At 49.0% G+C, this 57671-nt stretch carries 55 protein-coding genes and 1 tRNA gene; 40 read left to right on the forward strand and 16 right to left on the reverse strand.

Annotation, left to right across the window (positions count from 1 at the left end):
- The 4 genes from N3Z11_RS16120 (at nucleotide 1) to N3Z11_RS16135 (ending at nucleotide 3283) form a co-directional block, all read left to right on the forward strand.
- Nucleotides 1–76, forward strand: a tRNA-Gly gene (locus N3Z11_RS16120).
- Nucleotides 77–251: 175 nt separating this feature from the next.
- Entirely contained in the window at nucleotides 252–761 is a 510-nt protein-coding gene (locus N3Z11_RS16125) for a DUF4442 domain-containing protein (protein WP_260658231.1), read from the forward strand.
- Nucleotides 762–838: 77 nt separating this feature from the next.
- Complete coding sequence (locus N3Z11_RS16130; RefSeq protein WP_260658232.1) at nucleotides 839–3055, forward strand: putative bifunctional diguanylate cyclase/phosphodiesterase; 2217 nt, start codon at nucleotides 839–841, stop codon at nucleotides 3053–3055.
- A gap of 24 nt (nucleotides 3056–3079) precedes the next feature.
- On the forward strand, nucleotides 3080–3283 hold the full coding sequence (locus tag N3Z11_RS16135; protein WP_260658233.1) for a DUF1289 domain-containing protein: 204 nt from the start codon (nucleotides 3080–3082) through the stop codon (nucleotides 3281–3283).
- Here N3Z11_RS16135 and queG read toward each other — a convergent pair.
- The gene (queG, locus tag N3Z11_RS16140; RefSeq protein ID WP_260658234.1) at nucleotides 3256–4407 is read right to left on the reverse strand and encodes a tRNA epoxyqueuosine(34) reductase QueG; all 1152 of its coding nucleotides are present in this window, start codon (nucleotides 4405–4407) and stop codon (nucleotides 3256–3258) included. The genes N3Z11_RS16135 and queG overlap by 28 nt on opposite strands.
- Before the next feature lie 223 nt (nucleotides 4408–4630).
- Between queG and tsaE the strand changes: the two genes are divergently transcribed.
- From tsaE to alr, 20 genes are all read left to right on the forward strand, one after another.
- Complete coding sequence (gene tsaE / locus N3Z11_RS16145; RefSeq protein WP_260658235.1) at nucleotides 4631–5113, forward strand: tRNA (adenosine(37)-N6)-threonylcarbamoyltransferase complex ATPase subunit type 1 TsaE; 483 nt, start codon at nucleotides 4631–4633, stop codon at nucleotides 5111–5113.
- Nucleotides 5107–6579, forward strand: coding sequence for an N-acetylmuramoyl-L-alanine amidase (locus N3Z11_RS16150; protein WP_260658236.1), 1473 nt, complete (start codon nucleotides 5107–5109; stop codon nucleotides 6577–6579). The genes tsaE and N3Z11_RS16150 overlap by 7 nt, the downstream gene beginning before the upstream one ends.
- Nucleotides 6579–8465: a DNA mismatch repair endonuclease MutL gene (mutL, locus tag N3Z11_RS16155; protein WP_260658237.1), complete on the forward strand. Its 1887-nt coding sequence runs from the start codon at nucleotides 6579–6581 to the stop codon at nucleotides 8463–8465. Before N3Z11_RS16150 ends, mutL begins: the two co-directional genes overlap by 1 nt.
- A gap of 20 nt (nucleotides 8466–8485) precedes the next feature.
- Entirely contained in the window at nucleotides 8486–9382 is an 897-nt protein-coding gene (miaA, locus tag N3Z11_RS16160; protein ID WP_260658238.1) for a tRNA (adenosine(37)-N6)-dimethylallyltransferase MiaA, read from the forward strand.
- Nucleotides 9383–9475: 93 nt separating this feature from the next.
- Entirely contained in the window at nucleotides 9476–9733 is a 258-nt protein-coding gene (gene hfq, locus N3Z11_RS16165; protein ID WP_260658239.1) for an RNA chaperone Hfq, read from the forward strand.
- Nucleotides 9734–9751: 18 nt separating this feature from the next.
- Nucleotides 9752–11029: a ribosome rescue GTPase HflX gene (gene hflX / locus N3Z11_RS16170; protein ID WP_260658240.1), complete on the forward strand. Its 1278-nt coding sequence runs from the start codon at nucleotides 9752–9754 to the stop codon at nucleotides 11027–11029.
- 55 nt (nucleotides 11030–11084) lie between these two features.
- Nucleotides 11085–12230, forward strand: coding sequence for an FtsH protease activity modulator HflK (gene hflK, locus N3Z11_RS16175; protein ID WP_260658241.1), 1146 nt, complete (start codon nucleotides 11085–11087; stop codon nucleotides 12228–12230).
- Between the two features lie 3 nt (nucleotides 12231–12233).
- Nucleotides 12234–13112 carry a protease modulator HflC gene (gene hflC / locus N3Z11_RS16180; protein ID WP_260658242.1) on the forward strand — a complete coding sequence of 293 codons (879 nt, stop codon included), beginning with the start codon at nucleotides 12234–12236 and terminating at the stop codon, nucleotides 13110–13112.
- 103 nt (nucleotides 13113–13215) lie between these two features.
- Entirely contained in the window at nucleotides 13216–14391 is a 1176-nt protein-coding gene (locus N3Z11_RS16185; RefSeq protein WP_260658243.1) for a cysteine desulfurase, read from the forward strand.
- Entirely contained in the window at nucleotides 14391–14573 is a 183-nt protein-coding gene (locus tag N3Z11_RS16190; protein WP_260658244.1) for a DUF2065 domain-containing protein, read from the forward strand. Before N3Z11_RS16185 ends, N3Z11_RS16190 begins: the two co-directional genes overlap by 1 nt.
- A gap of 162 nt (nucleotides 14574–14735) precedes the next feature.
- A complete protein-coding gene (locus N3Z11_RS16195; protein WP_260658245.1) occupies nucleotides 14736–16031 on the forward strand; it encodes an adenylosuccinate synthase in 1296 nt (431 codons plus the stop codon).
- A 184-nt stretch (nucleotides 16032–16215) separates the two neighbouring features.
- On the forward strand, nucleotides 16216–16842 hold the full coding sequence (locus N3Z11_RS16200) for a tetratricopeptide repeat protein (protein ID WP_260658246.1): 627 nt from the start codon (nucleotides 16216–16218) through the stop codon (nucleotides 16840–16842).
- 101 nt (nucleotides 16843–16943) lie between these two features.
- A complete protein-coding gene (rnr, locus tag N3Z11_RS16205) occupies nucleotides 16944–19346 on the forward strand; it encodes a ribonuclease R (protein ID WP_260658247.1) in 2403 nt (800 codons plus the stop codon).
- A gap of 163 nt (nucleotides 19347–19509) precedes the next feature.
- The gene (gene rlmB / locus N3Z11_RS16210; RefSeq protein WP_260658248.1) at nucleotides 19510–20250 is read left to right on the forward strand and encodes a 23S rRNA (guanosine(2251)-2'-O)-methyltransferase RlmB; all 741 of its coding nucleotides are present in this window, start codon (nucleotides 19510–19512) and stop codon (nucleotides 20248–20250) included.
- Nucleotides 20251–20544: 294 nt separating this feature from the next.
- Entirely contained in the window at nucleotides 20545–20922 is a 378-nt protein-coding gene (rpsF, locus tag N3Z11_RS16215; protein ID WP_260658249.1) for a 30S ribosomal protein S6, read from the forward strand.
- 6 nt (nucleotides 20923–20928) lie between these two features.
- On the forward strand, nucleotides 20929–21231 hold the full coding sequence (gene priB, locus N3Z11_RS16220) for a primosomal replication protein N (protein ID WP_260658250.1): 303 nt from the start codon (nucleotides 20929–20931) through the stop codon (nucleotides 21229–21231).
- A 10-nt stretch (nucleotides 21232–21241) separates the two neighbouring features.
- On the forward strand, nucleotides 21242–21469 hold the full coding sequence (gene rpsR, locus N3Z11_RS16225) for a 30S ribosomal protein S18 (protein ID WP_031568572.1): 228 nt from the start codon (nucleotides 21242–21244) through the stop codon (nucleotides 21467–21469).
- A gap of 33 nt (nucleotides 21470–21502) precedes the next feature.
- A complete protein-coding gene (rplI, locus tag N3Z11_RS16230) occupies nucleotides 21503–21955 on the forward strand; it encodes a 50S ribosomal protein L9 (protein ID WP_260658251.1) in 453 nt (150 codons plus the stop codon).
- A gap of 221 nt (nucleotides 21956–22176) precedes the next feature.
- Nucleotides 22177–23610 (forward strand): replicative DNA helicase, encoded by a 1434-nt coding sequence (gene dnaB, locus N3Z11_RS16235; protein WP_260658252.1) that lies wholly within the window; start codon nucleotides 22177–22179, stop codon nucleotides 23608–23610.
- Nucleotides 23610–24698: an alanine racemase gene (gene alr, locus N3Z11_RS16240; protein WP_260658253.1), complete on the forward strand. Its 1089-nt coding sequence runs from the start codon at nucleotides 23610–23612 to the stop codon at nucleotides 24696–24698. The genes dnaB and alr overlap by 1 nt, the downstream gene beginning before the upstream one ends.
- Before the next feature lie 107 nt (nucleotides 24699–24805).
- Here the strand turns inward: alr and N3Z11_RS16245 are convergent, their stop codons facing one another.
- A complete protein-coding gene (locus N3Z11_RS16245) occupies nucleotides 24806–25276 on the reverse strand; it encodes a chemotaxis protein CheX (protein ID WP_260658254.1) in 471 nt (156 codons plus the stop codon).
- A 150-nt stretch (nucleotides 25277–25426) separates the two neighbouring features.
- On the reverse strand, nucleotides 25427–25903 hold the full coding sequence (locus N3Z11_RS16250; protein ID WP_260658255.1) for a transcriptional repressor: 477 nt from the start codon (nucleotides 25901–25903) through the stop codon (nucleotides 25427–25429).
- A 130-nt stretch (nucleotides 25904–26033) separates the two neighbouring features.
- Here N3Z11_RS16250 and dusA point away from each other — a divergent pair, with 130 nt between their 5' ends.
- From dusA to N3Z11_RS16290, 8 genes are all read left to right on the forward strand, one after another.
- On the forward strand, nucleotides 26034–26993 hold the full coding sequence (gene dusA, locus N3Z11_RS16255) for a tRNA dihydrouridine(20/20a) synthase DusA (RefSeq protein ID WP_260658256.1): 960 nt from the start codon (nucleotides 26034–26036) through the stop codon (nucleotides 26991–26993).
- 190 nt (nucleotides 26994–27183) lie between these two features.
- Nucleotides 27184–27453: a hypothetical protein gene (locus tag N3Z11_RS16260; RefSeq protein WP_260658257.1), complete on the forward strand. Its 270-nt coding sequence runs from the start codon at nucleotides 27184–27186 to the stop codon at nucleotides 27451–27453.
- A gap of 3 nt (nucleotides 27454–27456) precedes the next feature.
- Entirely contained in the window at nucleotides 27457–27585 is a 129-nt protein-coding gene (locus N3Z11_RS16265) for a hypothetical protein (RefSeq protein WP_260658258.1), read from the forward strand.
- Nucleotides 27586–27812: 227 nt separating this feature from the next.
- Complete coding sequence (locus N3Z11_RS16270; protein WP_260658259.1) at nucleotides 27813–28019, forward strand: PspC domain-containing protein; 207 nt, start codon at nucleotides 27813–27815, stop codon at nucleotides 28017–28019.
- A 46-nt stretch (nucleotides 28020–28065) separates the two neighbouring features.
- Complete coding sequence (locus N3Z11_RS16275) at nucleotides 28066–28491, forward strand: copper chaperone PCu(A)C (protein WP_260658260.1); 426 nt, start codon at nucleotides 28066–28068, stop codon at nucleotides 28489–28491.
- A gap of 12 nt (nucleotides 28492–28503) precedes the next feature.
- Nucleotides 28504–29481 carry a DUF2333 family protein gene (locus tag N3Z11_RS16280; protein ID WP_260658261.1) on the forward strand — a complete coding sequence of 326 codons (978 nt, stop codon included), beginning with the start codon at nucleotides 28504–28506 and terminating at the stop codon, nucleotides 29479–29481.
- Nucleotides 29482–29484: 3 nt separating this feature from the next.
- Nucleotides 29485–30228, forward strand: a complete 744-nt coding sequence (locus N3Z11_RS16285) for a TIGR04219 family outer membrane beta-barrel protein (RefSeq protein ID WP_260658262.1) — start codon at nucleotides 29485–29487, stop codon at nucleotides 30226–30228.
- Between the two features lie 132 nt (nucleotides 30229–30360).
- Nucleotides 30361–32520: a response regulator gene (locus tag N3Z11_RS16290; protein ID WP_260658263.1), complete on the forward strand. Its 2160-nt coding sequence runs from the start codon at nucleotides 30361–30363 to the stop codon at nucleotides 32518–32520.
- Here the strand turns inward: N3Z11_RS16290 and N3Z11_RS16295 are convergent.
- Nucleotides 32495–33427, reverse strand: a complete 933-nt coding sequence (locus N3Z11_RS16295; protein WP_260658264.1) for a TIGR03899 family protein — start codon at nucleotides 33425–33427, stop codon at nucleotides 32495–32497. The two genes, N3Z11_RS16290 and N3Z11_RS16295, sit on opposite strands and share 26 nt — an antisense overlap.
- Nucleotides 33428–33764: 337 nt before the next feature.
- Here N3Z11_RS16295 and N3Z11_RS16300 point away from each other — a divergent pair, with 337 nt between their 5' ends.
- Entirely contained in the window at nucleotides 33765–36008 is a 2244-nt protein-coding gene (locus tag N3Z11_RS16300) for an EAL domain-containing protein (protein ID WP_260658265.1), read from the forward strand.
- 223 nt (nucleotides 36009–36231) lie between these two features.
- Here the strand turns inward: N3Z11_RS16300 and N3Z11_RS16305 are convergent, their stop codons facing one another.
- The 3 genes from N3Z11_RS16305 to N3Z11_RS16315 form a co-directional block, all read right to left on the reverse strand.
- Nucleotides 36232–37851, reverse strand: coding sequence for a methyl-accepting chemotaxis protein (locus N3Z11_RS16305; protein ID WP_260658266.1), 1620 nt, complete (start codon nucleotides 37849–37851; stop codon nucleotides 36232–36234).
- 258 nt (nucleotides 37852–38109) lie between these two features.
- Nucleotides 38110–38640 carry an inorganic diphosphatase gene (gene ppa / locus N3Z11_RS16310; RefSeq protein WP_260658267.1) on the reverse strand — a complete coding sequence of 177 codons (531 nt, stop codon included), beginning with the start codon at nucleotides 38638–38640 and terminating at the stop codon, nucleotides 38110–38112.
- 98 nt (nucleotides 38641–38738) lie between these two features.
- Entirely contained in the window at nucleotides 38739–39710 is a 972-nt protein-coding gene (locus tag N3Z11_RS16315; RefSeq protein WP_260658268.1) for a class 1 fructose-bisphosphatase, read from the reverse strand.
- Nucleotides 39711–39927: 217 nt separating this feature from the next.
- Here N3Z11_RS16315 and mpl point away from each other — a divergent pair, with 217 nt between their 5' ends.
- The 5 genes from mpl to panP all read left to right on the forward strand — a co-directional run bounded on the left by mpl (nucleotide 39928) and on the right by panP (nucleotide 45526).
- Nucleotides 39928–41286 carry a UDP-N-acetylmuramate:L-alanyl-gamma-D-glutamyl-meso-diaminopimelate ligase gene (gene mpl / locus N3Z11_RS16320; protein WP_260658269.1) on the forward strand — a complete coding sequence of 453 codons (1359 nt, stop codon included), beginning with the start codon at nucleotides 39928–39930 and terminating at the stop codon, nucleotides 41284–41286.
- A gap of 62 nt (nucleotides 41287–41348) precedes the next feature.
- Nucleotides 41349–42005 carry a flavin prenyltransferase UbiX gene (locus N3Z11_RS16325; protein WP_260658300.1) on the forward strand — a complete coding sequence of 219 codons (657 nt, stop codon included), beginning with the start codon at nucleotides 41349–41351 and terminating at the stop codon, nucleotides 42003–42005.
- Nucleotides 42006–42018: 13 nt separating this feature from the next.
- Nucleotides 42019–42945: an ABC transporter ATP-binding protein gene (locus N3Z11_RS16330; RefSeq protein WP_260658270.1), complete on the forward strand. Its 927-nt coding sequence runs from the start codon at nucleotides 42019–42021 to the stop codon at nucleotides 42943–42945.
- Nucleotides 42945–43715, forward strand: a complete 771-nt coding sequence (locus N3Z11_RS16335) for an ABC transporter permease (RefSeq protein WP_260658271.1) — start codon at nucleotides 42945–42947, stop codon at nucleotides 43713–43715. Before N3Z11_RS16330 ends, N3Z11_RS16335 begins: the two co-directional genes overlap by 1 nt.
- Before the next feature lie 161 nt (nucleotides 43716–43876).
- The gene (panP, locus tag N3Z11_RS16340) at nucleotides 43877–45526 is read left to right on the forward strand and encodes a pyridoxal-dependent aspartate 1-decarboxylase PanP (protein WP_260658272.1); all 1650 of its coding nucleotides are present in this window, start codon (nucleotides 43877–43879) and stop codon (nucleotides 45524–45526) included.
- 533 nt (nucleotides 45527–46059) lie between these two features.
- Here panP and N3Z11_RS16345 read toward each other — a convergent pair.
- From N3Z11_RS16345 to N3Z11_RS16355, 3 genes are all read right to left on the reverse strand, one after another.
- Complete coding sequence (locus N3Z11_RS16345; protein WP_260658273.1) at nucleotides 46060–46215, reverse strand: hypothetical protein; 156 nt, start codon at nucleotides 46213–46215, stop codon at nucleotides 46060–46062.
- Nucleotides 46216–46245: 30 nt separating this feature from the next.
- Nucleotides 46246–47148 carry an AEC family transporter gene (locus tag N3Z11_RS16350; protein WP_260658274.1) on the reverse strand — a complete coding sequence of 301 codons (903 nt, stop codon included), beginning with the start codon at nucleotides 47146–47148 and terminating at the stop codon, nucleotides 46246–46248.
- Between the two features lie 198 nt (nucleotides 47149–47346).
- Complete coding sequence (locus N3Z11_RS16355) at nucleotides 47347–47718, reverse strand: GIY-YIG nuclease family protein (RefSeq protein WP_313771365.1); 372 nt, start codon at nucleotides 47716–47718, stop codon at nucleotides 47347–47349.
- 130 nt (nucleotides 47719–47848) lie between these two features.
- On the opposite strand from N3Z11_RS16355, the gene N3Z11_RS16360 reads away from it, so the two are divergent.
- Nucleotides 47849–49129 carry a DEAD/DEAH box helicase gene (locus N3Z11_RS16360; RefSeq protein ID WP_260658275.1) on the forward strand — a complete coding sequence of 427 codons (1281 nt, stop codon included), beginning with the start codon at nucleotides 47849–47851 and terminating at the stop codon, nucleotides 49127–49129.
- An 87-nt stretch (nucleotides 49130–49216) separates the two neighbouring features.
- On the opposite strand, the gene N3Z11_RS16365 is transcribed toward N3Z11_RS16360, so the two are convergent.
- Nucleotides 49217–49738, reverse strand: coding sequence for a GNAT family N-acetyltransferase (locus N3Z11_RS16365; RefSeq protein ID WP_260658276.1), 522 nt, complete (start codon nucleotides 49736–49738; stop codon nucleotides 49217–49219).
- Between the two features lie 31 nt (nucleotides 49739–49769).
- The gene (gene ppiC, locus N3Z11_RS16370; RefSeq protein ID WP_260658277.1) at nucleotides 49770–50048 is read right to left on the reverse strand and encodes a peptidylprolyl isomerase PpiC; all 279 of its coding nucleotides are present in this window, start codon (nucleotides 50046–50048) and stop codon (nucleotides 49770–49772) included.
- Between the two features lie 177 nt (nucleotides 50049–50225).
- Between ppiC and N3Z11_RS16375 the strand changes: the two genes are divergently transcribed.
- Nucleotides 50226–52046, forward strand: a complete 1821-nt coding sequence (locus N3Z11_RS16375; RefSeq protein WP_260658278.1) for a DUF885 family protein — start codon at nucleotides 50226–50228, stop codon at nucleotides 52044–52046.
- Between the two features lie 277 nt (nucleotides 52047–52323).
- Here N3Z11_RS16375 and N3Z11_RS16380 read toward each other — a convergent pair whose 3' ends face one another.
- The 4 genes from N3Z11_RS16380 to aguB all read right to left on the reverse strand — a co-directional run bounded on the left by N3Z11_RS16380 (nucleotide 52324) and on the right by aguB (nucleotide 57486).
- Nucleotides 52324–52875 (reverse strand): hypothetical protein, encoded by a 552-nt coding sequence (locus tag N3Z11_RS16380; RefSeq protein WP_260658279.1) that lies wholly within the window; start codon nucleotides 52873–52875, stop codon nucleotides 52324–52326.
- A 15-nt stretch (nucleotides 52876–52890) separates the two neighbouring features.
- A complete protein-coding gene (locus tag N3Z11_RS16385) occupies nucleotides 52891–55167 on the reverse strand; it encodes a S8 family serine peptidase (RefSeq protein ID WP_260658280.1) in 2277 nt (758 codons plus the stop codon).
- Nucleotides 55168–55350: 183 nt separating this feature from the next.
- Nucleotides 55351–56472: an agmatine deiminase gene (aguA, locus tag N3Z11_RS16390; RefSeq protein WP_260658281.1), complete on the reverse strand. Its 1122-nt coding sequence runs from the start codon at nucleotides 56470–56472 to the stop codon at nucleotides 55351–55353.
- Nucleotides 56473–56595: 123 nt separating this feature from the next.
- Complete coding sequence (gene aguB, locus N3Z11_RS16395) at nucleotides 56596–57486, reverse strand: N-carbamoylputrescine amidase (RefSeq protein WP_260658282.1); 891 nt, start codon at nucleotides 57484–57486, stop codon at nucleotides 56596–56598.
- Nucleotides 57487–57671 lie beyond the last annotated feature (185 nt).

Raw genomic sequence — 57671 nt, forward strand, 5'->3', positions numbered from 1 at the left:
GCGGGCATAGCTCAGTTGGTAGAGCGCTACCTTGCCAAGGTCGAGGTCACGAGTTCGAATCTCGTTGCCCGCTCCAATTTTCTGCCATATCTGGCAGGGCATTTTTCAATTTTCTGTTAAAACACAGACTTAATGCTGTGGCCTCGCCATGTTCTGCGTTTCTGGTTTTCGTATGATGTTGTTCAGCTTCGCTTGTTATTTCAAAGCGCAACTGCTAATTTCTACGCTTTATTCAGACAGGTTAGACCAGTATGGAAGCCAACAATAAACTCAGCCGCCTTGTCACGAAAATTAGTCATGCGCCGGCTTTTTTGCAGTCGTTTTTATTATCCCAATTATTCGGCCGGGCCGTAAAATTTGCCGGTACCGCCGGTATTCAGATTCAGCAGCTGAATTTTCAGCAAGCGCGTTTAGTGCAAAAAAATAGCCGTAAAGTACAAAACCATATAGGTTCAGTGCATGCCGCTGCCATGGCTTTATTGGGTGAATCCGCCACTGGCTTTTTGGTAGGCATGCATGTGCCGGACGACAGACTGCCGCTGCTTAAATCCATGCATCTGGATTACGTCAAAAGAGCAACCGGGCAACTCACGGCCATCGCCAGCCTGACTGCTGAGCAAATTGATAACATTCGCAGTCAGGAAAAAGGCGAAGTGACAGTGCAGGTACAGTTGTTGGATGAAGTTGGCGTTGAACCTGTGCTGGCGCAATTTGTCTGGGCCTGGGTTCCGAAAAAGCGATCTGCATCAAAGGAAAGTTGATTTCCCAAAACACAGAGGTAGCCAAGAACACGAACCCCTGTTAGAGTTCCGTGGAAGCTAAATTCCGGGCTATCAACTTGAATTCCGTACCAGTCTCAATATTACAAAACACTGCTGAACCTTATCACAGCAACTTTTTTATCAGACATCCCAGAACTGTCACAGTGCTGGTGTTTTTGTTGTTGTCAGCGCTTGCGGTGGCCATGTTATGGCAGGAGCGCGCCAAATATATTGAATCTCAGCGTTATCAGCTGCTGCAAACTCTGACCAACTACGCTTCAGAACTGGAAGGTGTGGTCAACAGTGGTGTGGTTGCGCTCGATTCAATCCGCAGTGAACTGGTGTTAAACCCACAAATCGACTTAAACAGCCTGGACGCCCGGGTGTCGTTGTTGCTGCACAATTATCCGCATTTTCGCCATATTGCCGTGGCGCCTGATTTAGTGATCCGTTATGTATACCCCTTGCCTGGCAATGAAGCCATTATCGGCGTGGATTATCGCAATATTCCCAATCAGCTTGCTGCTATTGAAAAAACACTGGCGCTGTCCAAACCTGTGGTGGCGGGGCCGGTCAATTTATTGCAGGGCGGTTCAGGTCTGGTGGTGCGGGTGCCGGTGTTGCTCAACGATCAAAGTGTCTGGGGCGTGATTGCCGCTATTATGCCACTGGAACCACTGCTGGAGCGCGTCCGGCTGACCGGACTACAGCAACATTATTATGTTGCGCTGTCAGGGCGTGACGGTGAAGACAATCCGGGCCAGCTGTTCTGGGGTGACCAACAGCTGTTGAATATGGCTCAGGTGAAAGTGGATATTAAACTGCCGGTTGGCCGTTGGCAGCTGCATGCGGCTCCGAAAGAATCTGCTGCCTGGCTGGTGGGCTCTTTGCAATGGATGACGCCTTTGGCGCTGGCGCTGATTGTGATCCTGTGTTGTGCTTTATTGTTATTACTGCGCATGGCCCGCGAGCGTGAACATGCGCTTTACACCATCGCCTTTCAGGCCACCTATGACCCGCTGACTAATTTGCCAAACAGGGCGGTTTTTACCGAGCAATTGTCACGGATGATCAAACAGGCACAAAGCAGCCAGAACAGTCTGAGTCTGATGTGTATTGACCTGGACGAATTTAAACAAGTGAACGAAAGTCTGGGCCATCTGGTTGGCGATAAATTGCTGCGGGCAGTGGCGGAGCGGTTAAAACTGCTGGTGACAGAGCAAGACTTACTGGCACGGCTTGGTGGTGATGAATTTGTGATTGTCAGTCAGCTTGGCAGTGCACCTGAGCAAACCGAGCTGATGGCCGAGCGGCTGGTGCAGGAACTGGCAAAACCGGTACAGGTCGGGGAAAAGTCGCTGGCGGTCAGCGCCAGTGTGGGTATAGCTATGTACCCGCATGACGGCATGAGCCACAGCGATCTGCTTAAACATGCCGATCGTGCTATGTATGCCGCCAAACAACTGGGCCGCAATACCTACCATTTTTACGATGCCGCCATGCAAAAAGAAGCAGATCGTTTTGTGCATCTGCATAATGAAATTATGAATGGTATTGCGCAGCAGCAGTTTTTTCTGGTGTACCAGCCGATTTATTGTCTGAAAAGTCGCAGTTTTAATAAATGTGAAGCACTGGTTCGCTGGCAACATCCGGAACGCGGGCTGATTTCTCCGCTGGAATTTATCAGTGTGGCAGAACGTACCGGCGCTATCCGGCCGCTGGGGCAATGGATTTTGCAACAGGCGTTGCGGGATATGCAAAGCTTTCGACAGCAAGGCTTGTCGCTGAAAATGTCAATCAACCGCAGCAGTCAGGAGTTTAACGTCCATCATGTGGCTGACGAATGGTTACAGATGATCAGCGACGCTGGCATTCACAGCAGCGACCTGATTTTTGAAATCACTGAATCTTTGTTTATGGACCGGATTTCGGTGCAGCAAAACAATATTCTGAAATTGCACCAGCAAGGGTTGCAGCTTGCCATAGACGACTTTGGCACAGGTTATTCGGCGCTGAACTATCTGAGCCGCTACCCGGTCAACCTGATTAAAATTGATAAGAGTTTTGTCACTGATGTTGCAACGGCCGATAAAGCCAAATCCCTGGCGGCAGTACTGATCAATATGGCAAAAGTGCTGGATGTGCAAGTGGTGGCCGAAGGGGTTGAAACCCGAGCTCAGCTGGCTGTGCTCAGTGAACTTGGTTGTGATTTTATTCAGGGTTATTTTTTCTCTAAACCACTGCGGGCAGAAGACTTTGTCAGCTTTATCAAAACCCCCTCATTACCGGGTTAAGTTTTGCAATCTGGAGGAGGTGTGATGATCGCCGCACCTTGTAAAAGAAATTGTTGCCTGAATGAAGCTGACGTTTGTCTGGGCTGTGGCCGTACTTTAACTGAAATTACCGGCTGGCATCAGGCAAGTTCCGAGCAGAAACAGCAAATTCTGCAAAAGGCGGCCGAGCGTATGCTGGCGCAGTCTGAGTTTCCGCTGTTTCAGGCGTCGCGCGGCAAACCGAGCTGAATAATACGGATCAGCCGCTGCTGCTGGCGGTTTTCCTTTTGTTGTTGCTGTTGTTTTTGCTGTTGCTGGGCCAAAGCCCATTGCAGGTGTTCCCGCACCAAAGCGTCCGGATGTTGTTGCTCTGCCATTAACAAAGCCAGAATTTCTTCGCTAAAAGGTGCATTGCCCAGCGCCACCGCCAGATTACGTTGCCAGCGCTGATAACCAATACGCCGGATAGCTGAACCTTCGGTCATTTTTAAAAAAGTGGCTTCATCCCATAAAAATAAACTTAATAAGCTCTGGTCGCGCCACTGCGGCCGGCGCTGAAAATCTTCTTCTTTGCCAAGCGGCGCCTGCCGGTTTACCGGACAAACCAGCTGACAATCGTCACAACCATAAATCCTGTTGCCAAGCAGCGGGCGTAGCTCTTCTGGGATCGCGTCTTTGAGTTCAATAGTGAGATAGCTGATACAGCGGCGTGCGTCTACCACGTAGGGCGACACAATGGCGCCGGTAGGGCACATGGTGATACAGGCGACACATGAGCCACAGTCCTGTTGTATTGGCTCATCCACAGGTAAGGGTAAGGACACCAGTAGTTCGCCCAAAAAAAACCAGGAGCCCGCTTGCGGGTTTAATAACAAACTGTGTTTACCTGTCCAGCCAAGACCAGCTTTGGCCGCCAGTGGCCGCTCCAGCACAGGGGCCGAGTCGACAAAAGGCCGGAAGCCATAAGCGCCGACATGCTGCTCAATTTTTTCGCCCAGCTGTTTCAGTCGCTGGCGCATCAGCTTGTGATAATCACGGCCCAGTGCATAACGGCTGATATAAGCCTGGAAAGGATCACTTAGATTGGTGGCAAAACCAGCCGCGGCCGGCAGATAGTCCAGCCGCACCGAAATCACCCTTAAGGTGCCGGGCTGCAACTCGGCAGGCCGTGCTCTTTTCATGCCGTGCTCGGCCATATATTGCATTTCACCGTGCATACCGGCGTCCAGCCACTGCTGCAACTTTGGCTCTTGGGATCTTAAGTCAGTGTCACAAATTCCGGCTTGCGAAAAACCAAGCTCCAGCGCCCAGCTTTTGATCTGGCTGGCCAGTGTGGCCCAGTCGGCGTCAGAAAATGGATGGGAGTTGGACATCTTGATGCTCCGCTGCTGCTTAGTCTTGTTTTCTGTTGCACACTTGTCTGCGGCAAAGCGCTGATGTTAACACAAGGCGGAAGCGTTGACGTTGGTGCGGTAAATCTGTTGGTATTCAAGGTGGTTCTGATCTGATGAATTTGATAGCATAAGCGGCAAAGTTGTAAGCACAGCCATTTGGTTGCGCTTGAGCATCATAAAAAATTTTGATTTAGGGATTGGCATGGCCGACGCGCATTACCAACTGACATTGCACGATGAAACACAAACCGCTGTATTAGCAACAAAACTGGCGCAAGCCTGTGCTGGCGGCGGTGTGATTTATTTGCAGGGCGGGTTAGGCGCCGGTAAAACCACTTTCAGCCGTAGTTTGTTGCAGGCGCTTGGTCATCAGGGCAATGTTAAAAGCCCGACTTACACTCTGGTTGAACCCTATCAGTTGCCATCACTTGACGCTTATCATTTTGATTTATACCGATTGCACGACCCGGAAGAGCTCGAATTTATGGGCGTGCGTGATTATTTTGCTGCTGGCAATTTATGTCTGGTGGAATGGCCGGAGCGCGGCGCGCCTTTATTGCCGGTGCCGGATTTAACGCTGCAGCTTGAGGTAACAGACGCCCAAAGCCGCATCGCCCGCCTGACAGCAACCACGGCCAAAGGACAACAAATGCTAAATGCAGTACAAGGAACTGCACCATGCTGAGATTCCTGTGGTGCTGCTTGCTGGGGGTGATGTTCGCGCCAGCCCTGGCCGCCGAAAAAATAGAAAGTGTGCGGATTTGGCCGTCACCCGACAGCACCCGCGTGGTGTTTGATGTGACTGGTAAAGCGCAATACCGTTTGTTAAGCCAGAACCGGCAAACCGTTGAGCTTGAGATCACCAATATTCAAAGCCCTTCGTTAGGCAAAATGTCGGGTGAATCTGAGCTGGTTAAAGACATTAAAGTGAAAAAACTGCCGGGTGACCGCGGTATTTTGTTGCAGGTGGAACTCACCAGAGCTGCGCGTGAAAAAGCTTTTACCTTGCCGCCTTCAGACCGTTATGGCCATCGGCTGGTATTGGATTTAGCTGATGTGCAGGCTGAACAGGCCGCAGCGGTGCCACCGCCGCCGAGAAGTCAGAGAGCCGGTGGCCGTGATATTGTGATTGCAATAGATGCAGGTCATGGCGGGCATGACCCAGGTGCCGTCGGACCTAAAGGCACCTATGAAAAACATGTCACTATGGCTGTGTCGGAAAAACTGCAGGCGCTGATTAACAAAGAGCCTGGTTTTAAAGCGGTTTTAACCCGCACTTCAGACTATTACATTTACCCCAGTAAAAGACCGGATCTGGCCCGTAACAAACAAGCGGATTTATTAGTGTCGGTGCATGCTGACGCTGTGACGAACCGTAAGGCGCATGGCGCTTCGGTCTGGGTATTGTCGCTGCGCCGGGCCACTACTGAAGTGGGCCGGATGCTGGAACAAACTGAACAACACTCGGAACTGTTAGGTGGAGTGGCCGAAGTCATTAAAGACTCGGCGAATGAGCGTTATCTGGCGCAGACGGTTTTGGATTTATCGATGAACCACTCCATGACCACCGGCTTTGAAGTGGCCAGAAGAGTGTTATCAGAAATGGGCCGGGTCACCCACTTGCATAAAAAAGAGCCGCAGGCGGCCAGTCTTGGTGTGTTAAAAGCGCCGGATATTCCTTCTATTCTGGTGGAAACAGGTTATATCTCAAATCCGACCGAAGAGCAGAAATTAAAATCGGCATCGCATCAGCAAAAATTAGCCAATGCAATTTTTCGCGCGTTAAAACAACACTTTACCGACACGCCTCCAGCGGATTCCTGGCTGGCGCAGCGTCAGGGCGCAGCTCCTGTCAACAGAGCTACAGCCCAAAATACCCCAGCCAGAGCAGCCACGACGGCAAATTCAGGCAGTAGCGCATACACCGCCCGTCAGCAGCCTGCTTCACCACAAAGACCTGCGCCTGTGATTGCAGGCCCAAGAGTGGCGACTTCAGCGGCGTCAGGCCCGGCTGTGCATACCGTCAAACGTGGTGAAACTTTGTCTGGCCTTGCCAAACAATACGGTTTGCCGATGTCGGTATTGCGCAATCACAACAAACTCAAAAGCGACAATATTCAGGTCGGTCAGGTTCTCAGGATACCTAACTAATGCCCATTCAGGTGTTATCGCCGCAGCTGGCTAACCAAATCGCCGCAGGGGAAGTGGTCGAAAGGCCCGCCTCAGTGGTCAAAGAGCTGGTAGAAAACAGTCTGGATGCCGGTGCCAACAGTATCAGTATCGACATTGAAAAAGGTGGCAGTAAGCTGATCCGTATCCGCGATAACGGTTGTGGCATCAACAAAGATGAACTTGCGCTGGCGCTGTGTCGCCATGCCACCAGTAAAATCAGTGAACTAAGCGACTTAGAACAAATTGTCAGCCTCGGTTTTCGGGGGGAGGCGCTGGCCAGTATCAGCTCGGTGTCGCGGCTGACTTTAACCTCCAGACCTGAAACCCAGGACAGCGCCTGGCAGGCTATGGCCGAAGGCCGGGACATGCAGGTGCAGTTAAGACCAGCCGCTCATCCTGTCGGGACTTCGATTGAAGTGCTGGATTTATTTTTTAATACACCGGCCAGACGGCGCTTTTTACGTTCAGATAAAACTGAATTCAGCCATATTGACGAGCTGGTAAAACGTCTGGCATTGAGCCGTTTTGATGTCAGCTGGCAGCTCAATCATAACGGCCAGAGCGTCAGGGCGCTGAAGGCCGTGTCAGATATAGCAGGCAAAGAAAAACGGCTGGCGCAGCTTTGTGGCCGCAGTTTTATTGAACACAGCTTGTTTGTAGAAAGCCGCTACGAGCAGATGTACCTGTGGGGCTGGCTGCAGCTACCGCAAGCTTGCCAGGCGCAACCAGCCTGTCAGTACAGTTATGTGAACGGCCGTATGATGCGTGACAAACTGCTGAATCATGCCATCCGCCAGGCTTATGGCGATAGTTTGGCGCCAGGTGTTCAACCTGCTTTTGTATTGTATCTGGACCTCGACCCTCTGCAGGTGGATGTCAATGTGCATCCGGCCAAACATGAAGTACGGTTTCATCAGGCGCGGCTGGTGCATGATTTTGTCGTCAGTGCTTTGGCTCAGGTGTGTGAGCAGCCGGTGTTATGGCCTGAAACTGCTGAACGACCTGATTCGGCTCCGGCTTCGTTTATGCACAACAACCCGGACAACCCACCTTCTGCGCAGCACAAGGCTGAGGCCTGGCATCAGGATCTTGAGCATGCTACTGCGACTGAGCAGTCATCACCCCGTGCCGCAGCAGCTTATAGCACAGCACAGCATAAGTCAGGCCCGGCTTATAGTTCATCAGGTTATAAAGCAGCTCGTCAGCCGGCGGCAATCATGCCGGCAGGCGGTGGCTGGCCAATCAAACCAACAGTTTATTCTCCGCCAGATCAGGTGAATGAACAGGTGCAGTCACTGTCGATAAGTCCACATCAGGTTGAAGCACAAAGGCCTGACCAACACAGCAGGGTAGTAGAGGGGAGCCTGGCACTGTCCTGGCTTGATGCCGGTCAGGGTTTGGCAGTGACCAGCCAAAATGGCTGTCTGATGCTGGTGGATATGGCGGCCACTCTGGCGCCGCTGTGGTGCCGGCAACCACCACCTTCAGCAGCTTTGTTATTGCCGCTTCGGCTGCAAGTATCGGCAGCGGAAAAAACACTGCTAATGCAACAGGCGCAAGTGCTGGCGGCGCTTGGTTTTGATCTGCTGCTGAATAATCAGGTGCTGATAGTGCGCGCAGTGCCGGCGCTATTAAAGAACAGTGATATCAGTCAGTGGTTGGTGCTGTGGTGGCAATCCTGGCCCGCACAGGCAAGCAGTACTGATTTGATTCACTTATTGCTTGAAATTGGACTAAAGCAGCATTGGTTTTTGTTGCCTGCTTTTTTAAACTATTTTGCACCACAGTTGTCTGACCCGACCTGCTGGCGCGCGACAGCGCTGGATATCAGTACCAGTGCAGCTTTATTGAGGTCAGACAAATGACAATGCCGGTAATTTTTTTGATGGGGCCGACAGCATCAGGCAAAACTGCGCTGGCTTTTGATTTGGTGCGAGAACTCAATGCTGAAATTATCAGTGTCGACAGTGCGCTGATTTATCGTGGCATGGATATAGGCACAGCCAAACCAACGCCTGAGGAGCTGGCCATAGCGCCACACCGGCTGATTGATATTCTCGACCCGGCACAGGCGTATTCGGCAGCAGATTTTCGCACCGACGCACTGGCGCATATCGCACAGATTCAGCAAAAGGGTAAAGTACCGCTGCTGGTTGGTGGTACCATGTTGTATTTTAAGGCTTTATTGGAAGGTATTTCGCCTTTACCAGAGGCTGACCCTGAAATTAGGGCGAAACTGGAACAACAGGCGGCAGCACAGGGTTGGCAGGCGTTGCATCAGCAACTGGCTGAAGTAGACCCGGTATCGGCGGCGCGCATTCATCCTAATGATCCACAAAGGATTAACAGGGCGCTGGAAGTTTATCTGGCAAGCGGGCGCAGCCTGACCGACTGGACCACAGAAAAAGGTGAAGCTTTTCCATATCCGGTAAAACAGTTTGCTATAGCGCCGACCGACAGGGCCGTGTTGCATCAGCGCATTGAAATGCGTTTTATGCAAATGTTGGCACAGGGTTTTGAGCTGGAGGTGCAACAACTCAAACAACGCAATGATTTACATGCAGATTTACCATCCATGCGTTGTGTGGGCTACCGTCAGATGTGGGATTATCTGGACGGGCTAGTGAGTTATGACGAGATGGTGTATCGTGGTGTTGCCGCAACAAGGCAGCTGGCAAAACGGCAATTAACCTGGCTGCGTAGTTGGCAGGAATTAAACTGGCTGAAAAGCGAAGTTAGTCCTGAGGAAAACTTGCAAGCTGTTTTATCTTCGCTACGCTAGATAAGCTAAGAAAAAAATCGTTATTTAACGACTTGAAAATAATATAATAATCCATATATCAAGAATCAGAACTAAGAAAAAGGAAAGCGGCACATGGCAAAGGGCCAATCTTTACAAGACCCATTTTTAAACACCTTACGACGGGAACGTATTCCAGTTTCTATTTATCTGGTGAATGGGATCAAATTACAGGGACAAATCGAGTCTTTTGATCAGTTTGTCATTTTGTTAAAAAACACTGTCAGTCAGATGGTGTACAAACATGCAATTTCTACTGTAGTTCCGGCGCGCGCTGTGAACACCATGGCTAGTCATGGTGCCGGCAGCGGTGATATGGACGAAATAGAATAATACACAGGACTTTTACGCTTGTTTGACCCTGAATCTATGGCTGAGCAAGCGATCCTTGTGCATGTTTTTTTTCCGCAAGAAAGCGCTTGTGAAGATCTGCACGAACTACAAATGTTGGTCTCCTCAGCTGGTGTCCACGAGTTGGCGGTGTTTAGTTGCAACCGTTCAACAGTGGACGCCCGTTTATTTGTAGGTACAGGCAAAGCGCAGGAAATCGCAGCGGCAGTTGCTGCTCATGAAGCATCTGTGGTGATTTTTAATCACAGCTTGTCGCCGGCGCAAACCCGCAATCTGGAACGGCTGTTCCAATGCCGTGTCATCGATCGTACTACCCTTATTCTGGATATTTTTGCGCAGCGTGCCCGCAGTTACGAAGGTAAATTGCAGGTTGAACTGGCGCAGCTTAAACATCTGGCCTCCCGTCTTATCCGTGGTTTTGACAATGAAAGGCAAAAAGGTGGTATCGGCTTAAGAGGGCCGGGTGAAACTCAACTTGAAACAGATCGGCGTTTGCTGCGCGACCGTATAAGTGCACTGCATCAGAAACTGGATAAAGTGGGTAAGCAGCGCGAGCAGGGCAGAAAAGCCAGGCAAAGAGCTGAAATTCCGGTGATTTCTTTGGTGGGTTACACCAATGCCGGAAAATCCACCTTGTTTAACCGGCTGACCCGTTCTGATGTGTACGCCGCCGACCAATTATTTGCCACTTTGGATCCGACATTGCGGCAAGTGAAGCTGGCCGATTTTGGTCAGTTAATTTTTGCCGACACTGTGGGGTTTATCCGGCATTTGCCTCATGATCTGGTGGCTGCATTTAAATCAACATTGCAGGAAAGCCGCGAGGCAGATTTGCAGTTGCACGTGGTGGATGTGGCCGACCCGCGAATGGCCGACAATATTCATCAGGTGCAGCAGGTATTACATGAAATTGAGGCAGATGGTCTGCCGCAATTACTGGTGTATAACAAAATTGATTTGGTGGATCAGAACCCGCGTATTGAATACAACGATCAGGGTGTGGCTGTTGCAGTGTATCTGTCGGCGCAGCAAAACCTTGGCATCGACTTGTTATTTCAGGCCATTATCAGTTTGTTATCTGACAGTTTTCTCAGGTTGCAGCTGGCGTTGCCACCGGAGGCCAGTGCATGGCGCGCCCGCCTTCATGAAATGGGGGCTGTGCAACAAGAACAATTTGATGAAAGTGGGGTTTGTCGGCTGAAGTTAGCACTGGCAAAACCACAATGGACAAGATTACTTAAGCAAAGCGATGGTTTGTTGCAAAATTTTCTGGTCTGAACCGGACTTTTTGATACATTAACCTTAACTCTCAAAACGCAGAACGGAGTGAAGTATGGCTTGGAATGAGCCGGGCAATAACGGCAAAAACAATGATCCCTGGAACCAGGGTGGTCGTAATCAGGGCCCGCCTGATATGGATGAAGTGTTCCGCAATCTGAGCAAAAAGCTCGGCGGTGTCTTTGGTGGTAATAAAGGCGGTTCTGCCAGTGATAACAGTGGTGGCTCCGCCGTACTGGTACTGCTGCTGGTGGTGGCGCTGCTTGGCTGGTTATTCAGCGGTATTTACACCATTAAAGAATCTGAGCGGGGCGTTATTTTACGTTTTGGCCAATATCACGCCGAAGTGAATCCGGGTATTAACTGGAAACCCACTTTTATCGATAAAGTGTTGCCGGTGGATATCAGTACAGTACAGGCGTTAAAAACCGATGGTTTTATGCTGACGCAGGATCAAAACCTGGTACGGGTCACTTTTGAAGTTCAGTACCGTGTTGCAGACCCTCGTTTGTACAAATTTGCTGTGGTCGACCCGGATGCGAGCTTGCGTCAGGCGACTGATGCTGCGTTACGTTATGTGGTGGGCCATTCGATGATGGACGACGTGCTGACCAAAGGCCGTGAAGTGATCCGTCAGAATACCAGGGTTGAGCTGGAATCTATTATCAAACCTTACAACTTAGGTTTGGAAATTGTTGATGTGAACTTCCGTGACGCCCGTCCGCCGGAAGAAGTAAAAGCGGCTTTTGACGACGCGATAGCGGCGCAGGAAGACGAACAACGTTTTATTCAGGAAGCACAGGCTTATGCCCGCGCCATCGAACCTGAAGCCCGTGGTCGTGTAAACCGTGTAATGCAGGAAGCTGAAGCTTACAAACAGCAGTCTCAGTTAAAAGCTCAGGGTGAAGTGGCACGCTTTGAAAAACTGCTGCCTGAATATATTGCATCACCTCAGGTGACCCGTGAACGTCTGTACCTGGAAACTATGGAACAGGTATACGGCAACACGTCCAAAGTGTTAGTTGATGTGAAAAACGGCAACAATATTATGTACTTACCATTGGATAAAATGTTAAACCAGAATGGTTCTGCGGCAAAAACAGCTGCACCTGAACAACGTTTAACATTACCGGAGCCGCGCAGTACCGACAGCCGCATTGATACACCGCGTACTGACAGCAACCGGGCAGGAAGGGGTTAATCGATGAAAAACTTTATATTAGCTCTGTTGGCGCTGGTTGCCATTGTGGTTTACTCCTCGGTCTTTGTGGTGCAGGAAGGTGAACGCGGTATTGTGTTCCAGTTCAGCAAAATCCAGCGTGACGCTGCAGGCGCCGTGGTAGTGTTTGAACCAGGCTTACATTTTAAGCTGCCGCTGATTGAGAACGTGCGCACTCTGGATGCCAAGGTGCAAACGCTGGACGATCCGGCCGACCGTTTTGTGACGGCAGAGAAAAAAGACTTACTGGTCGACAGTTATGTGAAGTGGCGTATCAAAGACTTTGGTAAATATTATTTATCAACAGGCGGTCGCACCGATAGAGCAGAAAACCTTTTAAAACAGTACATTAACAACGGTTTGCGTACAGAGTTTGGTACCAGAACCATTCAGCAGATCGTCTCTGGTGAGCGTACTGAACTGATGACCAAAGCGCTGGCACAGGCGGGTAAAGGTTCAGACGAACTGGGTATTGAGATTCTGGACGTGCGGGTGAAAAAAATTAACCTGCCGGATGAAATCAGTAACAACATTTTCCAGCGTATGCGTGCCGAGCGGACCGCTGTTGCCAAAGAGCATCGCGCCCGTGGTATGGAGCAGGCGGAAATTATCCGTGCCGACGTTGACGCCCGTGTCACTGTGATGGTGGCCGAAGCGGAGCGTAATTCACGCACCACCCGTGGTGAAGGTGACGCTCTGGCTGCAAAAGTGTATGCCGAAGCTTATAACAAAAACGCTGAATTTTTCAGTTTTGTCAGAAGCTTAGAAGCCTATAACCGCAGCTTCAACAGCAAATCTGATGTGTTAGTCGTACAGCCAGACAGTGATTTCTTCCAGTATATGAAGTCACAACAGAAAAACTGAGACTAAGGTCGAAACAAAGGCGCCTGCGGGCGCCTTTTTGTTATAAAAAGCAGAAATAACCAACAAGCCTCAGCGAAAATACAGCCGGTGCGTGGAGCAGGACATGAGTTATAAAAAATATTATCAGGGCTTTTTAACCGCCAATGCCAAAGTGCAGCACTTTGCCTGTCATTCCCATCACTATTGGCCGGATGTGACACGAGCTGCTGCTTTGCAATATTGGGACGACAGCGCCCGGCTGGTTGATGACAAATGGGATTATATTTTTGGCGAAAAAGTCCCCAAAGTACAACAGCAGATCGCCGGAATTTTGCAGCTGCAAAAGCCTGAACAGTTGGTGTTTGCACCTAATACCCACGAGCTGTTGTTTCGGTTGTTGAGCTGTTTTGACTGGACCAAACCAGTCAGAATTTTAACCAGCGACAGCGAGTTTCACAGTTTCAGCCGGCAAATTATACGTCTGGCTGAATTGCCACAGATTGAACTGGTACAGGTGCAAACCCTGCCTTTTGCCGATTTCACCACACGTTTTGTTGAAGCTGCACAAAGGCTGCAACCAGATTTAGTATTTTGTAGTCAGGTGTTTTTTAATTCGGGTCTTGCCATCAATGATTTAACTGCTTTTGTGGATGCCATAGCAGCAGTTTGCCAGGCCACTATTGCCCTTGATGGTTACCATGGTTTTATGGCTCTGCCCACCAATCTCAGCAAGCTCGAAGGGCGGATTTTTTATCTGGCGGGCTCCTACAAATATGCGCAGGGTGGTGAAGGCTGTTGTTTTATGCTGGTGCCGGAAAACAATGGTTTTCGCCCGCTTTACACCGGCTGGTTTGCCGAGTTTGGTACCCTGGCCGCCGCCAAAACAAGTCAGGTGCAATATAGCTGCGATGGTTATCAGTTTGCCGGCGCGACTATGGATTTTTCGGCTTTGTACCGGCTTGAAGCTGTGCTGGATTTGTATCAATCAGAAGGTATCAGTGTGGCTTTGGTGCATCAGCATGTGCAGCAGTTACAACAGGCCTTTTTAGCAGAGCTTAAAGCGCAACAACATCCGTTATTAAACGAACAGCAACTGCTTTGTGCTGACTTGCAAAATCACGGTCATTTTTTCACTTTTTTGCTGGATGATGCGGCGAAAGTGGCTGAGTTATCTGCTTATTTAAAACAACATGGTATTCATACAGACTACCGGGGCGACAGACTGCGTTTTGGTTTTGCGCTTTATCATGATGCCAGCGACTATGATTTATCCTGTTTGCGAAGCTTTCGGAGTAAATAATGGAGATTTTCTGGCAATCGATAGCGCTGGTGCTGTTGCTTGAAGGCATAGGCCCTTTGTTATTTCCAAATAAATGGCGTTGGTATTTGCGCAAACTCAGTGAAGAGCCTGTGTCGGGTTTACGTCAGGTTGGTGCTGTGCTTTGTGGCATGGCCGGGGTGATTTACCTGTTTTTAGTCTGAAAGCAAAGAAGTTTAGACGTCTTTTGATAAAAACAATCCGGTGAATCTTGAATGAATTCAACCAGCTGAATAATCAGCTGGTTTTTTTTTACCCTTGCGGCTGAACTTTGCATTTTATTTTGGTAGAATCCCCGCCTAATTTTTTTCCATGATGTAGGAACCATGGCCAAAAACGTTGTAGTGCTCGGCACCCAATGGGGTGACGAAGGAAAAGGTAAAATCGTCGATTTATTAACCGACAAGGCTAGCTATGTAGTGCGTTATCAGGGCGGCCATAATGCCGGTCATACCCTGGTGATCGACGGTGAAAAAACTGTCTTGCACCTGATCCCTTCAGGTATTTTACGTGCCAACGTAAAATGTGTGATTGGTAATGGCGTTGTGCTGTCTCCTGAAGCTTTTTTAAAAGAAATGACCATGCTGGAACAGCGTGGCGTTCCGGTCAAAGAGCGTCTGCTGATTAGCGAAGCTTGTCCCCTGATCCTGCCATTCCACGTGGCGCTGGATGTTGCCCGGGAAGCTGCCCGCGGTGATAAAAAAATCGGCACTACCGGTCGTGGTATCGGCCCGGCTTATGAAGACAAAGTTGCCCGTCGCGGTTTACGCGTAGGCGATTTGTTTAATCCGGAGCTGTTCGCGGAAAAACTGAAAGTTCTGATGGAGTTACACAACTTCACTCTGACGCAGTATTACAAACTGGATCCTATTGATTACCAGACAACTTTAGATAACGCGCTTTCTATGGCTGCAACGCTGAAGTCAATGGTGGTTGATGTGACTGATTTACTGGACAAAGCCCGTAAAGCTGGTCAGGAAATTATGTTTGAAGGTGCCCAGGGTACGCTGCTGGATATCGACCACGGTACTTATCCTTATGTAACTTCGTCTAATACCACTGCAGGTGGTGTTGCCACTGGTGCTGGTTTTGGCCCTCGTTACATCGATTATGTATTGGGTATTGTGAAAGCTTATACCACCCGTGTTGGTTCTGGCCCATTCCCGACTGAGCTTGATTGTGAAGTGGGTGAGCACTTAGGTGTTAAAGGTCATGAATTTGGCGCGACCACTGGCCGTAAACGCCGTTGTGGCTGGTTTGACGCTGTTGCAGTACGTCGTGCCGTGCAGCTCAATAGTATTTCTGGTTTCTGTCTGACTAAGTTAGACGTACTCGATGGCCTGAAAGAAGTGAAAATCTGTGTCGGTTACCGTCAACAAGATGGTTCTGTCACTGATGTACCACCAATGGCCGCTGAAGGTTATGAGCTGGTAACACCGATTTTTGAAACTATGCCAGGCTGGTCTGAGTCGACCTTTGGTGTGCAATCACTGGATGCTTTACCACAGCAGGCGCGTGATTACATCAAACGTTTGGAAGCTGTAACCGGTGTGCCTATCGACATAGTGTCTACTGGCCCGGATCGGGTGCAAACCATTGTATTGCAACATCCTTTTGCCTAAGCAATAGATGATGTGAAAAAACGCTGCCTGGTGCAGCGTTTTTTTATGCTTAGCGGTTTTCTGTAGGCCACTCTATAATTTTGCTACAGAAATCTCCGGCCTGGCCGATATAACTGACAGTGCCTGTTGTACCTGCTGTGGGCATTTGATTTATCCGGGTCCGTATCTGAATGTGGGGTTGTAAATGCGCAGATTAGCCGTTTTAGCTATGGTGTTGTTCTGGTGCAGTCCTGTTGCACTGGCGCAGGTGAGCACGGCCGAGTTACAGGTCGTTCAGCTTTATACGCAGGACGAACTTTTGCAGCTGATCCGGCAAAACCAACATTTAAAACGGGTGAAAGCCGACGATTGCCAGCTGGTGAAAGATATTGAAGCCCGCGCCGATATTATGAAATTACCCTCCTATCAGTTTTTATTTGGCGACATGCTGGCCTATGGTGTTTGTGTGCCGCTGAATGTGGAGCGGGGTTGGGATTTGATGTTGTCAGCCGCCAATCAGGGCCTGCCCGAAGCGCTGGAGCAAATTGGCCGTTATTACCAGCAAGGCAAATTTGTGCAAAAAGATTTAACCAAAGCCCAACATTATTTATTTGAAGCCGGCAGCATGGGCAATCTGAATGCGCAGGTGCGGCTTGCCGAGTTATTACTGGCTGGTGTTGGCAGCCCGGTTGATTATGAAACCGTTTACCGTTGGCTGCACCATTCAGTCACAGCAGATAAAAATATGCATCAACGCATTCAAAAAGCACTGGCAGGCCTTGGCGGCAAAATGCCGGGCGCAGTGCTTGCCAGAGCCAGGCAGCCGCTCTAACCACAGCCTTTAGATTGTTTTGTTGCTTAAATGAACAGCAACAGTGAAAAAACAGCAGGAGGCTGTTACACTTGCCGCAGTTTTAGTAATGAAGAGAATCCATGACGATCAAAGATCCGCATCTTGCGCGTGAGCAAGAAAAATATGAAAACCCCATTCCAAGCCGTGAATATATCCTCGAGCACATCAAACAGCGTCAGCAGCCTGCCTACTTCGAAGAGTTAGTTTCTGAATTAAAACTGGAAGGCGAAGAGCATTTATTTGCGCTGAAAAAACGCCTGCGGGCTATGGAACGTGATGGCCAGTTGTTATTTACCAAAACCAAACGTTATGGTCTGGTAGATGATTTAGATTTGGTCAAAGGTACTGTGATTGGTCACCGTGATGGTTTTGGCTTCTTAAAGCTGGAACAAGGTGGACCAGATTGGTATATCCAGAATTTTGATATGCAGCGCCTGTTACACGGCGATGTAGTGCTGGCCAGTGCCGGCGAAATTAAAGGCAAAGACAAAATAGAAGCGCGGATAGTCCGGGTGTTAAAACCCCGCACTGAGCCTATTGTCGGCCGTTATTTTAAAGATTTTGCCCTTGCTGTGGTGGTGCCGGAAGATCCGCGTATTACCCAGGATATTGTCATTCCTGCCGGTGAAGAAGGCGCGGCGCGCCATGGCCAGATTGTATTGGCAGAAGTCACTCAGCGTCCGTCCAAGCGGGTAAATGCAGTGGGTAAAGTGATTGAAGTACTGGGTGACCATATGGCACCAGGTATGGAAATTGAAGTCGCTATCCGCAACCATCAGTTACCACATAAATTTTCTGAGGCCGTTGAAAAGCAAGTGGCGGCTTATGGCAAAGAAGTGCCGGAGGACGCCAAAGCTGGCCGGGTTGATTTAACTGATTTAGGGTTATTAACCATAGACGGCGAAGACGCCCGCGACTTTGACGACGCTGTTTATTGTGAACGCAAAGAAGACGGTGGCTGGCATTTATGGGTGGCTATTGCTGACGTCACTGCTTATGTGCAGCCGGACACGCCATTGGACCGTGAAGCACTGGACCGCGGTAACTCGGTGTATTTCCCCGATCACGTACTGCCGATGTTGCCGGAAGTGCTGTCAAACGGTTTGTGTTCACTGAATCCTCACACCGACCGCTTATGTTTTGTTGCTGAAATGCATATCAGCCCGCAGGGCAAGCTTGGCAGCTCTAAGTTTTATGAAGCTGTGATGCACTCCAAAGCACGGCTGACCTACAACAAAGTACATGCCATTTTGCAGGGAGATCTGGAGCTTCGTCAGCAATATGAAAGCAATCTGACCAACCTCGATAACCTGTATTCGCTGTATAAACAAATGGCCAAGGTGCGGGCTTTACGTGGCGCCATTGAATTTGAAACTGTAGAAACCCGTTTTATCTTCAACAGCCACCGTAAAATTGAGCAGATAGTGCCGGTGCATCGTAACGAAGCGCATAAAATCATTGAAGAATGTATGATTTTGGCCAACGTCGCTTCGGCAAAATTAGTGGAAAAAGCCGAAGCTGCTGCTTTGTACCGCGTGCACGAGCAACCGGATTCAGACCGTTTTGCCAACTTTAAACGTTTCCTGGCCGAACTTGGTATCAGTGCCGAATTACCGCAAGAGCCAACGCCACTGGAGCTGATGCATTTATTGCAAAAACTGCAGGACAGGCCGGATAAAGAGCTGATCGAAACCACCATGCTGCGTTCGATGAAACAAGCGGTGTATCAACCGGAAAACCTCGGACACTTTGGCCTGGCGCTGGAAGCATATGCTCATTTTACCTCGCCAATCCGCCGTTATCCTGACTTGTTATTGCACAGAGTGATTAAATCTGTGCTGAAAAAACAAGGCGAGCACACCACAGGCGCCCGTTCTTATACACCGGAGCAAATGGTGCCGCTGGGTGAACAATGCTCGATGACAGAGCGTCGTGCTGATGATGCCACCCGTGAAGTGTCGGACTGGCTCAAATGTGAATACATGCAGGACCATATTGGTGCTGAATTCCCGGGTGTGGTGTCCACTGTCACCAATTTTGGCTTGTTTGTGCGCCTAAGTGACCTTTATATCGAAGGTCTGGTGCATGTCACTTCACTGCCGAATGACTATTACCACTTTGATGTGGAACGTCAGGTGCTGCTGGGCGAACACAGCAATCAAAGCTACCGCATGGGTGACTTAATTACGGTCAAAGTGCTGGCGGTTAATCTGGAAGCGCGCAAAATTGATTTGGGCGTTGCCGGAGCGCCCCGTCATGCCGGTAAACGCAAAGTATCGGCAGCCGATATTAAAGGCACTGAAAACACATCAAAAGGCTTTAGTCAGAAAAAAGGCCGTGCTGTGGCCGATCCAACGGCAAGGCCCGGCAAAACCAAAGCTGGGCGCAGTGGCAGTAAAAGCAAAACCGGCAGTAAAAAAGCAGCTGCTTCTTCGGCCAAAGCCGGTAGTGGCAAGCCAAAGGCACCGCGTAAACGCAAATAACGCCTTGCTGAGCCGCTGAAAAGCGTTGCTGCTGTTATCAGCGACAATGACGCTTGGCCGGCACTTTGCTACACTAGGCACACTTTATCTGAACGCCTGGTTTTGCCAGGCGTTCGTTTTTACTTTTGTTGCAGCCTGGGCTGCAACCATGCAGGAATTGTTTATGAGCACAGATTATGTTTTTGGGATCCACGCGGTTAGCGCTTTTATGGAAAGAGCCCCGGAAGATGTGCTGGAATTGTTTGTACTGAAAGACCGTGAAGACCAGCGCATGCAGCCGGTGATCCAGCTGGCGCGTAAGTCCGGTGTTTCAGTGCAGTTTTGCAACCGTAAAACGCTGGACGATAAAGTCAACGGTGCCCAGCATCAGGGTGTTGTCGCCAAAGCACGGTTGCATGATGCCGGGGATGAATCTGATTTAGCCCGCATTGTAGAGCGCGAAGCTGCGCCATTTTTGCTGATTTTGGATGGCATTACCGACCCGCATAACTTAGGCGCCATTATACGTTCAGCGGATGCCGCCGGTGTGCATGCGGTGATAGCACCCAAAGACCGTTCAGTGAAGCTCACTGCAGTGGTGCGTAAAGTAGCCTGTGGGGCCGCTGAGTCTGTGCCTTTTATCAACGTGACTAATTTAGCCCGCACTATCCGCCAGTTACAGGAGGCGGGTGTCTGGGTGCTGGGCGCTGCCGGTGAAACCGACACTACTATTTACCAGGCAGAGCTTACCGGCCCAATCGCACTGGCGATGGGCGCTGAAGGCGACGGTCTGCGCCGTTTAACTAAAGAATCCTGTGATTCACTGGTGAAAATTCCGATGTTTGGTGCGGTTTCGAGCTTAAACGTGTCTGTTGCCACTGGTATTTGTTTATACGAAGCAGTGCGTCAGCGTCAGGCGAAATAGTTTTCAGCTGGCAGCTTTTGGCAGACTTCGTTGTATCGCTGCAACTGGGCCGCCAAAATTCCGCAAAACTTCTTATAAAACACCTCAATAAAACTCTTGAATAAAACCACGGAAAATCAGCAGATTTCCGTGGTTTTATGGTTGAGAGATATCTTCAGCAAAACTCATTCTCTGCTTGTTTTTAGCGCATTGAGTCCGTAGAATACGCACCCTTCGACCGTTCAACTAACGTTCCTTGCCTCTATGCGAGTCTGGTCGAGCTCACCCGAGGCTAACTAACCGTAAGGAGCTACCATGCGTCATTACGAAATCGTGTTTATGGTTCACCCGGATCAGAGTGAACAAGTACCAGGTATGATCGAACGTTATACAGGTGCGATTAAAGAAGCGGGTGGTTCTATCCACCGTCTGGAAGACTGGGGCCGTCGTCAACTGGCTTACCCAATCGAGAAACTGCACAAAGCGCACTATGTTCTGATGAACGTTGAAGCGCCACAGTCAGTGATCGATGAACTGGAAACTAACTTCCGTTTCAACGACGCAGTTCTGCGTAACCTGATCATGCGCACTAACGGTGCTGTGACTGAGCCATCACCAATGGCCAAGGTACGTGACGAACGTCGTGAACGTGCTCCGCGTGATGCTGACGAGCAGGTTGCAAACGACGAGTAATTGCTGATGGACAACAGCCTGGTCATTACTGGTGTCATTTGCCGCCAACCTGACCGAAGCGAAAGTCCAGCCGGTATCCCGCATATGCATTTGTCACTTGAACATAAGTCGATGCAGCAGGAAGCCGGATACAACAGAGCCAGTTACGTACGACTTCAGGTTGTGGTAGCAGGTGAGTTGTGCAGACAAACTCACAATTTGATGCAGGGTAGTGTGGTTCGGGTGACAGGCTTTTTAAACCGTCATCAAAGCCCGAGTGGTCAAGCCAGGCTTGTCCTCCATGCCCAACGAATTGAAATTTTAAGTTAGGAGAAAGTTCATGGCTCGTTATTTCCGTCGCCGTAAATTCTGCCGTTTCTCTGCCGAAGGCGTGCAAGAGATCGACTACAAAGATACCGCTACTTTAAAAAATTATGTCACTGAAAGTGGCAAAATTGTTCCTAGCCGTATCACTGGTACCAGCGCTAAGTATCAGCGTCAATTAGCCCGCGCTATCAAACGCGCCCGCTACCTGGCTCTGCTGCCGTACAGCGATTCACACGCATAAGCCTGGTTCAACCGATACAGAGAGGATTAAACAATGGATATCATTCTGTTGGATAAAGTTGCTAACCTGGGTGGTTTAGGCGACAAAGTAGTTGTTAAATCTGGTTATGCCCGTAACTTCTTATTCCCACAAGGAAAAGCAGTTCCAGCAACCAAAGCTAACCTGGAAAAATTCGAAGCACGCCGTGCAGAGTTAGAAGCTAAACTGGCTGCTAACCTGGCTGCTGCTCAAGACCGTGCTGCTAAAGTAGCTGAACTGGCTGAAGTAACTATCGCTGCTAAAGCGGGTGACGAAGGCAAACTGTTCGGTTCTATCGGTACCCGTGATATCGCTGATGCGATCACTGAAGCCGGTGTAGCTGTATCTAAGGCTGAAGTTAAATTACCAAATGGCACTCTGCGTGACACTGGTACTTTCGACATCGCCCTGCAATTACACGCTGAAGTAACTGCAACCATCAAACTGGTTGTTGTGGCTGAAGCTTAATTGCTTATTCAGGCACAGTGTTCGCACTGTGCCTGGATCTTTCCTGTTTGCCCCGCATTATTTTGATTCATTTTTCTGCTGTATCTGCGTTAAAAAATATCTGCCAACTTTGTTCTTTTTCCAACTGCTTCAGTTTCGGAAAAATGCTAGGCTATGGCGCAACTGAACCTCATTCTGGTGTTGGCCGTTTTGGTCAACCTTAAGCAATAAACTCCGGTGTTATGGCAAATCCAAAAGAAAAATTTTCAAAAGATAAATATCAAAAAGATAAATATCCGCAGGACAGCCAGCTGGCCGCCGTAAAAATGCCGCCACACTCTATTGAAGCTGAGCAGTCAGTACTGGGTGGTTTGATGCTGGATAACAACGCCTGGGACAGAGTCGCTGAAAAAGTGGTGGAGCACGATTTTTATCTGCGTGCGCACAAGTATATTTTTCAGGCTATGACTGGCATTGCTGAAGCCAACCAGCCGATTGACTTAATTACTGTTTCCGAATGGCTGGAGCGCAATCAGCTGCTGGACGATGTGGGTGGTTTTGCTTATTTAGGTGAAATTGCCAAAAACACGCCCAGTGCCGCCAACATTCTGGCTTATGCCGACATCGTCCGTGAGCGTGCTGTGGTGCGCGATATGATAGCGGTAGCGCATGATATTGCTGACGCCGGTTATGACCCACAAGGTCGCGACAGTGCTCAACTACTGGATTTTGCTGAAACCAAAGTATTTAAAATTGCCGAGCAGCGTGCCAACGCCAATGAAGGGCCTGAAGCTATTCACAGTATTCTGGCCAAAACCATTGATAAAATTGATGAATTATTCCGTAACCCCAGTTCAGGTGGCATCACGGGGGTGTCCACCGGTTATACCGATTTGGACAAAATGACCAACGGTATGCAGCCGTCAGACTTGATTATTGTCGCTGCCCGTCCTTCGATGGGTAAAACCACTTTTGCGATGAACCTCTGTGAACATGCAGCTATGAGTAGCGATAAGCCGGTACTTATTTTTAGTTTAGAGATGCCATCCGAACAAATTATGATGAGGATGCTGGCTTCTTTAGGCCGCATTGACCAAACCAAAGTACGGACAGGCCAGCTTGATGATGAAGATTGGGCGCGTTTATCGTCGGCCATTGAGCTTCTGAATAGTAAAGGTAAGATGTATATCGACGACGCATCGGGTTTGACGCCTACTGAAGTGCGCTCGCGCGCGCGGCGTATTGCCCGTGAGCATGGTGGACTCTCGATGATCATGGTGGACTACCTGCAGCTGATGACAGTGCCGGGCTTGTCTGAAAACCGAACCCTGGAAATAGCCGAGATTTCCCGTTCACTCAAAGCGCTGGCGAAAGAATTAAAAGTGCCGGTGATTGCTTTGTCGCAGTTAAACCGTTCTTTGGAGCAGCGCGCTGATAAAAGGCCGGTCAACTCAGATTTGCGTGAATCCGGCTCTATCGAGCAGGACGCCGACTTGATTATGTTTATCTACCGCGACGAAGTGTATAACGAAGACAGCCCCGACAAAGGTACAGCGGAAGTGATTATTGGTAAGCAGCGGAACGGTCCAATAGGCCGGGTGCGGCTTACTTTCCATGGCCGTTATTCCCGGTTTGATAATTACGCAGGCTCTGCCCGTTTTGAGGATGAGTATTAATGAGCCGACGTCCGATAGCGCAAATAAATGTGGATGCGCTAGCACACAATTTTAAGCATATTCAAAGTATTGCGCCAAAAAGTAAAATTCTGGCTGTGCTCAAAGCCAATGCCTATGGTCATGGTCTGTTGGCTGTTGCTGAACAGCTCAAAGCCGCCGGTGCTTTTGGTGTGGCCCGTATCGACGAAGCCTTAATGCTGCGCGTCGGTGGTATTGTCAAGCCTATAGTGCTGCTGGAAGGTTTTTTTCACCCTGACGAGCTGCCACAAATAGTTGCTTCCAACTTGCAGGTGGTGGTGCACCACCGCTCGCAAGTGGAGGCGTTATTAAATGCTGAGCTTGAAGCGCCGGTGCATGTCTGGTTAAAAATTGACAGTGGTATGCACAGGTTAGGGATCTATCCGGCTGAATTTAAGCAGGTATATCAGCAGCTCATGGCAAGCCCGAATGTATTAAAACCACTTCGGCTGATGACCCATTTTGCCTGTGCTGATGAGCCGGATAATCCGGCAACAACTAAACAATTGGCTTTGTTTTCTGAGCTTATCAATGGTTGTGAAGGTGAACTGTCAATAGCGAACTCAGCCGGAGTGCTGGCCTGGCCACAAAGCCATGGCGATTGGGTCCGCCCTGGTCTGGCGTTATATGGTGTGTCACCGATGCTGGCTGGCCGCGCTGCGAAGCATGGTTTAAGGCCGGTGATGACATTCAGCAGTTCGGTGATTGCGGTGCGTGATGTGAAAAAAGGTGATGCGGTGGGTTATGGTGCCGCCTGGACAGCACCGGTTGATACCCGTTTGGCTGTTGTTGCCATTGGTTATGGTGATGGTTACCCGCGCAATGCGCCAAGCGGCACGCCGGTGCTGATTAATGGCAAACGTTTCCCAATTGTCGGCCGGGTGTCGATGGATATGACCACTATAGATATAGGCTCAGATCCGGTGAATATCGGCGATCAGGTGATCTTGTGGGGTGAGCAGCTGGCGGTGGAAGAAATTGCTGAGCTGGTGCAAACCATTCCATATGAGCTGCTGTGTAACATTACCAGCCGGGTGCAGCTGCGTTATATTGGCGATAATCTCGGTTAAGATTGCCAGATAACAAGCAGACAGGTTATTGCAATACAAACAAAAAGCCGGCATCAAGCCGGCTTTTTATTGTCTGAAACCCAGTTCTGGGTCTGTGCGCTGAGTGCTTATTTCGGATTATCAAAACTGACTTCAATATGCACTTTGCCAAAGTCAGAATCAAAAGGCATCAGAATTTTCGGACCATCACATTTGTGCGTAATGGTGTGACCTTTGCCGGAAACCACCACAGGTGTGGCCATGCTGAATTCATAGCCTTTTTCACCAAGAATACGTTTAGCACCGCCAGTGACCATATTGGTGATTTCACCCACCATGTCGGTCACTTCTTCGTTAATAGATTTAGGTCTTTCTCCCAGCATACGGAACATAATTTCCAGCGCCAGTGACTCTTCAAAACTCACTGAAAAAGAACCTTTGGTTTGAGGGCCTATCATGCCAATCAAACCTGAAACATCACCACGGGCAACTTCATCCTTTTTAATGCGGGGCTGGCCAGGCACAATAGTAGTATTGGCCATAGTGCTTAATACATTGACCAAAGACGACAGAAATGGATTTACATACTCAACATTCATTTAATGGACCCATCGAATAAATTTGCGTTGTGGTTGCTGGCGCTGGCCATGACGGTAAGGTTAGGCAGATTTTAAAGAATAAACAAGTCTAGCTCTTTGTTTTTGAGATAGTTTCCACCTTTATTCCTGTTATTTTCCCGTCAATTCACCTTAATCACACTGATTTAGCTTATGCAGACTTTCTGAGGGTTTTGCACCGACACAACGGCGACAAAGGCCACGGGCTTCAATGGTTTGTTGCTGAATTACAAAACCTTCGGCATGAGCCAGACTGGCAAACTCCTGCTGCAATAATTTGGAGTGCAATTCTTCAACATGACCACATTGCTGACAAATCAGCAATTGTGCCGGGTGGTGATGTTCAAAATGATGGCATAACAAAAAAGCGTTACTGGATTCAATTTTATGAATAAAACCTTGTTCGGTCAGAAAATCCAATGCGCGGTAAATAGTGGCGGGTTTAGCTGCCGGTTCGGTTTGCTTCAGCTGTTCCAGTAGCTCATAAGCACCTACGCCAGACTGAGTTTGCGCCAGCAAGCGAAATACCTTTTCACGGATAGAGGTAAAACGTGCACCGTTATGCTCACAAATATGGCGGGCCCGCTGGACCAGGGATTCAATCGACATAAATCAGATTTACCTTTTTTGGCAGTAGCTTAGGAAGTGTACCATACAAAAGCCTGGCTTAAAGAGCGTAAAAACGCAGAAAGTTTGTCTGCTTAGAGGTAAAATAGCCGGCCTTTTTTTGGAGAACGCTGTGGATCACAAATTTTCAATTGCCCCAATGCTGGATTGGACAGACCGCCATTGCCGTTATTTTCACCGTAAGCTGACCCGTCATGCTGTGCTTTATACCGAAATGGTCACCACAGGCGCACTGATTTTTGGGCAAGGCGATTATCTGGCATTTAATGAAGAAGAACATCCGGTGGTGGTGCAATTGGGTGGTTCAGATCCGGACGCCATGGTGAAAAGTGCCATTATGTGCGAGCAGCGGGGTTACGACGCAATAAACATTAATGTGGGTTGTCCTTCGGATCGCGTACAAAACGGTATGTTTGGCGCTTGTCTGATGGAAAAGCCGGCGCTGGTGGCCGAATGTGTCCGCCGGATGCGTGAAGTGGTGGATATTCCTGTTACGGTAAAAAGCCGGATTGGTATTGATGAGCTCGACAGCTATCAGTTTTTAGTCGATTTTGTCGGCACTATTGCAGAGGCTGGCTGCAGTGATTTTATTGTGCATGCCCGCAAAGCCTGGTTAAAAGGGCTGAGTCCAAAAGAAAACCGCGAAATTCCACCACTGGATTACCCCAGGGTATATCAGCTTAAAAAAGATTTCCCTCACCTTCAGATCAGCATTAATGGCGGCATCAAATCGGTCGACGAATGCCTGACGCATTTGCAGCATGTCGATGGTGTGATGGTGGGGCGTGAAGCTTACACCAATCCGTTGTTTTTAAATCAGATTGACGCTGCTATTTATGGTGACGAGCGCACATTGCTGACGCCGCATCAGGTTGTCAGGGAGATGTTGCCTTATATTGAACAACAAATGACAGAAGGTGCCAGATTCTGGCATATAGCCCGACATATGTTAGGTATTTTTCAGGGCGTGACAGGCGCACGACAGTGGCGGCGGCACCTCAGTGAGCTTGGCCATTTACCCTCCAGCGGTCCAGAAGTACTGTTGGCGGCGCTGGCAAAAGTACCTGAGTAAATTTTAAACTAAAAAGTGGCTAAAAATGCCACTTTTTAGTTTTGGTCAATTTGGCTACTTTGCCAAAAAAATAAGTGAATCCAGTGAATGTTGTTTAAAATCATGTAGTTAAAATTGTTTTTTAGGTTGGCATAGCAATTGTAATAACAGATTGTCGTTCGTTAATTAAATTGCCAACAAGGAAACTATCATGAAAACTTTAAACACTGCTTTACTGGTTACTACGCTGATGTTTAGTTCTGTAAACGCTTTTGCTGCTGAACCTGCCACCGAATTATCTTCTCAGCTGACTCAGGTTGTGACCAGTCAGGTGATGGAAGTCAGCCAAAATATTCAGCAACAAATTGCTGCCTCTATTGAAGCCACAGTCGCTGAAATGATTGTTGGCATTGAAGACACACTGAGCCAGGCGCCGGCCTCAGGCAACACAACAGAGCAGTCTGTTGCTGCAGTGGAGTAACGCATGCTGATCACACCTATCGAGTTGCTGGCGCTGTTTTTAATGCCGGTGCTGAGTGTGTTTGGTATCTGGTTATGTTCGCTCTGGTTGTTGCCAAACACTGATATTCCCCCTAAAACCCGGTCTTTGTAGTACCGGGTTTTCTTTTTCTGAATTTTCCTGCTGTAGCTATCTCACTTTTCTTCATTTAGTCAATTTCATCATTTTTTAGTCAAATTTTGTTAAGTGTGATACTGCTCATTTTGCCTTCTTTAAATAATTTATATAAAACAATGGCTTATGTTTGTTTGTGGTTGGCATGGCTTTTGTACCTTGTTATTTGAATGAATCATTTAACTTAGACAACGCCGAGGTTAGCTATGAACAGAAGCAATCATCACAACTGGTACTGTAATAAAGCCCATAAAAAAATTTCCGGAGTTTGTGCAGGTTTAGCCGCTTATTATCAACAGCCCAGATGGTTAGTGCGTGTGCTGGCTATCTTGTTGTTACTGACTTTCCCTGTTGCAGCTGTTGCCGCTTATTTGCTGGCCGCTTGCCTGTTACCAGATCGTTATGTGATCTAAATGGGGATGAGATAAGATGAAGGCATTTCAGTCACAGGAGTCCGTTATGCCTTTGTTGTTTGCCTTCATCATGTTATTTAGTAGTTTTGTTGTCCAGGCCGCGCCAGTGGAGTTTCTGAATGCGACGGTGCGTCAGCCGCTCCCGGGAAAAAACCTCAGTGCCGGTTATTTTTCTGTGGTGAATTCCTCCGATAAGGCAGTAACCCTGGTTGCAGCCAGCAGCCCTTGGTTTGAAAGAGTAGAATTGCATCAGCACAGCATGCATAACGGCATGATGCGGATGGAAAAAGTCGATAGTTTTGCCGTTCAGGCCGGCGAGCAGCTGCATTTGCAGCCGGGTGGTTTGCATCTGATGTTATTTGCGCCTAAAAATGAATTAACCTTAGGTGCCATAGTGCCTATCCAAATCAGCGCGGCCGATGGTCAGCAATGGCAAGTCTCGGCGGTTGTCACCAAAATCCCAACCCAATAACCGGAGTGACAGATGCAAAAAGTGAAACTGGCAGTCCTGCTCAGTAGCCTGGTGTTGATATTGTTTTATGCCATGGCGCTCTGGTACAGCAGTGAACCTGATACTTTTGATGTGATGGCTGAAGCAAATCAGGCTGCACAGGGTGTTAAACCCGCCGTTGGTTATACCACCACCCATACCCTGGTGCACGTCACTGAAGTATTACTTCACAAATCCGGAGGTTATATTTCCAACGACTTACTGCCGCCTTTTAGCATGCTGGATAATATGCCAGCCTGGGAGTTTGGCGCGTTAGAAATGGTGCGGGACCTGGCTTTATCGATGCGCACCGATATCAGCCGCTCTCAGTCCCAATCGGTGGAAAATTCTTTTCTGAAACTGGCACAGCCAAAACTGAATATCGACCATCGCAGTTGGGCTGTACCTGCCGCTGAAGATGAATATGCTGAAGCTTTGCGTTTATTGCGCTCTTACCGTCAGGCGTTAAATGATCCAAACAACAGAGATCACCAATTTTATGCCCGGGCCGACAACTTAAGGGATTGGCTGAAAGCGGTGGAAAAACGCCTGGGCAGTTACAGTCAGCGGTTAAGTGCCAGTGTGGGGCAAGACAGGTTAAATACTGACCTTGCCGGTGATGCACAGGCGCGTCAGTCAACCAACACACCGGCCGAGTTAATGATTAAAACCAGTTGGTGGCGGATTGATGATGAGTTTTATGAGGCCAGAGGCGCATCCTGGGCGCTGCTGCATTTTTTAAAAGCCATTGAAGTTGATTTTGCCGATGTACTGGCCAAAAAAAATGCCACTGTCAGTTTGCAGCAGATCATCCGCGAGCTTGAAGCCACCCAACAAACAGTCTGGAGCCCGATGGTGCTAAACGGCAGTGGTTTTGGTCTGCTCGCCAATCACTCGCTGGTCATGGCAAACTATATCTCCAGGGCCAACGCAGCTCTGATTGAACTGACCGAATTATTGTCGCAAGGATAACGCATGAAAATTTTATTACCGCTGTTTGCTGCCACGCTGTTTGTGACCAGTCCGCTGGTCACTGCCGATGTGCTGGGTGTGACTGTGGGGGCTGAATGGTGGCAAGCCAACCCTGAGGGGCGGGCAGGGGATACCGGCTTTAGTCAGTCACTACATTTTGATGATGACAGTCACAGTGCTTTTTATGCGGCATTTGAACATCCGATCCCGTTGTTGCCAAACGTGATGCTGCGCCGTCAAACCCTGAGTTTTCAGGGAGACACCCGTTTAGCAGGCACATTACAGCTGCATGACATGGTGTATGCCGCACAAAGCCAGGTGAATAATCATCTGAGCCTTGAATATACCGATGCCAGTATGTATTACGAACTGCTCGACAACGATATTCTGAGTGTGGATCTGGGCGTAAGTGCCAGATTTCTGCAAACTGATGTCAGTATTACTCAGGGCGGAACGGTCGCGCGTGGCGTATCAACACCCTTGCCGATGTTGTATGCCAATGCAGTCGTGGGCGTGTTTGGCACCAACTCCAGTCTGTTTTTTAATGGTAACTATGGTCGTTATGATGGTCATCAGATGTCGGATCTACGCGCTGGTTTTGCTTATGAATGGATCGATCTGGCGGCATTTTCGCTATCGGTGAAGTTAGGGGTGCAGCGACTGGATCTGGACCTGAATGCCGAAGATCGGATGGATGTTGATTTACTGGCCGATGGTGTCTTTCTCGGTCTGGAAGCTGATTTTTAATATTGTCCGTCACTAAGCCGGCGTGTTGTAGGTTGTTGTTCGTACAGACAATACGCTGGCGCAGCTAAAACCTTGTAGTTCAATCTGTGCACCATTATAGTGAGGTATCAGATTGGATCGGTTTTTCTTAGCATGAAGCAGCTTTTTATTCGCCCTCTGTGGCCCCTGATGTTGGCCATCGTTGTTGTACTCTCTCTGGTGGCGTCCTGGTTTTCGTTACAGCTGTGGCAGCAACAACAGCATACCGCGTATTTACATCAGCTGAGCCGTCATGCTGCGTTATTAGCTATGCATCCGCTGCGTGAGCAGAATTCTCAGGCGTTGAGCCAGACTTTACAAGCCTTACAACAACATAGCGTTTTGCCATTACAGGCTATGGCGGTGTACGACAAAAACCAACAATTGTTTGCTGCCACCGCGGGGTCAGAAGAGGTATTGAGTAACTATTCGCCATTACCTTCAGCGACACAGCCTGTGGTTGTTGCTGACGGTATGCTGCTGTTTAGTGTACCTGTCTGGGCTGATGTGCAACAGCAGGGGCGTCATGATTTACCTGTGCCAGCCATCAGTTCGGAACAACTGGGTCATTTGTTGTTGGTGGCCGGACCTTCTTCTGCAGTGCCTTTTTGGTTGATGCTGCCGATGTTGTTACTGGTGTTGCTGGCAGCTTTGTTGCTTTATGGCTGGCGGCAAAAAAAACAACAGAAAAGAGCGCGTCAGCAGCTGTTATTAAGTCAGCAACTGCAGCAGGGCTGCGTTGCCGATGTGCAGGGGCACGACTTTGCGCTGTTGATTGACGCCTGGCAACAGCAGCAGCAACGCCATCAACAGCAAGTACGGTCGGTAGCCCGTGATGCTGAATTGCGGTTACAACAGCAGGAGCAGCAGCATGCTCATACCGCCGAAAACTTATTACAACTGCAACAAAGCTACCAGCAGTTGAAACTGCACAGCCAATCCTGCGATCAGCAATTAAAGTTCTGGCTGGAGTTATGTCACAGATCGGACTCGCTGAGTGCGGTGGATTTGCGCAGTAAAATTCAGGCATTACAGTTGTTGTCTGAGCTGCACGCCGCTGATTTTTCCCTGCAGCCGGACCATTTTTGGTTACCTGACTGGCTGGCGCAGCAGGCACCCCATTGGTTTAGTGACAATAAACTGCCGGAACAGTTTGTTTTTGACGAAGATCCTCAGGCTTATCAGTTCAAAATGAACATTGATACCCGGCTGCTCAGTGTGCTGTGTCATATCTTCAGCAGTTATTGTCAGCAGGCTGCCGCTGGTCAGGATATTTTGTTCAGCTACCGCTTTTGCGAAGTGCCGCAAAAACAACTGAAACTCACCTTTAAATATGCCGGCGCCGGTTTTTCGGCGCGCTGGCGTCAGTTGTTGCTGGCGCAGCCGGACAGCGAGTTGACACTGGACGATGTAGAAGCTGAAGTTGCCCGCAGATTGTTGCAAGAGCTGCACGGCAGTATTTCATTAAACTCGCTGGAAGACCTGGGCACCCAGCTGGATATTCTGCTGCCGGTTTCCTGGCAAAAAACCAGTCAGTCTAAATTATGCCAGTCCATTTTGGTGCTGGATGAGCGGGCCTGTCGTTTGCCTCTGCTGAAACAGTCGCTGGCGGCTATTGGTGAACAGGTCCATAGTGTAGCAACACTGGCAGCCCTGCCTGAAGCTGTGCAGTTACGCCTGGTGGATTTAGTGATAGTGCTGCTGCCGGACAGCTGCGCCACCCTGCATCAGGATGCCGCGCAGCTGACGACACTTGCAGAGCGTTATCAGCTGCTGTTTTTTACCTCTGATAAAGCCAGACAGTTGTGGCAGCCATTGCTTGCAAGCCGGTTATTACCTGTACCTATGTTGCTCAGTCATGTCAGCCATGCGTTGCAGCACCCGAATGAGCTTGGTAATCAGCAGCTGCTGGTGGTGGATGATAATCTGACCAACCTGAAATATGTGCAGGCGATGTTGTCAGGTGGCGGCTTGCGCATTGATATTGCCATGACAGGGCAAGACGCCATTAAAATGGCCAGCAATAACAGATATCAGCTGATCCTGATGGATATTCAGCTGCCGGATTTAGCCGGTACTGAAGTGACCAAAAGGATCCGGCAACTGAGGCATCATCAGCACACCACTATTTTGGCTTTTACTGCGCACGCTTTACCGGATGAGATTGCCGGTTTCCGCCTGGCAGGCATGGATGATGTACTGATTAAACCATTGGATACCCGCAAGATTGCCCATATTCTGGCTAAACTCAGCCCGGCTGATGAAATACGATAACGTCGGCCAGTAGTTGCTGTAGCGCTTGCCAGTATTGTGGATTGGGCTGACTACTTAAAAGAGGTAACAATTCAGCGCCAATACTGGTGAATTTATAATATTGCAGTACCAGCCCCTGATGTTTGGTGCGCCCCTGCAGCAGCTGTTGATGGTAATACCATTGCAATTGCTGGTTTTTACCAAGTTCACCACTTTCAATTTCAGACTGATGCAACAAGCCAAGGTCAATCAGGTTTAAAATCTGCGGGTAAGTGAGGCCAAACTGACTCAGATTCAGCATGCCGCGGCTTTTGCCGGCCAGCCAGCGCCACAACGATCCCTGCTGCACATAACCAAAATAAATGTGCGCCGGCTCCTGGCTTTTTATACGGCAACTCAGGCTAGCGGCCAGTTGTAGCGAAATCGCATCTTTGTGGTTCATTTGTTTGAGCAATAACAGGGTTTTTAACGAAAAACTGCCCGGGCTACTTATTTCGCCGGCCAGAATTTTGGCCCAGAGTTTTTGCATACTGTGGCTCGAAATATCCAGTACCAGCTCACAATAAGCCGAAAACCAATCCGGGTCGACATCCTGGCTGGTCTGCATTTCGGTGCAATAGTCCAGCGCCAGTGTCATCACCCGTTCCAGATTCAGCTGTTGTTGCTCCTGGCGCATCCGGATACGACGGTTGGCACGTTCCGCCAGCGTTAAGCCGGCAAACAGTTCTTGCTCTGTCAGCACTACGCCGGCTCTGCTGCTGAGCTGTTGATGTTTGTCGATAAAGCTGGCATTGCCCTGCAATTCATCCAGCGGCAGAGCTGCAGTACTCTGGCGCACAGTGCCGGCAGATTGTAAATCGCCACCGAGTTGTTTCCTGGCCAGTTGGCGTAACTTTTGTTGCCCGGACAGGCTCTGTACCTTGGTCATAAAGCTCCATGCTTTTGCGAAAATCATCGTATTGTGTTGCTGAATCGGTCACAGCATATCGGCCAGAACAGCCTCTGCATAAAAAAACTTTGTTTAAGCTGATAAATTTATTGTTATTTAAATGAATTTAAACGGTAATTTGTTGTTCGGTCTTGCTGCTGATCCCGACAAAATGATTGCATTTTTTAACTAAGCGTATAGTGTAATAAGTCAGACAACAAGCTGGCTGCCGGCTTCACTGACAAGGTGTGCAGGTGTGATGTCGGTGCATATCCCGCCCTTTGCTCAAGCGGGGAATTTGTGCCAGATATTCGGACTCAATGGATAAGGTCGTAACATGGTGTCAAAAGTAACAGAAGATGATTTTCTGTTTCTCGCAGAAGATGATGTGCCAGAGTCAGAAATCCCGCAGATTACCGGGGAATGGCATCTGCTGATTGTTGATGACGATGAAGAAATCCATACCGTCACCCGCCTTGCTTTAAGTGATTTATTGGTGCTTGGGCGCAAATTAGTTTTCCACCATGCTTATTCTGGTAAAGAGGCCATTAGTTTTCTGCAAAAAAACCAGAATGTTGCGGTTATTTTGCTCGATGTGGTGATGGAATCTGACGACGCAGGTTTGCTGGTGGTGCAACAGATCCGTGAGCAGCTGGGCATGGATGAAGTGCGGATTGTGCTCAGAACTGGTCAGCCCGGTTATGCGCCGGAAGAAAGCGTCATTAAAGAATATGATATCAATGACTACAAAACCAAAACCGAACTGACCCGCAGCAAACTGGTAACTTCTATCATCTCGTCCATCCGCTCTTATCAGCAAATCCGTACCATTAACCAAAACCGGCTGGGTTTACAGAAAATTATTAATGCCGGCGCCAATTTGCTGGAACAACATTCGCTGCATGAGTTTTCCGAAGGCGTGGTCACACAAATTTCATCGCTGATTGGTTTACATGCCGAAGGTGTACTCTGTGCACAAATTGAAGATGATGGCTCGACCAGTGACAATGTGTATGTGCTGGGCGCTGCCGGTCATTACGCACCCTATATTAAATGCAAACTGGAACGTTTAAATAACCCGCGCATTATTCAGCAGATTTTGCAGTGTCTGCAGCAAAAACGGCATATTTTTACCGGTTTTGACACTGTGTTGTATCTTGGTAATGCCGAGCACAGCGCTGCCGTTTATATCGAAACCAACAGGCCGATTGAAGATTTTGACCGTCAGCTGATTGAGGTATTTTTAAGCAATATTTCTATTGGTTATGAAAACGTCACTTTATTTCAACAGCTCAAACATGCCGCTTATATCGACCCCCTGACCAAAACGCCAAACCGTAATGAATTTACCCAATTGCTGGAAGAAACCAAAAGGCTGGACCCTGGCAATAATGTGGCAGTGTTGATTGATATTGACCACTTTTCAGACGTTAATGATGGCCTGGGGCAGGAAGTTGGCAATGAGTTATTAATTGCAGTCACCCGTCGTTTGGTCGAGCATTTTGGCGACCTGGCGCAAATAGGCCGTATTGGTGCCGACGTTTTTGGTCTGATCGGGCCTGAAGATGTGCTGACTCCTTCGGCAATTAATGCCGTCTTTAACCAGCCATTTCAGGCGTCAGAGCACGCGTTACAAATTAATGCCACCCTTGGCTTTTGTCGCTTAATGGACACAGTCAAACAAGGTCTGGGTATTCTGAAACATGTGTATATAGCACTGAACCGTGCGAAAAAGAATCTGTCGCAGAATTTTGAATATTACAGCAGTGAAATGGAAGAGCAGATGGCCGAACGTTTGGCTTTGCTGCGCACGCTGCGGCAGGATTTTAGTCAGGATAAACTGCAGCTGTGGTATCAGCCGCAAATATCTTTGCATACCAATCAGGTGATTGGTATGGAAGCGCTGTTGCGCTGGCCTACCGGGCAGGGCGGTTATATTTCGCCTGCTGTGTTTATTCCGTTGGCGGAATATTCAGGTTTAATTGTGGAAATTGGTGCCTGGGTTATTCAGCAGGCATGTCAGCAAATTAAGTATCTGCAGTCACAGGGGCTGGCCGATATGCGCATTGCGGTGAATGTGTCGATGCCGCAGTTCCGGAATCCGTTGTTTGTTGAATCAGTCATTGATTGTGTGCAGCGTTATCAGGTTGCGCCTGAGTTACTGGAACTGGAAATTACTGAGTCTGTGGTGATGGACGAGCCTAAGATAGTGATTGACGCGCTGAACAGATTAAAAGATCACGGCATTAAAGTGGCGATTGATGACTTTGGTATTGGTTTTTCCAGCCTGAGTTATCTGCAGCAACTGCCACTGGACCGCATCAAAGTGGACCGGGCTTTTATCCGCGACTTTGCAGCGCCAAACGGTGCTGTGATTGCCGAAACCATTATTCATTTGGGCAAAAAGCTCGGGTTAGCCACTATTGCTGAAGGTATTGAAACTCAGGAGCAGGCTGACGCTGTGCGCGCCATGGGCTGTGACGAAGTGCAGGGTTTTATGTATGCCAAGCCAATGCCAACCCAGGAATTACTGGCGTTTTTGCAGCAGAGTGGCCAACCGGCCGGCGAAAAACCAGATTAATACAGCACATTTTGATGTGAGTAAAAACCACCTTCAAGGGTGGTTTTTTTATAGCGCTGGAAGGGAGGTCGTTTTTGTCTGAAGTGATAAAACGACCGGCAATACAACACAGCAGGAGTTTAGATAAGGACAGCAGTAAAGCTGCAAAAAGCAGAGCCTGCCGGCAAGTCCGAATAAAAAAGGCGCCATCGGCGCCTTTTCACTGTTTCACGAAAGAACGACATCAAACCCGGAACAGGCGGGCAATACTTTCCAGATTTTGTGCCAGATTGGCCAACTCACGGGCAGCTTTGGCAATATGGCCGGCGCTTTGTGAACTGTGTTCTGTGTGCTTCACAATTTCTACCACATGACCAACTATGGTGCCGGCCATGGTTTGTTGTTCTTCAGTGGCGGCGGCAATATGCTGGTTCATCTCGCGAATGCGACGAATACTGGTGGTGATCACCTGCAATGACTCACCGGCCTGGTTGGCAGAAGTCACACTTTGATCAGCCTGTACTGTACTTTGCTGCATTTTTTGCACAGCTGAGCGGGCGGCTGATTGCAGCTGCTCAATGGTTTTCTGAATTTCTTCGGTTGATTTTTGCGTGCGCGAAGCCAGAGTCCGAACTTCATCAGCTACCACCGCAAAACCACGGCCCTGTTCACCGGCACGGGCAGCTTCAATAGCCGCGTTTAATGCCAGCAGGTTGGTTTGTTCGGCAATACCTTTGATTACATCAAGCACTGCGCCAACCTGATTGGCATCGGTTTCAAGCTTCAGAATAACTTCCGACGCTTCCTGCACATTGGTGGCGAGCTGGCGAATGTTGTTGACTGTGACCCCGACAGTTTGTTGACCGCGGTCGGCTGCGACGTTCGAATCATTGGCAGCGCTGGAGGCTTCGTTGGCGCTGCTTGCTTCGGCAATAACGCTGTTACTCATGTCATCCACGGCATATTTGGCTTGTTCGGCAGCCTGGCGCTGGATTGAAATAGTTTTATTGGTGTCGTCGGTTAACTGATGTAAGTCTTTAGCGAGCGAAGACAAAGGCAACGCAGTGTTGACAATTTCTTTCACCACACCCTGTAGTTTTTCCATAAAAGAGTTAAACCAGAAAGCCAAATCACCCAGTTCATCTTTGGATTTGGTTTCAATCCGCACTGTTAAATCGCCGTCTTCTTTGGCGAGATCTTTAAGTGAATGAATAATATTGCCAAGACTGTTATTAATGCCACTTACCACAGGGACGGCGGTACCAAATAACACCAGGGTCGTGATCACACCCATAATAATACCCACAGTGATCAAGGTGCTGGCCTGGGCATTGGCATCGTCAATTGCACCTTTAAAGTGGTTCAGCTGAATATCGCGGAATTCGGTCAGTTTTTTCACCGTGTTGTCGTAATCTGCGTTCATCTTTTGTGAACGTTCGCCAATGGTGGCCATATCTGCCGTGTTGTTCACCATTTCCTGCGACACTTTAAAGGCAACAGCATAATAATTGTCGAATGAAGACAGAATAGGACCAATTTCTTTGCTTAGGGCTGCGTCCAGACTGCTGACCTGGCCCAGTTGTTTTTTCAGCTGGTCGGCAAAAGCATTGGACGTATTCAGCGCTTCTTCGTCGCCTGTGGTGACTGCACTTGCCAGCGATTCCTTCACCCGCTCAAGTGCCACCAGGCTACTTTCGGCGGCCTGTAACACCGGGAACTGGATATCCCTGGTGTTGTCCAGTGTTTTGACATTATTCAGCGCTGTGACTGTGGCCAACACCAGATAGATAATAAAGCTGATAGTCCCGATGAAGGGTATTAAATAAATTTTTTTCGCAATCGAAAGGCGTTGCAAAAACTCCATACACGCTTACCCCTGTAGCTAACAAACCGGAAGGAATTGTTTGTAATAAATATTTTTAAAAAGCGGTTTTAGTATAGTCAGCAAAAAGTCTAAATGCTGCAACAAATCAAGTTATGCGACAAAAATCTTAATATAAAGAATGAATTATAACGATTTGCTTATCTTTGTTTCCAATCTGGTTTCAAAACAGGGGCAGGGCAGATGAGGGCAGGGGGAAATCGGCGCAGAAAAAAGCCCGCATCAAGCGGGCTTTATCAGTTATTTTTGCTGGGCACGTTCAAATGAAGTGCTGATTTCAGCTTTGGCTTCTGCTTTGTCGCCCCAGCCAATCACTTTTACCCATTTGCCAGGCTCTAACTCTTTGTAACGCTCAAAGAAGTGCTGAATTTGCTGTTTCAGCAGCTCTGGTACGTCGTTGATGTCCTGGATATGGTCATAAATTTTGGTCAGTTTGCTGATTGGCACTGCCAGTACCTTGGCATCTTCACCTGACTCATCGGCCATTTTTAATACCGCAACAGGGCGGCACTTGATCACCGCACCTGGTACCAGTGGGTATGGTGTTGGTACTAATACGTCAACCGGATCTCCATCCAGGCTCAGAGTATGGTTTACAAAACCATAGTTGCATGGGTAGAACATTGGCGTGGCCATAAAACGGTCAACCCAGACAGTACCGCTGTCTTTGTCCACTTCGTATTTGATTGGATCGGCATTGGCCGGAATTTCAATAATGACGTTAATTTCGTCAGGCAGGTTTTTACCTGCAGGTACCAGACTCAGGCTCATGTTAGTTCCTTAAGATAAATGAAGTGTAAAAAATGCCGCCTATTATAACGGCGGCATCAAAAATGGCTATGGTTTTACCTTGCGCTATTGGTCGAATATTATTGCTGATGATACTTCAGGCAGGTTTCCACTTCGTGTTTAGAACCCAGGATCACCGCCACCCGCTGGTGAATATCAGTTGGCTGAATTTCCATAATCCGCTGATAACCAGTGGAACTGACGCCGCCGGCCTGCTCTACTAAAAAGCTCATTGGATTGGCTTCATACATCAGGCGCAATTTATAAGGTTTATTGGCATCTTTGGTGTCGGTTGGGTACATAAATACCCCACCGCGGCACAAAATACGGTGTACATCACCCACCATGGCGGCAATCCAGCGCATATTAAAGTTTTTACCACGAGGGCCGGTTTTACCCAGCAGTAAATCGGCCACATAAGCCTGCATCGCCGGCTCCCAGTGGCGCTGGTTTGACATATTAATGGCAAATTCGGCTGTCATGCCTGGCACTGCAACTTCTTCCTGAGTTAACAAAAAGCCGCCGTAGGTTTTATCCAGCGTATAAAGTTTGGTGCCTTTGCCTGTGGTGAGCGCCAGCATTGTTGAAGGGCCGTATAACACATAACCAGCTGCAAGCTGTGCTGTGCCAGGTTGTAAAAACTGTGCAGCATCTGCGGCGTCTAGGTCAGCACGCGCCGGCAGAATAGAAAAAATAGTACCAATCAGACTGTTGATATCGGTATTGGACGAGCCATCCAGCGGGTCAAAAGTCACCAGATATTTGCCATCCGGATTACCGGCCACTGTGTGGTCTTCTTCTTCTGACGAAATGGCTTTAACTAAGCCGGTTTCCAGAATCATATCTTTCAGTAGCTCATTGGCCAGCACATCGAGTTTTTTCTGCGTTTCACCCTGAATGTTTTCATCCAGGGTAGAGCCCAACACGCCAGCCAGTGCGCCCTGGCCAACACGAAAAGAGATCTCTTTACAGGCAGCCAGAATTGTTTTGGTCAATGAAATCAGGTCGGTATCAACTCCGTCCTGCCGTAATACGGGAGCCAGTCGGCGCATGGTGAATTCCTTGTTGAAAATGCTGTAGGGTGGGTGTCTGCCCTTATTTTGCTGGCCTTAGGGCGCTTGGCAGTACACCGGCGCACAGTGTAAAGAATTTAACGAAAAAATGCAGTTTTTGGCCTTATTTTATTTGCTTTTGTTGTGAAGCGCTTTTGTTACAATGCCTTATCTTGGCCAAGCTTGGCGCTTGTGGTCGCCGTAAAAGGGAAAGGTTATGCATATTCATATTTTGGGCATTTGTGGCACTTTTATGGGCGGTATTGCCGCTATTGCCAAAGCCATGGGACATAAAGTTACGGGCTCTGATGCCAATGTGTATCCGCCAATGAGCACTCAGCTGGAAGCTTTGGGAATTGAACTGACCCAGGGTTATGACGCCAGCCAGTTTGAACCGGCACCGGATCTGGTGATTATTGGTAACGCCATGTCGCGTGGTAACCCGGCAGTGGAATATGTGCTGAACAGCAACCTGCCTTACACCTCAGGCCCTGAGTGGCTGGCCACCCATGTGCTGCAAAGTCGTTGGGTGCTGGCGGTGTCGGGCACTCATGGTAAAACCACCACCAGCGCTATGCTCGCCTGGATTTTAGAATACGCAGGTCTGAAACCAGGTTTTTTAATTGGTGGTATTCCGCAGAATTTTGACGTGTCGGCAAGGCTGGGTGATGCGCCTTTTTTTGTCATTGAAGCCGATGAATACGACACGGCCTTTTTTGATAAACGCAGTAAGTTTGTACATTACCGGCCGCGCACTTTAATTATCAATAACCTCGAATTTGACCATGCCGATATTTTCCCGGATTTAGCTGCTATTCAGCGCCAGTTCCATCATTTATTGCGCATGGTACCGGGCAATGGTCTGGTGTTATCTCCGGCAAATGTGCCGGCCATTGATGAAACCTTGCAGATGGGCTGCTGGAGTGAACAACAACGTTCAGGCTCCGACTGGCAGGCCAGTCTTTTGCAAAAGGACGGCAGCAAGTTTTCGGTCAGTTTTAACGGCCAGCAGCTTGGCCAGGTTGAGTGGGATTTAACCGGCCAGCACAGTGTTGATAATGGTTTAATGGCCATTGCCGCCGCCCGTCACGCCGGTGTGCCTGCTCATGTTGCTATTGAAGCGCTGTCGAAGTTTATTGCACCAAAAAGACGGATGGAGCTTAAAGGCACAGTGGCCGACATTGCGGTGTACGACGATTTTGCCCATCACCCAACCGCCATCGACACCACTTTGGCCGGTCTTCGCAATAAAGTGGGCGAAAAACGGATTTTGGCCGTATTAGAGCCGCGCTCCAATACCATGAGGTTGGGTGTACACAAAGAAGCCTTGCCAGCGTCGTTAAAACAAGCCGATCTGGTGTTTTTATTTGAGCCGGCCAATTCCGGCTGGTCGCTTGCTGATGTGGCCAAAGCCATAGGGCCGCAGGCGGAAGTTGGCACTGACATTGACGCTTTAGTGGCAAGGGTGACAGAACAGGCAAAAAGTGGCGATTCAGTGGTGATTATGAGTAACGGCGGATTTGGCGGTATTCATCAGAAACTGCTCGATGCGCTGCGTAAAAAATGGGAGCACTAATGCACAATAACAACCCTGAGAGCCAGGCTGAACAACATCAGGCTGCGCAACATCAGCTGGCAATGCCAGCCAATGGCGCACGTAAAGAAGTGACGCTGGCTTTTACCGGCGCTTCAGGTGCTTTGTATGGCTGGCGTTTGTTGCAGTCGCTGCTGGCGCTTGAGGTAAAAGTTCATCTGTTGATTTCAAGTGCAGCCCGGGTGGTGTTTGCCACTGAACATGATTTAAAGCTGAACGGCAATCCACAAAGCTGCCAGCAGCAGCTGGTCGAGCTGTTTGGTTGTGATCCTGCGTTATTGGCGGTTTATGGCAAAGATGATTGGTTTTCGCCTGTTGCATCAGGCTCGGCCGCGCCAAAAACCATGGTGGTGTGCCCATGTTCTACCGGCACTGTGGCTGCTATTGCCCATGGCATGAGCGACAACCTGATAGAGCGTGCTGCTGATGTGGTACTCAAAGAACAGGGCCAGCTGATTTTAGTGCCACGCGAAACGCCATTGAGTGCATTGCATCTGGAAAATTTATTAAAGCTGGCCAAACTGGGCGTGACTATTATGCCGGCCGCACCCGGTTTTTATCATCAGCCGCAATCTATTGAAGATCTTATAGATTTTATGGTGGCCCGCATTCTGGATCACTTAAAGCTGCCGCAGCAGCTGATGCCACGCTGGGGTTATGCCGCTAAAGCTTCAGCTATTACAGGGCCTGCTTCGGCCTGATAAGGAGTTTTTCTTGACGCTCGCGCTTGATATTCAACAACTGAAAAAAACCTATAAAAGTGGCACCGTTGCCTTAACTGGCATCGACTTACAGGTGCAGCAAGGTGATTTTTTTGCATTGCTTGGCCCCAATGGCGCCGGCAAAAGTACCTGTATCGGCATTATTGCCTCTTTGGTCAATAAAAGTTCTGGTACAGTCAAAGTCTTTGATTTTGATATAGATACCGCACTGGAAGATGCCAAAAGCCAGCTGGGCTTAGTGCCGCAGGAATTTAACTTTAATCAGTTTGAAACTGTGCTGCAAATTGTGGTCAATCAGGCCGGTTATTATGGCGTGAATAAAACTGTGGCTATGGCACGCGCGGAAAAATATCTGGGTCAGCTCGGGCTTTGGGATAAACGCCACGCCCGCTCACGTGAGCTTTCCGGTGGTATGAAACGCCGGCTGATGATAGCCCGTGCTTTAATGCACGAGCCTAAGTTGTTGATTTTAGATGAGCCTACCGCTGGTGTGGATATAGAATTACGCCGCTCTATGTGGGAGTTTCTTAAAGAGATTAACCAGCAGGGCGTCACTATTATTCTGACCACCCATTATCTGGAAGAAGCGGAAAACCTGTGTCGCAATATCGCCATTATTAACAAAGGCCGTATTGTCGAAAACACCAGTATGAAGGCGCTCTTGAGTAAACTTACCAAAGAAACTTTTGTACTGGATTTAGCCAATAGCGCCAAAGTGGAGCAGCTGGACGGTTTTACTGTGCGCCAGCTTGACGACCACACGCTGGAAATTGACGTGGAAAAAGGTCAGGGCGTGAATGCGGTATTTGCGGCTTTATCAGCCAAAGGGGTGGAGGTGTTGTCAATGCGCAATAAAGCCAACCGGCTCGAAGAGTTATTTGTCAGTCTGGTGGAAAACGCGCAAGGAGTAAAAGCCTGATGTCTGGTCGTTATTGGATTGCCTTTCAGAGTATTCTGAACAAAGAAACCAACAGATTTATGCGCATCTGGGTGCAAACCCTGGTGCCACCTGCCATTACCATGACGTTGTATTTTATTATTTTTGGCAGTTTAATCGGCTCCCGTATCGGGGACATGGGCGGTTTTAGCTACATGGAATTTATTGTGCCTGGCCTGATTATGATGTCGGTCATTACCAACTCTTATTCCAATGTGGCGTCCAGTTTTTTCAGCGCCAAGTTCCAGCGTAATGTTGAGGAGCTTTTGGTCGCACCTGTGCCGAACTACATCATAGTGCTGGGTTATGTCGGTGGTGGGGTTGCCCGCGGTGTTCTGGTGGGTTTTATTGTCACTTTGCTCAGTCTGTTTTTTGTTGATATCCGTATTCACCACTTAGCGGTGATTATTGCCACTGTGGTATTAAGCTCCACCCTATTTTCACTGGGTGGGCTGATTAACGCTGTGTATGCCAAAACCTTTGACGATATCAGCATAGTGCCCACTTTTGTGTTAACACCGCTGACTTATTTAGGTGGGGTATTTTATTCGTTAACTTTATTGCCGGGTTTCTGGCAACAGGTGGCGGCGGCTAACCCTATTGTGTATATGGTCAACGCTTTTCGTTATGGTTTTTTAGGCGTGTCCGATGTCAGTATCACAGTGGCTTTTGCCGTGATGCTGGGTTTTATCGGCTTGTTGTTTGGCATTGCGATGCATCTGATTAATAAAGGCACCGGGCTTCGCAGTTAAGCCCTGCGCCTTTGTGCCTGTTCTGCTGCCTTTTATGGCAAAAATGAGTTTTTTGCAGACATTTAATAACACATTTAGTACAGTGACAGCCTTTTTGACTGACTGTTTTATGCCGTTATTTTGGTAAAAAATGCCGGTGTAATGAATCCCAGTGAGAGCTTATGACCGATTTGAAACGCCAGGCTGAGGCCTCGGAAGAAGCTTTATGGCGCATTTTCACGGTGCCGGAAGCGCCAGACTCCACGCTCAGCATTATTGAGCAGAATATTTCGCAAAACCTGGCGGGTTTTTTGCGCGAGAGCATAGTGGCGGTAGAAAAACCGTTGTGGCAAATCGAACGTGATTTTCAGGCGTATCAAATTCCGGCCGAGCCGAAATTTGTGTCAGATTATGCTGAAAACATTATGGAAAAGCTGGTTGCCCATTCGGTGCACACAGCAGCGCCCAGTTTTATTGGCCATATGACCTCGGCCTTGCCTTATTTTGTGTTGCCTTTGTCCAAAATGATGGTGGGGCTGAATCAAAACCTGGTGAAAATTGAAACCTCCAAGGCCTTTACGCCACTGGAGCGCCAGGTGCTCGGCATGATGCACCATCTGGTGTATGGCGAAAGTGAAGGTTTTTATAAAAAGTGGTTACACAGTGCCAATCATTCGTTAGGCGCTTTTTGCTCCGGCGGCACTGTTGCCAATATGACAGCGCTGTGGATAGCCCGTAACCGCTTATTGCGCCCTGATGGTGACTTTAAAGGGGTGGCCAAAGAAGGTTTATTCCGCGCTATGCGCCATTATGGTTATCAGGATTTAGCCATTCTGGTGTCTGAACGCGGCCATTATTCGCTGCGTAAAGCCGCTGATATTCTTGGCATTGGCCGCGATCTGCTGATTCCGGTAAAAACTGACGCCCACAATAAAGTGGACAGCAATGAAATGCGCCGGGTGGCAGCCGATTTAGCTGCACGTTCTATCCGCGTGATGGCGATAGTGGGCGTTGCCGGCACTACTGAAACCGGCAATATCGATCCGCTGGACGAACTGGCCGATTTAGCCGCAGAGCTCAATTGCCATTTCCATGTGGATGCTGCCTGGGGTGGTGCAACTTTACTCTCTGAAAAATATCGGTATTTACTCAAAGGCATTGAGCGCGCTGATTCAGTCACCATAGACGCGCATAAACAAATGTATGTGCCAATGGGCGCTGGTATGGTGGTGTTTAAGCACCCGTCCGCGGCGCATGCCATTGAACATCACGCCGAATATATTCTTCGCAAAGGCTCCAAAGATTTAGGCAGCCAGACGCTGGAAGGCTCCCGCCCCGGCATGGCGATGCTGGTGCACGCCTGTTTGCAGGTAATTGGCCGCAAAGGTTATGAAATTCTGATTAACCGAAGCCTGGAAAAAGCCCGTTATTTTGCTGGTTTAATTGACCTGCATCCGGAATTTGAGCTTATTACGGCGCCCGAGCTTTGTTTATTAACTTACCGTTATGTACCGGCCAAAGTGCAGCAGGCGATGCAAAAAGCCAAAGCTGCCGGAGACACCGAGCGGCTGCAAAAGTTTAATGAGCTGTTAAGTGGCCTCACTAAATTTATCCAAAAACGCCAGCGCGAAGAGGGGAAATCTTTTGTATCGCGCACAAGGTTAAAACCCCAAATGTACCAGCGCCAGGACACAGTGGTGTTCCGGGTGGTACTGGCCAACCCGCTGACCACCGACAATATTCTGCATGAAGTACTGGCAGAGCAGGTGGAACTGGCGGCCATGGATAAGGAGTTTTTGCCCAAGCTTTTAAGTATGGCCAAAGAGGCTTAGCTGTTTGGCGGAACAGCCTTTACCGCTTCTTGCTGAAAACGGCTGCTTTTGCAGCCGTTTTTGTTTTTATGTTTGGCAACATGGGGCTGGGGTTGGTTTTAGCTTGCAGCTGATGGGGCTTTGGATAACCGGCTTTGAGCTGAAGCTGCTTGAAGTGCAATGACATAGGTAACACTGCAATTCAACCACACAGGTGACAGTGTGCCTTAACAGGCGAAGTGTATGTTTTAATTGATGCCTGCGGCATGGCGCGTATGCGGGGTTTCGCCCCCGCAGGCGAGTCACTTTTTGTATCGACAAAAAGTGACACAAAAAACGACCCCGATAAGCCGTCGAAAGCCCGCTAAAAATCAAAAGTTTGAGGCGCCGCCAAAACTCGGCAAGCGCTAGCGTCGCTTGCCTCAAACAGTTGGCGTCTTAAAACCTCAAACTTTCAATTTTTATCGGCTCGGCTTAAAGGGGAGGGAAGGCGCTGCTTTGGTGATTAGGTTCGTTACTGGTGACAGTGTTCCTTCGCAGCCTAAGTGTTTGTTTTATTTGATGCCCTGCGGCATACGCGCCATGCCGCAGGCATTAAATAAAACCGCCATACCGCAGGCATTAAATAAAACCGCCATACCGCAGGCATTAAATAAAACCGCCATGCCGCAGGCATTAAATAAAACCACCATGCCGTTGGCATCAAACAAACAGCCGCCAATACTTTGGCAAAACAAGCGTCAGCTTAAAATCCAATACCAAACCGGCAAGGTCACAAAACTCAGCAACAAGCCAAAACCCACCAGATTACCCACCAGCCGTGGTGCCAGGCCGGCCATAATGGCGATGGCGCCGGCGGAAATCATCGGTGGCATGGCGGCTTCAAACACCGACACTGTCACTGCTTTGCCCTCTAAACCCAGCGCATAACAACCGGCGTAGGCCAATAACGGCATTAAAATCAGCTTGATACTGATACCGCTGACCAGTGGTGATAAACGCTCGCCACCGAGCGAAAAGCGCAAGGTAAAACCTACCGCCACCATGATCAGCGGTACTAAGGTTTGTGCCAGATTGTCGATCAGCGCCTGAAAAAAACTGGGGTAAGTGGTGTTTTTCAAAAGCAAAGCCGCTACAAGCGCCAGAAAAGGCGGGAAGGTTAAAATCTTCAGGCTGATGCTTTTTACCGTGGCTTTTTCGGCGCTGGGGCTAAAAGCGGCGGCCAGAATAGTGGAATAGGTGGCAAGAGCCACAAAAGAGCCAACCTGATCGTAAATCAGCGCATAAGGCAGATGGTCACCACCAAAAAACGCCTCAATCATTGGAAAACCCAAAAACGAGGTATTACCAAGCGGCAGCACTATTAAAAGTGCAGCTGTGACCTCACGGCTCCACTGAAAAATTTTACTCAGTAGCAGCACTAACGCCACCACAATCAGCAACAATACCCAGGGCGTTACAGCCGGAATAAGCAGCGCTGAGGATAAAGTCAGTGCCGGGATTTTCTGCAAAATAAGGGCTGGCAAGGCAATATAAAGCACAAAAGCATTGAGTACCGCAGGCGTGTCCTGGCTGAATTTCGGGATAAAACGGATGCCAACCCCAATGGCCAGATAAAGCAAAATCAGCAGAAAATTATCCAAAATAAAACTCCGGAGCAGACAACAGCCAGTAAAACGGCTGGAAGCACCGATAATAACCGTTGGCAGTTTTTACCGCTATTCGACTTCTGGTGAACAGGGCATTTTTAAGGTTAAAGCATTGCTTTATAAAGGAGGCGCTAACAAAACGCCGTTTTGCAAACCCGAACCTTGTGAACTATTCCTTTGCAAACCTCAGTCTTACAAAGCAGTTGGCTCTGGCTGTGGCAATAATTCCGAAAGCACCGCGCCCGCAATCAGCCGCTCTTTATCCGCTTTTTTTAACTGCTTTAGCTGATACTCCAAACGACTTGCTTCACTGCGGTTAGGCGCCTGCTGTTGCCACACCAGAGTTAACGGCCCTTTGCCACGCAGGGCTTTAGCGCCACCGGTAAGCTCGCCACTGTGCTGGCGCAAACGCCGTGCCGGGTCGGTGCTGATGCCGGTATAGAGCACACCTTTACCGGTTTGCACCAGATAGACAAACCAGGCTTGGGGCGCTTTTGTCTCTGCTTCAGACTCAGTTTCTGGCGTTAACTGTGTTGTTGGTTTTTGCTGTGGCGCTGTAGACAAAGGTGAAATATCCCGCAAAGGTTGATTCTGCTATACTCTGCTCGTTTTTTTGGCCGCCGTTTTCAGGTTGCCGTTGTGAACCGCAGTTGTTGTCGGCCGCAAAGGCCAGCGCCCCAATTCAAGGAACTTTATGCAATTTGCAGATTTGGCGTTAAACGCGCCTATCTTAAAGGCAATCGCCGAACAGGGCTATCAAAGCCCAACGCCAATTCAGCAAAAAACCATACCGGTGATTTTACAGGGCAAAGATGTGCTGGGCGGCGCCCAAACCGGCACCGGCAAAACAGCCGCTTTTACCTTGCCTATATTGCAAAAACTCAGCAGCCAGCCCAAAACAGTAGCAGCCAAACAAGTACGTTGTTTAGTGTTAACGCCCACCCGCGAACTCGCCCAACAAGTTGCTGATAATATTGCCGCTTATGCCCGGCATTTACCGCTAAAAACTGCGGTGTTTTATGGCGGAGTTTCAATGAACCCGCAACTGGAAGCTGCAGAGGGCGGGCTGGATATTTTAATCGCCACGCCAGGCAGGCTGCTTGATCATATGCATCAGGGCACCATCAGTTTGTATCAGCTGGAAGTATTAGTGCTGGATGAAGCCGACCGTATGCTGGATATGGGCTTTATTCACGACATTAAAAGAGTGATGGCCAAGTTACCACCAGAGCGGCAAACGCTGTTGTTCTCTGCCACCTTTTCCAGAGAAATCAAAGAGCTGGCAGATACCTTACTGAAAAGCCCTGAATTGATTGAAGTGGCCACCGCCAACTCGGCTTCAGCCCAGGTGCAGCAGTTGGCGTTTCGGGTAGATTCGCAGCGTAAACGTGAGTTGTTATCTCATGTGATAGGCGCACGAAACTGGCAGCAGGTGCTGATTTTCAGCCGCACCAAACATGGTGCCGACCGGCTTAGTAAACAGCTGGCGCTCGATGGTATTGAAGCGGCCAGTATTCATGGTGATAAAAGCCAGGGTCACAGAACCAAGGTGCTGCAGGATTTTAAAGACGGCAATTTACGGGTATTGGTGGCCACCGACATCGCCGCCCGCGGTCTGGATATTGAAGATTTGCCGATAGTGGTGAATTACGATTTGCCCCATGTGGCAGAAGATTATGTACACCGCATTGGCCGTACCGGTCGTGCCGGCCGTTTTGGGCTGGCGGTGACTTTAGTCACCCCGGACGATTTGCCGATGCTGACGCAAATTGAAAAGCTGATTAAGCAGGTGATAGAGCAGCAGGTATTGCCGGGTTATGAGCATAACCCCAAGTTTAATCACTCCAGTAAAGCCAAAGAAGATGCGGCAGACGCTGAAGTGAAAATGAAGAAAAAAATCAGTAATAACAAAAAGTTGTCTATTGAAAAGGCCAAGCTTCGCGCTATAGCCCTTGGCAAAAAACGGCCACAATAACAGCGGCTGACATCTGACAAATGTTTGTAAAAACAAAGGAGCCATAGGCTCCTTTGTTGTTTTGCTGGGATCTGGTGTTTTTTGCTGTTAACCATCCACAGGCTCAAGCGGCGTTTTGAGGGTTAGCTGATAAAACGCCAGATCCAGATAACGGCCAAACTTAAATCCAGCCTGGGTAATGGTGCCGCTGTGCACAAACCCATGTTTTTGATGCAAGGCAATACTGCCGATGTTGCTGGCATCGATGCCGCCAATCAGCAGGTGGAAACCTTGTTGCTCCGCACTTTTGATCAGTTGTTGCAGCATCAGGCTGCCATAGCCTTTGCCCTGATGATCCGGATGCACATAGACCGAGTGCTCCACCGAATATTTAAAAGCCGGAAAAGCGCGGAAGGTGCCATAGCTGCCAAAAGCCAGCAGCTCACCTTCATTGTTTTTTAATCCCCAGACCGGAAAATTGCCGGCAGCCTTATTGGCAAACCACTGCTGCATGGTGTCCAGCGTGCGGGGTTTGTATTCATATAAAGCTGTGGTGTGCAAAATGGCGTGGTTAAAAATAGCCAGAATGGCTTTGGCGTCTGTGTCAAACTGGCAAAGCGAAAGTTGCATCTGGCTCTTCCTGTAATGCTGTGTGGCGGTGTTAACTGCGGTAAAGGGTTTTGATTAAATGAAAACCAAACTGGGTTTTTACCGGCCCATGAACTTCCAATAATGGCTTTTTAAACACCACATCGTCAAAAGGTTTTACCATTTGACCGGCGCGGAATTCACCTAAGTCGCCGCCTTTTTTGCCGGAAGGGCACAAGGAGTGTTTTTTCGCAAGCTCATGAAAATTAGCGCCTTTGGCCAATTGTTGCTTCAGGTTTTGGGCTTCTTCCTGGGTTTTTACCAGGATATGACAAGCACAGGCTCTGGCCATCAGTTTTACTCCTACCACATGATTCTGAGCGCGCGACTGCAACGCGGCCGCGCATTTTAATGGAAAAGTTATGTTCGCAACAGTAGCTGTTTAGACCAGTGCCGGCGTTTTGTCATTGACAGCCAGGGGCATAAATGAGTAAAGCTATGTTTTATAAAAATAAAAACGGAGGGGAAAATGGCAAAGTGGTTATTAAGAATTTTTGGGGTACTGCTGCTGGCGGCAGCGGTATTGGTGGTGAATGCGGTCTGGTTTAAACCCTTTTCCAGCCGGGTATTTTATGAAAGGGTATTTCTGGAATTTGGCCTCACCAGCCCAGAGCTGCTGACCCAACTGAGGTTACTGGAGTCTTTTGGCCTTCGCTCGCACAATGCTGAGCTGGACGATCGCAGTCAGCAGGCGGCTGATCAGCAGTTTGCCAAAATGAAAACCGACCTAGCCACACTGCGCAGTTATGACAGAACTGCGATGTCAGAAGCCGAGCGGCTCAACTACGACATGCTGGAGTGGTTTATGGCGCACAGCAGTGAAGGCGAGCGCTGGCGTTATCACAGTTATCCGGTCAATCAGCTGTTTGGTATTCAAAGCAACTTACCGAAATTTATGGTCAGCAGCCATCCGCTGGCGGATCTCACCGACGCTGAACACTATATCAGCCGGTTAAACCAGTTCCGGCGTGTGTTTAGTCAGGTGGTGGAAGATTTAAAAATCCGCGCTGATAAAGGCGTGATCCCGCCGCGTTTTGTGCTGGAAAAAGTACTGGCCGAAATAGAAGGTTTTACCGCAGGCAAGCTGGAAGACCAGCTGTTATATAAACATTTTGCCGATAAAGTCAGTGAGCTCAATAGCATTGATGCCAACACGGCCAGCCAGCTGAAACAGCAGGTGGGCGAGGCTGTGCAACAATCTGTGAAGCCTGCCTATCAGGAGCTCAGCAGTTATTTACAAACCTTATTGGCACAAAGCAGCACCGAGGATGGTGTCTGGAAGTTACCCGATGGTGAGGCCTATTACGCTTATATGTTAAAGCAGCATACCACCACTGATCTCACGCCAGAGCAAATCCATCAGCTGGGCCTTTCTGAAGTAGCCCGTATTCAGGCTCAAATGCAGCAGATATTAACGGCGCAAGGCCACAGCGGCGACTCTGTAGCTGCGATGATGACAGCGCTGGGTGATGACGCGCAGTTTTTATATCCGGACACTGTGGAAGCCCGCCAGCAAATTCTGGCCGACTATAAAACCCTGCTGGTTGATATTAATACCCGGTTAGAACCTGCTTTTAACATCAGACCCAAAGCCGAGATGGATGTAAAACGTGTGCCGGAATTTAGTGAAAAAACTGCGCCCGGTGCTTATTACAATGCACCGGCGATGGATGGTTCACGTCCGGGGGTGTTTTACGCCAATTTGTATGACGTGCGGGCCACACCCAAATTTGGCATGAAAACCCTGGCGGTGCATGAAGGCATTCCGGGCCATCATTTCCAGATTGCCATTCAGCAGGAACTGCAGGGGTTACCCACCTTTCGCAAAATTCTGCCTTTTACGGTTTATTCCGAAGGCTGGGCGCTCTATACCGAAAAACTGATGGCAGAGCTGGGTTTGTATGAAAATGACCCTTATGGCGATTTAGGCCGTTTGCAGGCGGAGTTATTCCGCGCTATCCGCTTAGTGGTCGATACCGGTATTCACCATAAACGCTGGACGCGCGAGCAGGCTATTGCCTATATGAGCAGCAACTCAGGGCTGGCAGCCTCCGATGTACAGGCCGAAGTTGAGCGTTATATTGTGATGCCGGGACAGGCCTGTGCTTATAAAATTGGCATGTTGAAAATTGTCGAATTACGCGAAAAAGCCAAGCAGCAACTGGGGCCACAATTTAAGCTGACTGATTTTCACGATGTCGTGCTGAAAAACGGTGCTATGCCTATCGCCATACTGGAGCGGGTGGTGGAGCAATATATTCAGACAACCAAACAAGGTGTAGCAGCCTGAGTTGTCAAAGCACAAGCCCTGCCAGTCGGCGGGGCTTTGTTATGTTGAGCATGCAACAAAACGACGTCACTACAGGCCATTTCGCAACAAGGCTATTTACAACAAGGCTATTTACAACAAGGCTATTTCACACCGAGGCTAATTCGCGTGCAAATGGGCGTCCAAAATAGCCTGCGGTTGGCAATATAAAAAAACGACGCCTTGGCGTCGTTTTTTTGTTTATTCACAAGCATCCGCTTAGCGGAGGCTTGTTCTGCCTGAAAAGCAGTGCTGCTGATTAATAAGCAACGTCGCGTTTTTCAATCAGATCCAGCTGAACTTCCTGCACCAGGGCAGATTCAGCCAGCGCTTTTTTCAGTTTCATCAGGTTGGTATTGGCTTTGGCTTGTAACAACACCAGACGCTCATCACCTGCACTTTGCACCAGAGTTAAATCAAACTCTTTTTGCAGTTGGGCAAGTTGAGAGGCATCTTTTAACAATACGCTGACAATACCACTGTAATGACCAAATTCACCTGTCATGCGGTTTTTCACCACAGTACCAGGCACTATTTCAGTGCTGTACTGGATTTGTGGGCTCACACTGCGCACAATCACCTGTTCACCAAAGCTGGCAACCACATCAGCAGACTGCGCTGTTTCGGCTGCCACAACCCGCAGTTCAGGCTGAACTTCATAAATAGAGCCACGCAGGGCTTTTTTGGTCGCAGGCTGAGTTTGTTCAGCTTGTTTGGTCAGTTGACGCAACTCTTTGTCCTGTTCAGTCGCGGTCGCTGGCAAAGCCATGGCGGTGATTAGCAGTGCCAAAGCAGATAATTTTGTATTCATCGTTTATTCCTCGACTTAGTGACCAAAGACACGCAGTGCTACACCTTCAACCTGAGAGGCTTCGCTGTTATTCATATAACCATCAACTTCCAGCAGACCGCCCGCAGAAGCGTAGTCAGTACCGTTGACGTCCAGTACACGGATTTTCCAGGTACCTTTGGCTGATTCACCATAAAACGCATTGCTTAACAGCACTGTGTCTTTGAGCAGATAACCCGGGTTATCAGAGAAATCCGGGTTTAATGCCGGATAAATCAGTGCTTGTTTAGACGACAACAGCACACTGCGGGTTCCGGCAGGTGAAGTCACTTCAATCGCTAAGTCGATACCGGCAGTGGTCTGGAATACACCGTCTGCAGTTTCAAAACCGTAGCTGTATTCCGGGTTGCTGATGCTGAATTTAAACTGAGCACCTTCGAGTTTGATATCGTCCGCTACTTCAATGCTCAGCTCTGCACCGGCGACGCTGTTGTCTGGAACTTCCAGTGCCAGCGCTTGTTTATCAGCAGCATAAACGCCTAAGCCTTTCCATGCTGATACTTTTTCCGCTGGTAACGCTTTGTGTTGTTTTGCTAAAGCAACAGCTTTGCCTGCATCAACACGACCAAAACCGTAGTTGTTGTTAAATTCATAACCGGCTTTGTTTTTCACCCAACCCTGATGGGCAACAAAGTCGCCATCGGCTGTTTTCAGCGTCACTGCTTTGTTGGCAGCATCCACTTTGGTACTGGTTTGTACCAGAATGTCGCGCACATCACGGTAGCTCAGGTTCGGATTGGCTGACAGCATCAGGCTAACCACACCAGAAGCATTTGGCGCTGCTGATGAAGTACCGTTAAAGGTTGAAGTGTAGTTACAGCTGGTGTTGTCTTCATGGCCTGGGTTATTAAACGGGAAATAACCGGCAAAAAAGCCTGGCCAGTAAGCTTTATCGTAGTTATCCACACCGGTAAAGCTGCTGTAACCGCGTAAACAGGTCATTTGATCTGTGGTCACCATGGCCGGGGCGAAAGTACCGTATTCACCGGCAGGGGCAGACACTAACAGGTTGGCACCGGCGGTAGAATAACTGGTATGACGGCCATCAGAATTTACCGCGGCAACTGTCATGTAATAAGGCGTGTTCTGGCTTGGCTCTAAAGCACCGTTGTAACAGGTTAAGCCCAGTGCATTGGCGCCGTTGTCCCAACACAAGTCAGCATCATATTCGTTGCCGTCCAGGAATGAGTTACCGGCAGCTTTAACGTTAACAACACCTTTACCGGCGCGCAGCACTTTGGCGCTGTAGGCCTGGATCAATTCAGACTGTTCGCTGTAAGCAATAGCGGCAGGCACTGTAGTACCGTAGCTGCGGTTAAATACAGCAACTGGTTCGTCGATACCGATGCCACTGCCCGGGTGACCGTGAATTAACAGTGTGCTGCGGGCACCCTGAGATGCCAGATAGTTCATACCAATCAGCTGGGCATCAGGTGCTACACCACGACCACCCAGACCGTTCCAGCCCGTTGCGGCAATTAAACCGGCAACACTGGTACCGTGGTCGCCACCTGTGGCCATACTGGTTGGGTTGGTTGGATCTGCCGCACCTTTCACCAGATTTAATGAGCGGTTTGGTAATACGTTGGCCGCCAAATCTTCGTGGTTAATTTCCAGGCCGCTGTCAACAACAACAGCAATAGTGTTTTTGCCGGTCGCGCCTAAAGCATAAGCGCCCAGTACGTTCATATCTTCGTTTGGTTTTAACACTGAAGGGTCGATACGTTTTGCCGCGCGCGCGTCAGCATCTTCTTTGCTCCAGCCCAGAATGCGTTGCAACTGTAACGAATACTGTTCAACCAGGCTGTCGCTCATGGCATAGGCTTTTTGGCCTGTGTTGCGTAAGTGCCATTGTTGATCCGCCAGCGGATCTGTTTTTGAGGCGCCGATCTGGATTTTGCCTGTGCTGCTTTCTTTACCGTCAGACACTGTGTAGCTAAACACTGTGGCGCCTGGTTTTAACGCTGTGTAGCTGAATTCAGGACCTGTTAACACCAGGTTGCCGTTTTTTAACGCGTACACGCCATTTTTAGGTGTGATAGCAACACCGTCTTCGGTGATTTTAGTGATAGTCATCGGATCACCGTCGACATCACTGGCCACTAATTTGCCGGTAATTGGCACCCAAACTAAACCGCCGGCAAAACTTTCACTTTTGACTTGCGGAGCTGTATTTTTACTGTCACTACCGCCACACGCAGTCAGTGCAATCAGCACTGATGCAGAGATAAGCGTTCTTTTAAGTTGAAGCATGATGATTCCCTGATATTTATTGTCACTAAAAAATAAAGCGCATCCGATGCTAACATTTTGCTCAGGGTATTTACTATTTTTTAATAAAAAAACCTAAATTGAGTGACTAAAAAATAAACAAAAAAAGCACCGGTCAGGTGCTTTTTTACGTTTTGATTGCAATTTAACGTGAAATTGCTGTTTTTAAGCAGGCTGCTGCTGGGTAATGCAGTGCACATTACCACCACCGAGCAGAATTTCCCGGCCAGGCACTGTCACCACCTGATGCTGTGGAAATACCTTGCTTAAGATCTCAACCGCAACCTGGTCCATCGGATCGTCAAAGGTTGGTAACACCAGGCCGCCGTTACATAAATAAAAGTTAATGTAAGAGCCGGCTAACCGGGCTTCTGCTTCTCTTGGCGTGGCAGCGCCTGTTAAATCCACCGATGCGTACTCTTCGGCTTTGGCCAATAACGGGCCAGGCACTGGCAGTTTATGAATAATAAACTTACGGCCTTTGGCGTCAGTGCTGTTTTCCAGTACTTCCAGCGCCGCTTTAGAGCGGGCGTATTGTGGGTCAGATTCATCGTCTGTCCAGGCCAGCAGTACTTCGCCCGGGCGGACAAAACAACACATGTTGTCAACATGGCCATCGGTTTCGTCGTTAAAAATGCCGTCTTCCAGCCAAATCACTTTGTCGATGCCCAGATAATCACTGAGCTTTTGTTCAATTTGTGTTTTGGTTAAATCCGGGTTGCGGTTTTTATTGAGTAAACACTCGGCGGTGGTTAACAAAGTACCTTCACCGTCGGTATGAATAGCGCCACCTTCCAGCACAAAACCTTCAGTGCGGTAACGTGCCAGGCCTTCCACATTCAGCACCTTCTGCGCTACCTGATCGTCTTTATCCCAAGGGAAGTATAAACCGCCGTTCAGGCCGCCCCAGGCATTAAAGGTCCAGTCGACACCACGCACTTCTTTACCGTTGGTGACAAAAGTTGGGCCTGTGTCACGGCACCAGGCGTCGTCGGTTGACACTTCGATGACACGGATTGGATGATTGGTGGGCTCCATCGCCAGCTGGGCCTGGGCGTTGGCAAACTGTTTTGCCGAGGCCATGACTGTGACAGGTTCAAAACGGGCGATAGCACGAATGACCGCACAAAATGCCTGTTGTGCCGGCTTAGCGCCTAAGCGCCAGTTGTCGGTGCGCTCCGGCCATACCAGCCAGGTTTGTTTGTGGCTTGCCCATTCGGCCGGCATATAAAAACCGTCTGCTCTTGGGGTGCTTGGTAAGGTACGATCTGAAATAAATCCGCTCACGTCAGGATCCTTATGCTGGTCCAGGGTTCTGGACTAAAGATGACTGCTGAAAAATACTCAGGCCAGAAAATTCCGGCCTGATGCGATTGACTGTGAAGGCGAGGGTTTTACCCGCTAAATGCCTTATTCGTTGCTGTTTTTTGGCTTGGTTTTGCCATCTTTGGTCAGCAGGGTATCAAAAATGTCGATACGGCGGTCACGGAACACACCCCAGCTGCGGCGGATATGCGCCAGCTCGTCTAAGTCAAAAGTGTGGACCAGCACAGCTTCGCTCACTTCATCGGCTTCCTGTACCTTGGCACCAAACTGGTCAGCAATAAAACTGCTGCCATAGAACGTAATAGAAAAATCCTGTTCTGTTTCAGTGCCAATACGGTTAGATGCAATCAGTGGCACCAGGTTAGCGGCGGCATGGCCTTGCTGGGTGCGCTGCCAGTGGTCGCGTGATGAAATAGTGGCGTCATGCGGTTCACTGCCAATGGCGGTTGGGTAAAACAGCAGCTCAGCGCCCATTAATGCCATAGTACGGGCACACTCTGGGAACCACTGATCCCAGCAAATACCAATACCAATTTTGGCATAAGCGGTATCCCAGACTTTAAAGCCGGTGTCGCCCGGTGTGAAATAGTATTTTTCGCTGTAACCAGGGCCATCCGGAATATGGCTTTTGCGATAAGTGCCAAGGTAAGAGCCGTCGGCGTCAATAACCGCCACGCTGTTATACAGGCAGTTGCCGGCGCGCTCGTAAAAACTAATCGGCAGCACCACATTCAGTTCTTTGGCAATTTTAGTGAAATGTGCAACTGCAGCGTTATTTTCCAGCGGAGTTGCAAATTCAAGATATTCTGGTTTTTGCTTTTGGCAGAAGTAGTTACGCTCAAATAACTCCTGCAGCAGGATAACCTGTGCACCCTGGGCAGCAGCCTGACGTACCAGTTTTTCCCCACGGGCAATATTTTCTTCCACATTCCAGCCACCCACCATCTGGGTAGCGGCAACTGTTACATTACGCATGCAAAGGTTCTCCAAGCCAAAATAAAAAAGGACATCTTACTGTAGCCAGTTGTGCTTTGTGGCGCAAAACAAAAGCAACATCAACAAGCACTGCTCTGGCTGAGCAAATGTGATTTGGGCGCGCAAAATGCCGGATTTTTCACCGGCCGTCAACGCATTTTTCCTGCCCGGAGAGAATGGGCAAA

It is taken from the genome of Rheinheimera sp. 4Y26 (genome assembly GCF_025245835.1).
Classification (GTDB): Bacteria; Pseudomonadota; Gammaproteobacteria; order Enterobacterales; family Alteromonadaceae; genus Pararheinheimera.

Bases quoted from the DNA above. Each gene is read 5' to 3' on its own strand.
- N3Z11_RS16270 (WP_260658259.1), top strand. From the start codon at position 27,813: ATGAACAGAAGCAATCATCACAACTGGTACTGTAATAAAGCCCATAAA.
- N3Z11_RS16285 (WP_260658262.1), top strand. From the start codon at position 29,485: ATGAAAATTTTATTACCGCTGTTTGCTGCCACGCTGTTTGTGACCAGT.
- ppa (WP_260658267.1), bottom strand. From the start codon at position 38,640: ATGAGCCTGAGTCTGGTACCTGCAGGTAAAAACCTGCCTGACGAAATT.
- N3Z11_RS16385 (WP_260658280.1), bottom strand. From the start codon at position 55,167: ATGCTTCAACTTAAAAGAACGCTTATCTCTGCATCAGTGCTGATTGCA.
- N3Z11_RS16135 (WP_260658233.1), top strand. From the start codon at position 3,080: ATGATCGCCGCACCTTGTAAAAGAAATTGTTGCCTGAATGAAGCTGAC.
- alr (WP_260658253.1), top strand. From the start codon at position 23,610: ATGAGCCGACGTCCGATAGCGCAAATAAATGTGGATGCGCTAGCACAC.
- N3Z11_RS16260 (WP_260658257.1), top strand. From the start codon at position 27,184: ATGAAAACTTTAAACACTGCTTTACTGGTTACTACGCTGATGTTTAGT.
- N3Z11_RS16305 (WP_260658266.1), bottom strand. From the start codon at position 37,851: ATGGAGTTTTTGCAACGCCTTTCGATTGCGAAAAAAATTTATTTAATA.
- N3Z11_RS16275 (WP_260658260.1), top strand. From the start codon at position 28,066: ATGCCTTTGTTGTTTGCCTTCATCATGTTATTTAGTAGTTTTGTTGTC.
- N3Z11_RS16375 (WP_260658278.1), top strand. From the start codon at position 50,226: ATGGCAAAGTGGTTATTAAGAATTTTTGGGGTACTGCTGCTGGCGGCA.
- N3Z11_RS16195 (WP_260658245.1), top strand. From the start codon at position 14,736: ATGGCCAAAAACGTTGTAGTGCTCGGCACCCAATGGGGTGACGAAGGA.
- rpsF (WP_260658249.1), top strand. From the start codon at position 20,545: ATGCGTCATTACGAAATCGTGTTTATGGTTCACCCGGATCAGAGTGAA.
- N3Z11_RS16250 (WP_260658255.1), bottom strand. From the start codon at position 25,903: ATGTCGATTGAATCCCTGGTCCAGCGGGCCCGCCATATTTGTGAGCAT.
- rlmB (WP_260658248.1), top strand. From the start codon at position 19,510: ATGAGCACAGATTATGTTTTTGGGATCCACGCGGTTAGCGCTTTTATG.
- N3Z11_RS16295 (WP_260658264.1), bottom strand. From the start codon at position 33,427: ATGACCAAGGTACAGAGCCTGTCCGGGCAACAAAAGTTACGCCAACTG.
- N3Z11_RS16360 (WP_260658275.1), top strand. From the start codon at position 47,849: ATGCAATTTGCAGATTTGGCGTTAAACGCGCCTATCTTAAAGGCAATC.
- N3Z11_RS16380 (WP_260658279.1), bottom strand. From the start codon at position 52,875: ATGAATACAAAATTATCTGCTTTGGCACTGCTAATCACCGCCATGGCT.
- N3Z11_RS16185 (WP_260658243.1), top strand. From the start codon at position 13,216: ATGAGTTATAAAAAATATTATCAGGGCTTTTTAACCGCCAATGCCAAA.
- ppiC (WP_260658277.1), bottom strand. From the start codon at position 50,048: ATGGCCAGAGCCTGTGCTTGTCATATCCTGGTAAAAACCCAGGAAGAA.
- rpsR (WP_031568572.1), top strand. From the start codon at position 21,242: ATGGCTCGTTATTTCCGTCGCCGTAAATTCTGCCGTTTCTCTGCCGAA.
- N3Z11_RS16265 (WP_260658258.1), top strand. From the start codon at position 27,457: ATGCTGATCACACCTATCGAGTTGCTGGCGCTGTTTTTAATGCCGGTG.
- mutL (WP_260658237.1), top strand. From the start codon at position 6,579: ATGCCCATTCAGGTGTTATCGCCGCAGCTGGCTAACCAAATCGCCGCA.
- N3Z11_RS16125 (WP_260658231.1), top strand. From the start codon at position 252: ATGGAAGCCAACAATAAACTCAGCCGCCTTGTCACGAAAATTAGTCAT.
- rnr (WP_260658247.1), top strand. From the start codon at position 16,944: ATGACGATCAAAGATCCGCATCTTGCGCGTGAGCAAGAAAAATATGAA.
- N3Z11_RS16280 (WP_260658261.1), top strand. From the start codon at position 28,504: ATGCAAAAAGTGAAACTGGCAGTCCTGCTCAGTAGCCTGGTGTTGATA.
- N3Z11_RS16300 (WP_260658265.1), top strand. From the start codon at position 33,765: ATGGTGTCAAAAGTAACAGAAGATGATTTTCTGTTTCTCGCAGAAGAT.
- N3Z11_RS16190 (WP_260658244.1), top strand. From the start codon at position 14,391: ATGGAGATTTTCTGGCAATCGATAGCGCTGGTGCTGTTGCTTGAAGGC.
- hflK (WP_260658241.1), top strand. From the start codon at position 11,085: ATGGCTTGGAATGAGCCGGGCAATAACGGCAAAAACAATGATCCCTGG.
- queG (WP_260658234.1), bottom strand. From the start codon at position 4,407: ATGTCCAACTCCCATCCATTTTCTGACGCCGACTGGGCCACACTGGCC.
- N3Z11_RS16325 (WP_260658300.1), top strand. From the start codon at position 41,349: ATGCCAGCCAATGGCGCACGTAAAGAAGTGACGCTGGCTTTTACCGGC.
- mpl (WP_260658269.1), top strand. From the start codon at position 39,928: ATGCATATTCATATTTTGGGCATTTGTGGCACTTTTATGGGCGGTATT.
- hfq (WP_260658239.1), top strand. From the start codon at position 9,476: ATGGCAAAGGGCCAATCTTTACAAGACCCATTTTTAAACACCTTACGA.
- hflC (WP_260658242.1), top strand. From the start codon at position 12,234: ATGAAAAACTTTATATTAGCTCTGTTGGCGCTGGTTGCCATTGTGGTT.
- priB (WP_260658250.1), top strand. From the start codon at position 20,929: ATGGACAACAGCCTGGTCATTACTGGTGTCATTTGCCGCCAACCTGAC.
- N3Z11_RS16150 (WP_260658236.1), top strand. From the start codon at position 5,107: ATGCTGAGATTCCTGTGGTGCTGCTTGCTGGGGGTGATGTTCGCGCCA.
- dnaB (WP_260658252.1), top strand. From the start codon at position 22,177: ATGGCAAATCCAAAAGAAAAATTTTCAAAAGATAAATATCAAAAAGAT.
- tsaE (WP_260658235.1), top strand. From the start codon at position 4,631: ATGGCCGACGCGCATTACCAACTGACATTGCACGATGAAACACAAACC.
- N3Z11_RS16315 (WP_260658268.1), bottom strand. From the start codon at position 39,710: ATGCGCCGACTGGCTCCCGTATTACGGCAGGACGGAGTTGATACCGAC.
- N3Z11_RS16365 (WP_260658276.1), bottom strand. From the start codon at position 49,738: ATGCAACTTTCGCTTTGCCAGTTTGACACAGACGCCAAAGCCATTCTG.
- N3Z11_RS16290 (WP_260658263.1), top strand. From the start codon at position 30,361: ATGAAGCAGCTTTTTATTCGCCCTCTGTGGCCCCTGATGTTGGCCATC.
- panP (WP_260658272.1), top strand. From the start codon at position 43,877: ATGACCGATTTGAAACGCCAGGCTGAGGCCTCGGAAGAAGCTTTATGG.
- rplI (WP_260658251.1), top strand. From the start codon at position 21,503: ATGGATATCATTCTGTTGGATAAAGTTGCTAACCTGGGTGGTTTAGGC.
- miaA (WP_260658238.1), top strand. From the start codon at position 8,486: ATGGGGCCGACAGCATCAGGCAAAACTGCGCTGGCTTTTGATTTGGTG.
- aguB (WP_260658282.1), bottom strand. From the start codon at position 57,486: ATGCGTAATGTAACAGTTGCCGCTACCCAGATGGTGGGTGGCTGGAAT.
- N3Z11_RS16200 (WP_260658246.1), top strand. From the start codon at position 16,216: ATGCGCAGATTAGCCGTTTTAGCTATGGTGTTGTTCTGGTGCAGTCCT.
- N3Z11_RS16245 (WP_260658254.1), bottom strand. From the start codon at position 25,276: ATGAATGTTGAGTATGTAAATCCATTTCTGTCGTCTTTGGTCAATGTA.
- N3Z11_RS16335 (WP_260658271.1), top strand. From the start codon at position 42,945: ATGTCTGGTCGTTATTGGATTGCCTTTCAGAGTATTCTGAACAAAGAA.